Annotated in this window: 45 protein-coding genes and 1 pseudogene (2 of these 46 cut by a window edge); 19 read left to right on the top strand and 27 right to left on the bottom strand. The window is 47.5% G+C overall.

Annotated features, from left to right (window positions below):
• Both relA and rlmD read right to left on the bottom strand, forming a co-directional pair.
• Positions 1-286: the 5' portion of a GTP diphosphokinase gene (gene relA / locus CEQ32_RS21875; RefSeq protein WP_088586867.1), read on the bottom strand. 1,922 nt of this gene lie to the left of the window's left edge; only the first 286 of its 2,208 coding nucleotides appear in the window; it begins with the start codon at positions 284-286; its stop codon lies beyond the left edge, outside the window.
• 189 nt (positions 287-475) lie between these two features.
• Complete coding sequence (rlmD, locus tag CEQ32_RS21870; protein ID WP_088586866.1) at positions 476-1,825, bottom strand: 23S rRNA (uracil(1939)-C(5))-methyltransferase RlmD; 1,350 nt, start codon at positions 1,823-1,825, stop codon at positions 476-478.
• 101 nt (positions 1,826-1,926) lie between these two features.
• On the opposite strand from rlmD, the gene barA reads away from it, so the two are divergent.
• The 3 genes from barA to CEQ32_RS21855 all read left to right on the top strand — a co-directional run bounded on the left by barA (position 1,927) and on the right by CEQ32_RS21855 (position 5,684).
• Complete coding sequence (barA, locus tag CEQ32_RS21865) at positions 1,927-4,734, top strand: two-component sensor histidine kinase BarA (protein WP_088586865.1); 2,808 nt, start codon at positions 1,927-1,929, stop codon at positions 4,732-4,734.
• On the top strand, positions 4,709-5,308 hold the full coding sequence (locus CEQ32_RS21860) for a YjaG family protein (RefSeq protein ID WP_088586864.1): 600 nt from the start codon (positions 4,709-4,711) through the stop codon (positions 5,306-5,308). The genes barA and CEQ32_RS21860 overlap by 26 nt, the downstream gene beginning before the upstream one ends.
• A 142-nt stretch (positions 5,309-5,450) precedes the next feature.
• Positions 5,451-5,684 carry a DUF3319 domain-containing protein gene (locus tag CEQ32_RS21855; RefSeq protein WP_037421131.1) on the top strand — a complete coding sequence of 78 codons (234 nt, stop codon included), beginning with the start codon at positions 5,451-5,453 and terminating at the stop codon, positions 5,682-5,684.
• A 2-nt stretch (positions 5,685-5,686) separates the two neighbouring features.
• Here CEQ32_RS21855 and lldR read toward each other — a convergent pair whose 3' ends face one another.
• Positions 5,687-6,586, bottom strand: coding sequence for a LysR family transcriptional regulator LldR (gene lldR, locus CEQ32_RS21850; protein ID WP_088586863.1), 900 nt, complete (start codon positions 6,584-6,586; stop codon positions 5,687-5,689).
• A 252-nt stretch (positions 6,587-6,838) separates the two neighbouring features.
• Here lldR and CEQ32_RS21845 point away from each other — a divergent pair, with 252 nt between their 5' ends.
• A complete protein-coding gene (locus tag CEQ32_RS21845; RefSeq protein ID WP_088586862.1) occupies positions 6,839-7,801 on the top strand; it encodes an AEC family transporter in 963 nt (320 codons plus the stop codon).
• Between the two features lie 129 nt (positions 7,802-7,930).
• Positions 7,931-9,589: a DNA repair protein RecN gene (gene recN / locus CEQ32_RS21840; protein ID WP_037421122.1), complete on the top strand. Its 1,659-nt coding sequence runs from the start codon at positions 7,931-7,933 to the stop codon at positions 9,587-9,589.
• Between the two features lie 116 nt (positions 9,590-9,705).
• Here the strand turns inward: recN and CEQ32_RS21835 are convergent, their stop codons facing one another.
• The 9 genes from CEQ32_RS21835 to glyA all read right to left on the bottom strand — a co-directional run bounded on the left by CEQ32_RS21835 (position 9,706) and on the right by glyA (position 17,238).
• Positions 9,706-10,200 carry a phosphatidylglycerophosphatase A gene (locus CEQ32_RS21835; protein ID WP_037426249.1) on the bottom strand — a complete coding sequence of 165 codons (495 nt, stop codon included), beginning with the start codon at positions 10,198-10,200 and terminating at the stop codon, positions 9,706-9,708.
• Positions 10,200-11,156 (bottom strand): thiamine-phosphate kinase, encoded by a 957-nt coding sequence (gene thiL / locus CEQ32_RS21830; protein ID WP_088586861.1) that lies wholly within the window; start codon positions 11,154-11,156, stop codon positions 10,200-10,202. The genes CEQ32_RS21835 and thiL overlap by 1 nt, the downstream gene beginning before the upstream one ends.
• Before the next feature lie 78 nt (positions 11,157-11,234).
• On the bottom strand, positions 11,235-11,639 hold the full coding sequence (gene nusB, locus CEQ32_RS21825) for a transcription antitermination factor NusB (protein ID WP_088586860.1): 405 nt from the start codon (positions 11,637-11,639) through the stop codon (positions 11,235-11,237).
• 14 nt (positions 11,640-11,653) lie between these two features.
• Positions 11,654-12,130, bottom strand: coding sequence for a 6,7-dimethyl-8-ribityllumazine synthase (gene ribE / locus CEQ32_RS21820; protein WP_011073313.1), 477 nt, complete (start codon positions 12,128-12,130; stop codon positions 11,654-11,656).
• A gap of 140 nt (positions 12,131-12,270) precedes the next feature.
• Complete coding sequence (gene ribBA, locus CEQ32_RS21815; RefSeq protein WP_047534781.1) at positions 12,271-13,374, bottom strand: bifunctional 3,4-dihydroxy-2-butanone-4-phosphate synthase/GTP cyclohydrolase II; 1,104 nt, start codon at positions 13,372-13,374, stop codon at positions 12,271-12,273.
• 67 nt (positions 13,375-13,441) lie between these two features.
• Entirely contained in the window at positions 13,442-14,098 is a 657-nt protein-coding gene (locus CEQ32_RS21810; RefSeq protein ID WP_011716201.1) for a riboflavin synthase, read from the bottom strand.
• Between the two features lie 7 nt (positions 14,099-14,105).
• Positions 14,106-15,251: a bifunctional diaminohydroxyphosphoribosylaminopyrimidine deaminase/5-amino-6-(5-phosphoribosylamino)uracil reductase RibD gene (gene ribD / locus CEQ32_RS21805; RefSeq protein WP_088586859.1), complete on the bottom strand. Its 1,146-nt coding sequence runs from the start codon at positions 15,249-15,251 to the stop codon at positions 14,106-14,108.
• An 87-nt stretch (positions 15,252-15,338) separates the two neighbouring features.
• Positions 15,339-15,788: a transcriptional regulator NrdR gene (gene nrdR, locus CEQ32_RS21800; protein ID WP_011073317.1), complete on the bottom strand. Its 450-nt coding sequence runs from the start codon at positions 15,786-15,788 to the stop codon at positions 15,339-15,341.
• A 196-nt stretch (positions 15,789-15,984) separates the two neighbouring features.
• Entirely contained in the window at positions 15,985-17,238 is a 1,254-nt protein-coding gene (glyA, locus tag CEQ32_RS21795) for a serine hydroxymethyltransferase (RefSeq protein ID WP_069454448.1), read from the bottom strand.
• A 190-nt stretch (positions 17,239-17,428) separates the two neighbouring features.
• Between glyA and ettA the strand changes: the two genes are divergently transcribed.
• Positions 17,429-19,096, top strand: a complete 1,668-nt coding sequence (gene ettA / locus CEQ32_RS21790; protein WP_088586858.1) for an energy-dependent translational throttle protein EttA — start codon at positions 17,429-17,431, stop codon at positions 19,094-19,096.
• Between the two features lie 117 nt (positions 19,097-19,213).
• Here ettA and CEQ32_RS21785 read toward each other — a convergent pair whose 3' ends face one another.
• Positions 19,214-20,125: a LysR family transcriptional regulator gene (locus CEQ32_RS21785; protein WP_088586857.1), complete on the bottom strand. Its 912-nt coding sequence runs from the start codon at positions 20,123-20,125 to the stop codon at positions 19,214-19,216.
• Positions 20,126-20,315: 190 nt separating this feature from the next.
• On the opposite strand from CEQ32_RS21785, the gene CEQ32_RS21780 reads away from it, so the two are divergent.
• Both CEQ32_RS21780 and CEQ32_RS21775 read left to right on the top strand, forming a co-directional pair.
• A complete protein-coding gene (locus tag CEQ32_RS21780) occupies positions 20,316-21,215 on the top strand; it encodes an MBL fold metallo-hydrolase (protein WP_088586856.1) in 900 nt (299 codons plus the stop codon).
• A 97-nt stretch (positions 21,216-21,312) separates the two neighbouring features.
• Positions 21,313-21,966 (top strand): DsbA family protein, encoded by a 654-nt coding sequence (locus tag CEQ32_RS21775; RefSeq protein WP_088586855.1) that lies wholly within the window; start codon positions 21,313-21,315, stop codon positions 21,964-21,966.
• 155 nt (positions 21,967-22,121) lie between these two features.
• On the opposite strand, the gene CEQ32_RS21770 is transcribed toward CEQ32_RS21775, so the two are convergent.
• Together CEQ32_RS21770 and CEQ32_RS21765 are read right to left on the bottom strand one after the other, a co-directional pair.
• Complete coding sequence (locus tag CEQ32_RS21770) at positions 22,122-22,457, bottom strand: TapY2 family type IVa secretion system protein (protein WP_055648589.1); 336 nt, start codon at positions 22,455-22,457, stop codon at positions 22,122-22,124.
• Positions 22,458-22,479: 22 nt separating this feature from the next.
• A complete protein-coding gene (locus CEQ32_RS21765) occupies positions 22,480-26,112 on the bottom strand; it encodes a pilus assembly protein (RefSeq protein WP_226871930.1) in 3,633 nt (1,210 codons plus the stop codon).
• A 547-nt stretch (positions 26,113-26,659) separates the two neighbouring features.
• Here CEQ32_RS21765 and CEQ32_RS21760 point away from each other — a divergent pair.
• From CEQ32_RS21760 to CEQ32_RS21735, 6 genes and pseudogenes are all read left to right on the top strand, one after another.
• Positions 26,660-27,814 carry a metallophosphoesterase gene (locus CEQ32_RS21760; protein ID WP_088586854.1) on the top strand — a complete coding sequence of 385 codons (1,155 nt, stop codon included), beginning with the start codon at positions 26,660-26,662 and terminating at the stop codon, positions 27,812-27,814.
• A 173-nt stretch (positions 27,815-27,987) separates the two neighbouring features.
• Complete coding sequence (locus CEQ32_RS21755; RefSeq protein ID WP_088586853.1) at positions 27,988-28,782, top strand: substrate-binding periplasmic protein; 795 nt, start codon at positions 27,988-27,990, stop codon at positions 28,780-28,782.
• Between the two features lie 199 nt (positions 28,783-28,981).
• Positions 28,982-30,091: an efflux RND transporter periplasmic adaptor subunit gene (locus CEQ32_RS21750; protein WP_037421088.1), complete on the top strand. Its 1,110-nt coding sequence runs from the start codon at positions 28,982-28,984 to the stop codon at positions 30,089-30,091.
• Complete coding sequence (locus tag CEQ32_RS21745) at positions 30,091-33,231, top strand: multidrug efflux RND transporter permease subunit (RefSeq protein ID WP_055648308.1); 3,141 nt, start codon at positions 30,091-30,093, stop codon at positions 33,229-33,231. Before CEQ32_RS21750 ends, CEQ32_RS21745 begins: the two co-directional genes overlap by 1 nt.
• A 155-nt stretch (positions 33,232-33,386) precedes the next feature.
• Positions 33,387-33,458: pseudogene (locus CEQ32_RS23170) on the top strand (AraC family transcriptional regulator); the annotation flags it as partial.
• 153 nt (positions 33,459-33,611) lie between these two features.
• Entirely contained in the window at positions 33,612-34,085 is a 474-nt protein-coding gene (locus CEQ32_RS21735) for an NYN domain-containing protein (protein ID WP_055648309.1), read from the top strand.
• A gap of 12 nt (positions 34,086-34,097) precedes the next feature.
• Here the strand turns inward: CEQ32_RS21735 and CEQ32_RS21730 are convergent, their stop codons facing one another.
• The 3 genes from CEQ32_RS21730 to CEQ32_RS21720 all read right to left on the bottom strand — a co-directional run bounded on the left by CEQ32_RS21730 (position 34,098) and on the right by CEQ32_RS21720 (position 39,897).
• Positions 34,098-35,366, bottom strand: coding sequence for an HD-GYP domain-containing protein (locus tag CEQ32_RS21730; RefSeq protein ID WP_088586851.1), 1,269 nt, complete (start codon positions 35,364-35,366; stop codon positions 34,098-34,100).
• Positions 35,367-35,501: 135 nt separating this feature from the next.
• Entirely contained in the window at positions 35,502-38,645 is a 3,144-nt protein-coding gene (locus CEQ32_RS21725) for an efflux RND transporter permease subunit (RefSeq protein WP_088586850.1), read from the bottom strand.
• Between the two features lie 13 nt (positions 38,646-38,658).
• Positions 38,659-39,897: an efflux RND transporter periplasmic adaptor subunit gene (locus CEQ32_RS21720; RefSeq protein WP_088586849.1), complete on the bottom strand. Its 1,239-nt coding sequence runs from the start codon at positions 39,895-39,897 to the stop codon at positions 38,659-38,661.
• Positions 39,898-40,521: 624 nt separating this feature from the next.
• Between CEQ32_RS21720 and CEQ32_RS21715 the strand changes: the two genes are divergently transcribed.
• Complete coding sequence (locus CEQ32_RS21715) at positions 40,522-41,142, top strand: TetR/AcrR family transcriptional regulator (RefSeq protein WP_023267588.1); 621 nt, start codon at positions 40,522-40,524, stop codon at positions 41,140-41,142.
• 92 nt (positions 41,143-41,234) lie between these two features.
• Here CEQ32_RS21715 and CEQ32_RS21710 read toward each other — a convergent pair whose 3' ends face one another.
• Both CEQ32_RS21710 and CEQ32_RS21705 read right to left on the bottom strand, forming a co-directional pair.
• Positions 41,235-41,663: an OsmC family protein gene (locus tag CEQ32_RS21710; RefSeq protein ID WP_037426290.1), complete on the bottom strand. Its 429-nt coding sequence runs from the start codon at positions 41,661-41,663 to the stop codon at positions 41,235-41,237.
• Between the two features lie 286 nt (positions 41,664-41,949).
• On the bottom strand, positions 41,950-43,446 hold the full coding sequence (locus tag CEQ32_RS21705; RefSeq protein WP_088586848.1) for an aldehyde dehydrogenase: 1,497 nt from the start codon (positions 43,444-43,446) through the stop codon (positions 41,950-41,952).
• Between the two features lie 281 nt (positions 43,447-43,727).
• On the opposite strand from CEQ32_RS21705, the gene CEQ32_RS21700 reads away from it, so the two are divergent.
• From CEQ32_RS21700 to CEQ32_RS21685, 4 genes are all read left to right on the top strand, one after another.
• A complete protein-coding gene (locus CEQ32_RS21700; RefSeq protein WP_088586847.1) occupies positions 43,728-45,068 on the top strand; it encodes an aspartate aminotransferase family protein in 1,341 nt (446 codons plus the stop codon).
• A 51-nt stretch (positions 45,069-45,119) separates the two neighbouring features.
• Positions 45,120-46,610, top strand: a complete 1,491-nt coding sequence (locus CEQ32_RS21695; RefSeq protein WP_088586846.1) for a CoA-acylating methylmalonate-semialdehyde dehydrogenase — start codon at positions 45,120-45,122, stop codon at positions 46,608-46,610.
• A gap of 17 nt (positions 46,611-46,627) precedes the next feature.
• The gene (locus CEQ32_RS21690; protein ID WP_023267593.1) at positions 46,628-47,002 is read left to right on the top strand and encodes a cupin domain-containing protein; all 375 of its coding nucleotides are present in this window, start codon (positions 46,628-46,630) and stop codon (positions 47,000-47,002) included.
• Between the two features lie 174 nt (positions 47,003-47,176).
• Positions 47,177-47,899, top strand: coding sequence for a TorF family putative porin (locus tag CEQ32_RS21685; protein WP_088587024.1), 723 nt, complete (start codon positions 47,177-47,179; stop codon positions 47,897-47,899).
• Positions 47,900-47,963: 64 nt separating this feature from the next.
• Here CEQ32_RS21685 and nagP read toward each other — a convergent pair whose 3' ends face one another.
• The 7 genes from nagP to CEQ32_RS21650 form a co-directional block, all read right to left on the bottom strand.
• Positions 47,964-49,262, bottom strand: coding sequence for an N-acetylglucosamine MFS transporter NagP (gene nagP / locus CEQ32_RS21680; protein ID WP_088587023.1), 1,299 nt, complete (start codon positions 49,260-49,262; stop codon positions 47,964-47,966).
• Between the two features lie 339 nt (positions 49,263-49,601).
• A complete protein-coding gene (gene nagX / locus CEQ32_RS21675; protein WP_088586845.1) occupies positions 49,602-50,789 on the bottom strand; it encodes a transmembrane glucosamine N-acetyltransferase NagX in 1,188 nt (395 codons plus the stop codon).
• Between the two features lie 137 nt (positions 50,790-50,926).
• Positions 50,927-52,063, bottom strand: coding sequence for an N-acetylglucosamine-6-phosphate deacetylase (nagA, locus tag CEQ32_RS21670; RefSeq protein ID WP_047534410.1), 1,137 nt, complete (start codon positions 52,061-52,063; stop codon positions 50,927-50,929).
• Between the two features lie 42 nt (positions 52,064-52,105).
• Positions 52,106-53,104, bottom strand: a complete 999-nt coding sequence (nagB-II, locus tag CEQ32_RS21665) for a glucosamine-6-phosphate deaminase NagB-II (RefSeq protein ID WP_047534407.1) — start codon at positions 53,102-53,104, stop codon at positions 52,106-52,108.
• A gap of 58 nt (positions 53,105-53,162) precedes the next feature.
• A complete protein-coding gene (nagK, locus tag CEQ32_RS21660) occupies positions 53,163-54,071 on the bottom strand; it encodes an N-acetylglucosamine kinase (protein ID WP_047534403.1) in 909 nt (302 codons plus the stop codon).
• Between the two features lie 221 nt (positions 54,072-54,292).
• Positions 54,293-56,983 (bottom strand): family 20 glycosylhydrolase, encoded by a 2,691-nt coding sequence (locus CEQ32_RS21655; RefSeq protein WP_088586844.1) that lies wholly within the window; start codon positions 56,981-56,983, stop codon positions 54,293-54,295.
• Between the two features lie 28 nt (positions 56,984-57,011).
• Positions 57,012-57,671, bottom strand: the 3' portion of a protein-coding gene (locus tag CEQ32_RS21650; RefSeq protein WP_088586843.1) for a methyl-accepting chemotaxis protein. 828 nt of this gene lie beyond the right edge of the window; only the last 660 of its 1,488 coding nucleotides appear in the window; its start codon lies beyond the right edge, outside the window; its stop codon occupies positions 57,012-57,014.

Here is a 57,671-nt window from a genome sequence, read left to right as displayed (position 1 = left end):
CTTTGATCGCTTCTTCGTCTAATAAACCGGCATCAAACACCACAAACAGGATGGCCGCTTGCAGCGTCTCAATGTCCATATTCAGAGGCGCGAGGATTTCAATCATCTCGCGGGCACGTTCGAGCAGTTCTCTTTTCGCGGCAGGACTCTTAGCGGGTAAAGCATCGACCTGCTCAATCAGGGCGAGTAAGGTTTGCGCCTCCTCGACATGACTAACATAGCGAGCCACCCACTCTTCAAGATGAAAATCGGGATCATTAAAGTGCGCTTCGCGAACAGAGACCATCTAATTTATTTCCTTATTCGTGCTCAGAGAAAAGTGGCACCACCTCGGCACTCCTATCTTCAGCATTGGCACGGACTTGTCAAACCCAACGAGACGAAACTTCACATTTTTTACGTTATTCAAACGCTTTGCTTACTTTACACTCGAATAACGCGGGCAAATGAGAAAACCTTGCCCGACATACAAGCCTTATTTTGCAAGCTCAAACAACGCCATGGCTTCGATATGATGTGTCTGCGGGAACATATCGATTAAGCCTAACTTTTGTAACTTGTAGCCACGTTCGAGCAACACCGCACTGTCGCGGGCTAAGCTCGCCGGATTACAAGACACATACACCACTTGGCGGGGCTTCATCTTCTTAAGCCATTGCAAACTCTCAAATGCACCCGCGCGCGCAGGATCGAGTAGCAATTTATCAATCTTGCCCATCCAAGGCTCGCAGGATAAATCGGCACTTAAGTCGCCATGGTAAAAGGTTAAATTGCTTAAGCCATTTGCCGCCGCGTTTTCACGGGCTTGGCTGACCATTTCTGGTACCCCTTCAACCCCAATCACTTCGGCGCCCAGTTTAGCTAAAGGCAAACTGAAGTTCCCCATACCGCAGAAGAGATCGAGAATACGCTCACCCGGCTGCGGTGCTAACCAGTCTAACGCCTGCGCCACCATGGCCTTGTTAATTTGCGAATTGACTTGCACAAAGTTGCCAGGGGTAAAGGTTAAGCTCACAGGCGTTGCATCGGCTTTATCATCGAGCAGCTGATAGACGGGCAATAACAGCGAGCCATTCACCCCATGGAACTCACCGTCGTTGTCTTGCAAACAAATATGGATTTGATGCTGCTCGGCAAACTGCGCAAGCTTTACCATGTCCTTATCGTTTAAGGATTTAGTGATTCGAATTACCGCAAAATGACCATTGTCGGCGTCAATCAATTCTAAGTGCCCAAGACTCGATTTGGCCGCAAGTTGATTAAGTAACTTAGCAAACGGGGCGATTAAATCCGATAAGGGCTTAGCCAAGACTAAACAGCTATCAATAGGCACCACTTGGTTGCTGCTCGATGCACGAAACCCAAGGCTTAACTGCTTGGTATTTTTATCAAATAACGTTGCAAGTCGGGCGCGGCGGCGATAGTGCCAACCTTCGCCCGTCAATGCGGGCACTGAGTTGCCTTCGGCGCCGGCAAATTTGGCCATAATATCAATCAAGGCCGCCGACTTATGCTCACGCTGGCCAGCTAATGACATATGCTGCAAATCACAGCCACCACAGCTTTGGTAGTGTGGACATAGCGGCGTGACTCGCTCAGCGCTTGGCGTCTCGACTTTAATCAGCTTGGCTCGGGCATAGTTTTTCTTTTGTTCGGTCAGCTGCGCCTGCACGATTTCACTGGGCAAAGCGCCGGGGATAAATACGACTTTTCCCTGATGTTGTGCTATACCTGCCCCAAGGTGATCGAGCTGTTGCACGCTAAAGGATTGCTTCGCGGACAATTGCTTGGAACTATTTGGTTTTGCTTTAAAAAATTGTGCCATTTCGGCCTCTAAATCAATAAAAAACTGGTCAAGACCGCCCTTTTTCTGGCAGTCTTATAAAATTATATCGTCCCTAGAACTTAGGAAACTGCGCTGCGGCTATGAACCCTGTCAACAACATGACCAAATACAGCTTACGTTCCTGGGTTCTGGTGCTTGCGCTTGCGCCGACGATCTTAGTCGGTATTCTGCTGGGCAGCTACTTTACCATAAATCGCTTCTATGAACTCGAAGATACGCTGATTGAACAGGGCAGTAATATTATCGAGCCTTTAGCGATTGCCAGCGAAGTGGGACTGGTCGGTAATGATAGGGAAGCAACGAAAAGACTCCTTGCCGCAGCCCAACTCAATAAATCCACGCTGGTTAAATCGATTGCGATTTTTGATATCCATAATCAACTCTTTGTTACATCGCACTACCATAAAGATTTCGAGATCATGCGCTACAAAGAGGCGCTAACCAATCTTCACAAAACCGAAATTGAACATGTAGGCGACAGCCTTATTCTACGCACACCGATCTTTGCCACCGCTCAGCCTACGGGTGGCGAGCCTGCAAATTTTGATATCCAAACCGATAATGGCGAGTTACTCGGCTATATTTCGGTCATTATCAATAAAGAACGCGCCTTGCTAGAGCAACACAGAGCCGCCGTGGCCGCCTTTATTATCGTGTTGATTGGGGTGCAATTGAACCTGTTGTTTACCTTTCGTCTGGTTAAAAACGTCACCCAGCCGATTACCGAAATGGTGCGGGTGGTCGCCAAAATCCGTGAGGGTAAACTGGATGCGCGGCTCGAAGGCAATCTTATCGGCGAGCTGGATCTGCTAAAACGCGGCATTAATGCCATGGCAGGATCGTTATCGGAATACCACGATGAGATGCAGCAAAATATCGATCAGGCGACCTCGGATCTGCGGGAAACCTTAGAGCAGATTGAGATCCAAAACGTCGAGCTCGATTTAGCCAAAAAACGCGCGTTAGAAGCCAGCCGCATTAAGTCAGAGTTTTTGGCGAATATGTCCCATGAACTGCGAACACCGCTTAATGGTGTGATTGGTTTTGCCCGTCAGCTCGTTAAAACCCCGCTGCACTCGAGCCAAGTCGATTACATTAATACCATTGAGCGCAGCGCGACTAACCTACTGGCGATTATCAACGATATCCTCGACTTCTCGAAACTTGAAGCCGGTAAAATGGTGTTAGAAAACATGCCATTTGGTTTAAGGGAAACCCTAGGTGAGACAATCACTTTAATCTCCGGCAGTGCGCAGGCCAAAGGGCTTGAGTTAGTGGTTGATATTGCGCCGAATGTCCCCGACAACGTTAACGGCGATGCCATGCGTGTATGCCAAATTATCAATAATTTAGTGGGCAATGCTATCAAGTTTACCGACTCAGGCAGCGTACTGGTTAAATTAGAATTACAAGCGCAGACCGATGAACAAGTGGTACTGCGCTGTGATGTTATCGATACCGGGATTGGGATTGATGAAAGTCAGCAAGACTTCCTGTTCCAAGCCTTTGGTCAAGCGGACTCCTCGATTTCCCGCCGCTTTGGCGGAACAGGGCTTGGATTAGTCATCACCAAACGCCTCGTCAATCAAATGGGCGGCCAAATTGGCTTTACCTCGTCAGTGGATAAGGGCTCTAACTTCTGGTTCACCCTACCATTAGGCCTTGGTCAATTCCAAATTGGTGATTCACTACCGCTTGAAAAACTGAAAGATAAAACCGTGCTCTTTTATGAGCCCAGAGTACTCACCCATTCAGTGATTAGTCGCCAACTAACACAGTGGGATACTAAGGTCACTCATCATCAACATATTCCTAGTTTGCAGACAACCCTATCAACGACTGAGCATCCGTTTGATTATGTGTTATTGAGTTGCCATGGATTTAGCAATCCCAATCAATTGGTGAGTACGTTAAATCTAGCCAAGACAAAAACAGATTGTTTAGTCGTGCTATTCGACTGCCAAGAGCAAGACATGTTAAGTCAGTTTATTCGCCCCAATGCTGACGTGGTATTGTCTCTGCCAGTAAGCGAGCACCAACTGGCGCGTAATATGCTCTATCCACCAATGGAATATGACCTATTACCACCCGCAAGTATTACAGTTCCAGCGGCGCGCCAATCGCTTACCGTATTAGCGGTGGACGATAACTTCGCCAATTTAAAACTGATTGATACGCTGCTTAACGAACTAGTCACTACCGTTATCGCCGTCAATAGCGGTGAAGAAGCGGTAAAACAGGCGAAGACTCGCACTTTTGATCTTATCTTTATGGATATCCAGATGCCAGGCACCGATGGCATCAGCGCGACCAAGCAAATTCGCCAAGGGTCGATGAACCGCAATACGCCGATTATTGCCGTGACCGCCCATGCAATTGCCGAGGAACGTGAGCTAATTTTAGGTAGTGGCATGGATGGTTATTTGCCCAAACCCATAGATGAAGCCGCACTTAAAGCAGAGATTAACCGCTGGATTACTCGGCCCAAATTCACTCACTTTGATTTACATACCCTCAACTGGGATCTTTGCTTAACCCAAGCTAACCATAAGTCTGACCTAGCCTTAGATATGCTACGCATGTTATTGGAATCGTTACCTCAAACGGTCTCGGCGATAGAGACGGCACTGAGTCAAAACGATCAAACCACGATGCTCAGCACTATCCATAAACTTCATGGCGCCAGTTGCTATTGCGGGGTGCCGACCACACAGCGATTATGCCAAGAGATTGAATCGGCATTGAAACGTGATGCCCGTGTCGAAGATCTCGAACCGGAAATACTAGAGTTACTTGATGAGCTAACTAAGGTAGAATCGGCGGCAAAACAAGTGCTATCACAGCTATCAGCGGAAATAACAGATGACCAAAAAAACGGGCTTCTTTAAGCGTTTAAAAGCGCTAGAACTACCACAGAAAAAACTCTTTGCCATTGCCCTTTGCCAACGAATGTTGCCTAACTATCAACTGTTTTCAGAGGTTTGTGAGTTTGGTGATCCTGCGGTATTAAGCACTGTGCTCGAGCTTCTTTGGCAATCCCAGTACGACAATAAGCTGAAATTCAACATCGATGTGCATCTGCAACGCTTAGAAGATAACACCCCAGATCCTGCCGATTTTGATAGCTATGGCGTATACCCAGCAATGGATGCCGTGGTTGCGCTTTCCACTTTGCTTGGGGCGATTCAAACCAACCTTGAGGAAGATATCACCAATATCAGCAAGTTATCCTCAAGCACCGTGGCGAACTATATCGAGACCATCAGCGATGTGGATTTAACCGATGATGCCTTAGATGACTACGTCTTCGCCCATGAAGTGATGGAAGAAGAGCGCGCGCTACAAAATACCCTACTGGAAATTATCGAAGAAAATCCTAAGATTACTGCCGAATTAGTGAAGGGTTTACGCAAAGAGATTATCGAAGCGGGTGTATCGAATATCGGGATCAGCGTCGCATAATAAACCCTTTTAAGGTCTAGGGTTTATCTCTTCAGTTGCCTTGAAAATCCGGTGATGTTACCTAACATTTTTACTGCTTAGGTAGCATCAGCTACGGGTTTGAATCACCGGAGGATAGAGTTAACTCTATAACCCATTCAATATGAAAAAAATTGTTTATCAAGGTTTTATTTTAACCAATAGCGAAGGCCTTACCGATACCTGGAAACTCACTATAGGCGGGCAAAACCGTATTGGTTCTCTATTTGAATTACGCCGTTTAGTGAATTATTACCGTGAGCTTGGGATTGTGCCCGCCACCCGCGCGAGCCTGCAAGATGCTAAGCAAACGCAAAACTCCATGAGCCAAAATACTTTAAAACCCCGTAAACGTTAATCTTAAGCCATTGAAAAAAGTTCAGGCGCTTTGGATTGCATAAACTCGATAAACACCTTCACTTTCAGCGGTTGCTGACTACGCTGGTGATAAAGAATCGAAATTCTACGTTGTTCGCCAATCCATTCCGGTAAGAGCACTTTTAAACGCCCTTCTTTAATCTGTTGTTTTACGAATAATTCTGGCCCATACAGAATACCACCATGATCTAAGGTCGCCTGAATCGCGCCATGGAGATCCGTGAGCGTGAGTTTTGTTGGGCCATTAAAATAGAAAGACTCGCCATTAGGATGCTTTAAATGCCAATTAAACAGCGGCCAAACTTTGATCAACTGATGGTTTTCAAGATCATCGGGATGGATCAATTCAGGGGCATGGGCTAAATATTCCGGCGTCGCAAACAAACGATAATCAAGCTCACCTAAAGTACTCGACACCCAAGAAGAATCAGGCTGTGCACCACCGACAATCGCGACATCAATCCCTTTATCAATTAAATCCACTAACTCATTGCTTTGGGAAATGTGTAAACGAATATCGGGATATAAACGGCCAAACTCGTTTAATGCGTGAATAAAGATAATTGAAATAATTGAGATTGGCGCAGCTATCCGCAATGTGCCTTCAGGTTTATCGCTGCCAATGCCACTGAGTTCATCGAACTGCGCAATCACACTCTGATATCGCTGAAATAACGCTAAACCTTCCTCAGTTAACCTCAGCTTGCGGGTACTTCGCATAAACAATTGCTTATCGAGCTTTTCTTCAAGCTTGGCCAGCTTACGGCTCACAGTAGCGATAGGCATATCGAGCACTTTCGCGGCTTGAGAAAAACTGCCCGCATTCACCAAATGCACAAACAGATAAATTAACTGCAGCTCAGCGCCAACATCATCAGCCATGTTCAATCCCATCGTTTAGCGTGAGTGCCGCTCACAGATATAAGGCACTAACTCATTGTGTTTTAAACGTAGAATTATTCATTTCTACGACCATAGCGCAATAGCTTCCAAGGCTAATCCTATGCTATTTTGCCAATAAGTTTACTGCGCTAACACCGATTATCGTCAATTACCCTAGGTATTATTCCCTGCTAGCGCACCCACAACGTCTTCTTGCGGGAAAGCAAAAACACAAAAGGATGAGTGAGGGATATGACCATTTTAACCCCTCTGTTTGCCGTCTTCGGGATCATGCTGCTCGGCACACTTGTACAAAAACTGCGTTTTCTCCCAGTAGAAACCGACCAAGTGCTCAATCAATATGTCTACTATATTGCGTTTCCTGCCATTCTCTTGATTGCACTGGCCCAGCAACCGATTGAAGAAATTCTGCAATGGGGATTTATTGCAGGCTATAGCGCCGCCATGCTGATGATTTATCTGATTTGTGTTGGTATATCCTTACTTTTCAATCCTAAACAGCATGCAATTGCCGCCGTGCGCGCCTTAAATGCCACCTTTGGCAATACCGCATTTATTGGTATTCCGCTGCTGGTGATTATATTTCCTGAACAACAAAGCGCCCTAGTTGCCGCCGCCATAGCCAGTTTATTGTCCGTGCTTATGTTTGCCGTGGCCTTGGTCTGGCTGGAGCTTACGACAAATACCCACAGACAACACCACGCCGTAGTGATCATGTGTTTAGCTGTGGTTAAAAATCCCATCGTTATCGGCTGCTTTATCGGCATTGCAATTTCGGCATTGGGGATAACACTGCCCTCTGGCGTAGCGATGATGTTCCAACAAATTGGCAATACCTCAAGCCCCTGCGCTTTATTTGCCGTTGGCATGGTATTAGCCAAAGCCATGCGCTACCAAAAAGATAGCAAGGTATTTAGCCTGACGAATCTTATCGAACTTAGCCTTATCAACCTCTTTAAATTAATCCTACAACCCGCATTGGTTTTCTTCATGCTTAAAAGCGTTGGCGTTAGTGGAGATTACTTAGTGATGGGTGTAATCCTCAGTGCCTTACCTACGGCGGCCAGCGTCTATTTACTTGCTCAGCGCTATAACACCCAAGCCTCAACCAGTGCGCAGGGGATATTATTTGGCACTATAGTGACTTTTTTTAGCTTACCTATTTTAGAACAACTTGTTAAAACCTATTCATAAACAAGCGATTAAACTCTAGCTTATTGCAATGTGTCGAATATTTACCCAAAGCCACTTTACTGTATATAAAATCAGTATATACTGTTTATCAATACAGTGATTTGGTAAGTTATTCGACAGGAACTCATTATGCTTTGCCAACTCAGCATTAATAATTTCGCTATCGTCCGTTTTCTCGAACTGGATTTTCGTCCCGGTATGACCAGCATTACTGGTGAAACTGGCGCAGGTAAATCCATCGCCATCGACGCCTTAGGTTTGTGCCTAGGTAATCGTGCCGATGCCAGTAGTGTTCGCCCTGGTGCAAGTAAAACCGAAGTCAGTGCTCGATTTTCACTACACGATGTTCCCCTTGCCAAACGTTGGCTCGAAGATAACGATCTCGAACTTGATGATGAGTGTATTCTGCGTCGAACTATTGGCAGTGATGGCCGCTCACGCGCCTACATTAATGGCAATCCTGTGCCGTTAACTCAACTGAAATTACTCGGGCAATTGCTGGTCGGTATCCATGGGCAGCACGCCCACCATGCTATGCTAAAGAGTGAGCATCAACTCACCTTGCTCGACAGCTACGCCAATCACAGACTACTGATAGACACAGTGGCAGCAAGCTATCAACGCTGCAAACAAATCGAAGCCGAACTCAAGCAATTAGAAGCCTCACAGCATGAACGTATTGCCCGAAAACAGCTGGTGCAATATCAAGTTGAAGAGCTAGATGAATTCGACCTCAAGGTCGGTGAATTTGAGGACATTGAGCAAGAGCATAAACGCCTCGCCAATGGCACTGAACTGGTGGATAGCTGCCAAGCCAGCCTATATTTACTCACAGATGGCGAAGAGAGCAATATTGAGTCACTGCTTAACAAGGCTGTAAGCCTTGCTGAAAATTTGCAAAGCTATGATCCCGCATTAACCAATGTGAGTACTATGTTGAATGAGGCCCTAATTCAAGTACAAGAGAGCGCGGGAGAATTACAGCATTACCTGAGTAAACTCGAACTCGATCCCGCGCATTTTGCCTATTTAGAGGAACGACTCTCAAAGGCTATGCAACTGGCCCGTAAGCATCATGTTAGCCCTGACAAATTAGCCGAACATCATTTGGCACTCAAAGCGGAACTCACAACCCTCGATGACGATGAAACTAAGTTAGAGGAAATCCAACTCCAAGTTGAAGCGAGTAAAACCGCTTACTTAGCGAACGCACAAAAACTGAGCCAGAGCCGCGCCCGTTATGCGAAAGAACTGGATAAGTTAGTGACTCAATCTATCCACGAACTCAACATGCCCAAGGGTAAGTTCACCATTGAAGTGAATTTTAATCCCGAGATTATGTCGGTAAATGGCAGCGATAATATAGAGTTTATGGTCACCACCAACCCAGGCCAGCCTTTACAACCGATTTCACGGGTAGCCTCTGGCGGTGAATTGTCGCGTATCGGTTTAGGCATCCAAGTGATTACCGCGAAAAAGGTTGCCACTCCTACCCTGATTTTCGACGAGGTGGATGTCGGAATTTCAGGCCCGACCGCAGCTGTGGTTGGACGAATGCTGCGTAGTCTAGGAGAATCGACTCAAGTACTTTGTGTAACCCATTTACCTCAAGTTGCTGGTAATGGCCATCAACATATGTTTGTGAATAAATTCAACAAGGCGGGCAGTACAGAAACCACAATGATGCCTTTGGATAGGGAGCAACGTATCCAAGAATTAGCCAGACTTCTTGGTGGCGATACAATTACTTCTAACACTCTCGCCAATGCACGAGAACTATTACAGTAAAAATACAGTAAGCCACTGCAACGAAAATAAAGCTTTATAACCAATGCCTTATCTACAGCAGATAAGGCATTGGCATTTATAGGGTAACGAACTTTAGTTTGGGTTAACTAAAGATATTATTGGCTAATAAAGACAATCACTTGCAGACAAATAAGTGCAAAAAATCCTGCTAATACATCGTCTATCATAATGCCGAAACCACCTTCAACTTTGGCGTCGAGCCAACGTATCGGCCAAGGTTTTAGGATATCGAATAGCCGAAACAGCACAAAACCGACAGCAAGCCACAGAATACCAGCAGGAGCGGCAATCATAGTGATTAATAGGCCTGCAACTTCATCCCACACAATCGCACCATGGTCATGTACGCCCATGTCCTTAGCGGCCTTATCGCAGATATAAATCCCCGCGAGTACGCACACTAAGGTCACGGCTAAATACCAACACAAGGGCAACTGGGCCAATAATAAATAGAGCGGGACTGCCGCCAAAGTACCAAAAGTACCTGGCGCCTTAGCCGCTAAACCACTGCCAAAACCGAGGGCTAAAAAATGAATAGGATTTTTAAGGGACAGGCGCGACAGCGCCTGATCTTGGGATAACAACTTCATTAAAAATGCTCAAAACCGTGGTACGGTGGCGTAAATAGCTCACCATTAAGTTGCAACTTAAGCTTACTGCCCGCACAGATTTGCCCAACACGGACAAACTTAGTACCAGCATGGCTGAGGGCGGTTTCTAACGCACCTTTTTGTGCCTCAGGCACGGTAAAGAGCAGTTCATAATCCTCGCCCCCCGTCAGCGCATAGCCTAATGCATGTTCTTCGCTCACGGTATCTTGCATCGCGCGCGACAAAGGAATCGCCCCCACATCGACTACAGCGCCAACCTTTGATGCCTTGAGGATATGCCAAATATCCGAGATAAAACCATCGGATAAATCGATGGCACTGGATGCCAAAGAGCGCAATGATTGCCCAGCCAATACTCGAGGAGTGGGTCGATAATGGCGATTAATCAAAAACTCTTTATGCTCCGCTCGCGCATGTTGCACGCCGCGGATCAAGTCCAGCCCTAACGCAGAATCACCTAGCGTACCCGTTACATAAATCCAGTCACCCGCTTTTGCACCGTGACGAGTCAATGCCTTACCCTGCGGCACTTGGCCATGCACGGTAATATTAATCGCCCTAGGCCCGCGAGTTGTGTCACCACCTATTAAGGCGATGCCATAATATTCTGCCGCTTCAAACAGGCCTTCACTAAAACCACTCAGCCAGGTCTCGTTAACCTCTGGCAAAGTGAGTGCAAGCGTCATCCACGCAGGCTCGGCCCCCATTGCCGCTAAATCAGAAAGATTTACAGCTAAGGCTTTGTAACCTAAGGCTTGAGGTGGAATATCGGGGAAGAAGTGAACATTTTCGACTAAGGTATCGCAGGAAATGGCGATCGACTTGTTTTCGGCGGGCTGCACAAGGGCGCAATCGTCGCCAATACTCAATTTGACATCACGGCGTGCTGGGCCGCGGTGATTGAAATAACATTCAATAAGCTGGAATTCTTTCACTGTACAGTTTGGCGCGACTCACATCGGCCACCTTTGTTAGCAATGAAAAACGGTATCCTAAGATACCGTTTGTCCTTATTACTTACGTGCAACCAGTTTGTCGAGTAATCCATTAACAAACTTATGGCTTTCATCCGCACCGAAAGCTTTAGCCAATTCAATCGCCTCGTTAATGGCAACTTTAAATGGCACATCTTTACGGAAAGTCAGCTCATAGGCCGCTAGGCGTACTATGGCTTTCTCCACTGGAGACACCTCATCAATGGGGCGATCTAAGTGTGGAATGATCAACTCATCCAATTGGTTTTTCTTAGTTGCTACGCCTGCAAATAGCTCACGAAAATAAGCTACGTCTACACCATCGAGACTCTGTTCAGTTAAAAACTCATGCTCGACATCGGCAATATTATTCCCGCTTAGTTGCCATGAATAAATGGCTTGAACGGCTAAACGGCGGGCCTTGCGGCGCTCAGAAGGCTTCATTATTTTTCCTACTATTACAACTGTTGTTCAAGCTGTTGCAGAACGTTGACCATTTCAAGCAAGCTTAGCGCAGCTTCGCCGCCCTTGTTACCCGCTTTAGTACCTGAACGTTCAATAGCTTGTTCAATGGTATCTGTAGTCAATACACCGAAAGCAACCGGCAGATCGAACTCTAATGCAATTTGAGCTAGACCTTTGTTACATTCGCCTGCAACAAAATCAAAGTGAGGGGTACCACCACGGATTACCGCACCAAGTGCAATAATGCCGTCAAACTTACCACTTGCAGCAACACGACGTGCCGCCAGCGGTAACTCAACCGCACCAGGTACACGGACGACAGTGATGTTTTCATCACTGACTTGGCCAAAACGTTTCAGCGTGTCAAGTGCACCTTCAAGCAGGCTTTCTACTAAAAAGCTGTTAAAACGCGAAATTACAATCGCAACTTTGGCATTCTTCGCTTCGATATTACCTTGAACTACGTTCATTTTCTTACCTAATTTAGCTAAAGCACCCGGCTCGGGGCGAAAAGTGGCGACATGATACCACAGTCAATTGCCCACGGCCTTATGCAAATGATAGAAATGGTGAATTTTACCTTAGTGGAACCTATTAAAAGCTTAGCCTGTTACTCCGCCACGTACTCTGTCACTTCTAGGCCAAAGCCTGAGAGTGAATGGTAACGCTTAGGCGAGCTTAAGAGTCGCATTTTGGTCACGCCTAAACTGGCCAGAATTTGTGAACCTACACCGACACGGCGTGAAGTACCTTGCCATTTGGCTGACACGGGCGTCTGACCTTGATCTTCCGCCTCAAAGGCTTTGACTTTAGCGAGGATTTCACTGGGATGTTCTTGATTGCCAAGCAATACTAACACACCACCTTCGGCAGAAATCCGCGCCATCGCTTTTTCGAGCGGCCAGCTGCGTTGCTGATCGCGCTCAGAATGGAGTAGATCGTTAAACGTATTCTGTAAATGCACCCGCACTAAACAGTCAGGTTTCACCTCGCCCTTCACTAAGGCAAAGTGCAATTGGTTGTCGATAGTATCCCTAAAGGTCACCATATCGAACTCACCAAAACGGGTTGGCAGTTTGCATTTTGCTTCACGCACAACGGTCGTTTCTTTGGTGTTACGGTATTCAATCAGCGCCGCAATAGTGCCGATTTTAACGCCGTGTTTTTCAGAGAAAATCTCTAAATCAGGACGGCGGGCCATGGTGCCGTCTTCATTGAGGATCTCAACAATCACGCCCGACGGCTCAAGCCCCGCTAAACGGGCTAAATCACAACCTGCTTCTGTGTGGCCAGCGCGGGTTAACACGCCGCCGTCCTGCGCCATTAATGGGAAGATATGCCCAGGCTGAACTAAGTCCGACGCTTTGGCATCTTTAGCCACGGCAGCTTTTACCGTTACGGCGCGATCATGGGCCGAAATCCCGGTGGTTACGCCTTCGGCAGCTTCAATCGATACCGTAAAGTTAGTCGAGAACTGCGCATTGTTATTGGTTACCATCAAGGGCAGATTTAGCTGCTGGCAACGAGCTTTAGTCATGGTTTGGCAGATGAGTCCACGACCGTATTTCGCCATAAAGTTAATCGCTTCTGGCGTCACCAACTCGGCCGCCATAATCAGGTCGCCTTCGTTTTCTCTGTCTTCGTCATCCATCAAAATAACCATTTTGCCTTGACGAATATCCTCGATGATCTCTTCTATACTGTGCAGCGCCATTGTAGGACCTTTATGATTTTACTGTTGTTATGAAATTCTATACCTAAGTGAGCTAAGTGCCAGTGCCCTAACGCACAAAGCCAGCACGGGCTAACATTTCCATGGTCACCCCACCGCCTTGGGTTTCTTTAGTATCAAAGCGCATTAAACGCTCTAAATAGCGGGCAATTAAATCCACTTCAATATTCACCTTATCGCCGGCTTTCAAATCCACCAACGTGGTTTCACCCGCGGTATGGGGCACTATGGTTAATCGGAAACGGTGTCCATCGACTTCGTTTACCGTGAGGCTCACGCCATCGATGGTAATAGAACCTTTATGGGCGATATAGCGAGCCAGCTCCGTAGGCGCCGCTAACCAAAACTCAATCGCCTGGCCCCGCGCCAAACGCTGCTCAACGGTGGCAATGCCATCCACATGGCCGCTCACCATGTGCCCGCCGAGGCGAGTTGTCGGGGTAACGGCTTTTTCAAGATTAACCTTAGTACCCACTTTGTAGTTAGCAAAGCCTGTGAGACTGACAGTTTCAGCCGACACATCCGCCACATAGCCATCGGCTAATTGCTGAACCACAGTCAAACACACACCATTGGTGGCGATACTGTCGCCTAAACGCACATCGCTTAAATCCAGTTTGCCACTGGCGACCGTCAAACGAATATCATCGCCTTTACGTTCAAGCTTTCGCAGCGTGCCAACGGCCTCAATAATCCCAGTAAACATGGTTAACTCACTTATTCGCTAAAGATGGATTGGACGTGAGCCGCAAGGTGAAACGCGTATCCGCGCCCACTTTACGCTCATCGACCAGTTTGAGGGTCGGAATATCGGCCATCATTTGATAATCGGGTAATTCGAGTAGATTACGTCCTTGTGCGCCAAGAATTTTCATCGCTTGATACAGTACTAACTCATCGGCTAATCCCGCGCCGATAAAGGCACCTGCTAAGGTCGCGCCCGCTTCGATAAGCACCTGATTACAGCTTTTGCCTAAATAGCTTAAGAGCTCGGGTAGCGAGATTCGACCATCAATCGCCGGTAATTGGAGGCAAGTCACATGGGCGGGTAATTGCGCCATAAAGGCTGGTGAGTAAGGCTCAGTTGAGACTAATAAAATCGGCGATTCAATCGCAAGCAAGGCTGCCTTAATCGGCATTCGGCAGCGACTATCTAAAATCACCCGCAATGGTTGTAAAATTTGCGCCTCACTCAATTGCGAGCTAAGACTGCCAAGCCCTGAGTAGCGCACATTGAGGGATGGATCATCGGCCAGTACGGTTTCAATCCCAGTTACTATGGCGCAGGCGCGCAAACGTAAACGCTGCACATCGCGGCGAGCTTCGGGGCCTGTAATCCACTTAGAGACACCATTGGATAATGCGGTTTTACCATCGAGACTCGCGGCAAGCTTTACCGTCACCCAAGGTAGGCCCGACTCCATGCGCTTCATAAAACCAAGATTTAAAGCATAGGCCTCATCGCGATGTAAACCGACATCCACTTGAATGCCCGCATCGCGCAGCATTTGAATACCGCGACCACCGACCTGAGGATTGGGATCTTCAACCGCCACCACCACACGTTTTACACCTATGTTGATCAACGCCAAGGCGCAGGGCGGCGTACGACCATAATGGCTGCAAGGCTCTAAGGTGACATAGGCGGTCGCGCCACGGGCAAGCTCGCCAGCCATGCGCAGTGCATGCACCTCGGCGTGGGGCTCGCCGGCTTTTTGATGATAACCTTCACCGACAATCTGATTATCTTTTACGATAACGCAGCCCACACTGGGATTGGGGCGAGTGGTATAAAATCCTTTGCGAGCCAGTTGTATGGCTCGGCTCATCATCTGGTTATCGAGTTCTGACCAATTCATATAAACCCTATGAAATCTTGAGGAAGCGTGCCCGAATGCGGCGCATAACGAGGCGCTAACCTAAGCGCTAACCTAAGATAACCCATGTTACTTTTGCAGTTTCGCAATCGCCTCACCAAATTCGGAGACGTCTTCAAAGGCGCGATAAACCGAGGCAAAACGAATATAGGCAACCTTGTCTAGGCTCATTAACTGTTCCATCATCAAGTTACCTATCATCTCGGATGGCACTTCACGCTCGCCAGTAGCCCGCAGCGTTGACTTGATTTTACTTAAGGCCTGCTCGATTTCATCCATGGACACGGGGCGCTTTTCGACCGCGCGTAACATGCCTGCTTGCAGCTTTTCTTCATCGAAGGGTTGGCGCGTACCATCGCGTTTAATCACCCGTGGCATGACTAATTCGGCCCCTTCGAAGGTGGTAAATCTTTCGTGGCATTCGGTGCATTCTCGGCGACGACGCACTTGATGGCCTTCCGCCACTAATCGGGAATCGATCACTTTAGTATCTGTCGCGCTGCAAAATGGACAATGCATTGAGCCTCCTGCCGTGAATGGAATAAAGCCTATCTTGCTTAAACCGAGCAGGTTTAAGTCTAAGATTTTAGCAATAAAAATGGCCGCTTAATGCGGCCATGGGATTTTATCCTATTTATCGGCTGAGGTTAACCACCTAAGCTTAACGACCTAAGCTGTTGTGAACTTAGCCGATATATTCGGATAAATTAACGAATTAACCGTAAACAGGGAAACGGGCGCACAGTGCCAATACTTGGCCTTTTACGCGCTCGATGACCGCTGGATTGTGAGCATCGTCGAGGATGTCACAGATCCAACTGGTTAACTCTTTCGCTTCAGCTTCTTTAAAGCCACGGCGAGTGATCGCAGGCGTACCAATACGTACACCAGAGGTCACGAATGGAGAACGTGGGTCATTTGGCACAGAGTTTTTGTTTACTGTGATGTTCGCGCTACCTAAAGCGGCATCGGCTTCTTTACCCGTCAGGTCGCGACCGATTAAGTCCACCAGCATTAAGTGGTTGTCAGTACCGCCAGAAACGATTTTGTAACCGCGCTCTAAGAACACTTCAACCATAGCTTTAGCGTTCTTAACCACTTGTTGTTGGTAAGCTTTGAACTCTGGCTCTAAAGCTTCTTTGAAGGCTACCGCTTTACCCGCGATAACATGCATCAAAGGACCGCCTTGACCGCCTGGGAATACCGCAGAGTTCAGCTTTTTGTATAACTCTTCATCATCGGCAGCAGACAGAATGATACCGCCACGAGGACCGGCTAAGGTCTTGTGAGTGGTTGAGGTCACAACGTGCGCGTGTGGCACTGGGTTTGGATACACACCAGCGGCGATAAGACCCGCAACGTGTGCCATGTCGACAAACAGATAAGCACCGATTTTGTCTGCGATTTCGCGCATTCTTGCCCAGTCAACGATACCTGAATAAGCAGAGAAACCACCGATCATCATCTTAGGCTTATGTTCAACCGCCAGACGTTCCATTTCGTCGTAGTCAATTTTGCCTGATTCATCGATGCCGTAAGGAATGATGTTGTACAGTCTACCGGAGAAGTTAACAGGTGAACCGTGGGTCAAGTGACCACCGTGAGCGAGGTTCATACCTAAAACGGTATCGCCTGGTTTTAACAATGCCATGTAAACGGCGCTGTTTGCTTGAGAACCTGAGTGAGGTTGTACGTTTGCGTAAGTCGCGCCAAACAGTTGTTTTGCACGCTCAATCGCTAAGGTTTCAACTACGTCCACATACTCACAACCGCCGTAGTAACGCTTGCCTGGATAGCCTTCGGCGTACTTATTGGTTAGTTGTGAACCTTGCGCTTGCATCACGCGTGGACTGGTGTAGTTTTCAGAAGCAATCAGCTCAATATGCTCTTCTTGACGCAGAGTTTCGTTCTGAATCGCGTTAAACAGTTCCGGATCATAATCTGCGATATTCATATCTTTTTTCAGCATTGCTTACTCCAGCTGCCAATTCTTGTAGGTAGGGTTGCGCGGTATTCTACTCGTAACGAGCCGACAATCCCAGTCTCTGAAACATGAAAATCCTACAGTTTTAGCTTGAATGCGCCTCAATGCCGAGTTGAGTTCGGCGCGCAATCGAGTAGAATTAGCCGCATCATTAGTCACTTATAGATGCAGAAAAATGGCTCAGTTTGTTTACAGCATGTTGCGGGTGGGCAAGGTTGTTCCGCCTAAGAAGCAGATCCTTAAAGACATTTCCTTAAGCTTTTTCCCCGGCGCCAAGATCGGTGTGTTAGGTCTTAACGGTTCAGGTAAATCCACCCTACTGCGCATTATGGCCGGTATCGATACCGAGATTGAGGGTGAAGCACGCCCAATGCCAGGTCTGAAGATTGGTTACCTGCCACAGGAACCCAAACTCGACCCAACGCAAACCGTGCGTGAAGCGATTGAAGAAGCGGTTTCTGAAGCCAAAAATGCCCTCAAACGCTTAGACGAAGTCTATGCCGCTTATGCAGAACCCGATGCGGACTTCGACGCGCTTGCCAAAGAGCAAGGCGAACTTGAAGCGATTATTCAGGCGCAGGACGCCCACAATCTAGACAACATCCTCGAGCGCGCGGCGAATGCGCTACGTCTGCCTGATTGGGATGAAAAGATTGAAGTCTTATCGGGTGGTGAGCGCCGCCGCGTGGCGATTTGTCGTCTGCTGCTGGAAAAACCAGAAATGCTGCTACTCGACGAACCAACCAACCACTTGGACGCCGAATCCGTAGCGTGGCTCGAGCACTTCCTGCAGGAATACACGGGCACCGTTGTGGCGATTACCCACGACCGTTACTTCCTCGACAATGCTGCTGGCTGGATTTTAGAACTTGACCGTGGTGAGGGTATCCCATGGGAAGGCAACTACTCTTCATGGCTAGAACAAAAAGATGCCCGTTTGAAGCAGGAATCTGCCGCAGAAAGCGCACGTCAAAAGACGATTGCGAAAGAATTAGAATGGGTTCGCCAAGGCGCGAAAGGCCGTCAGTCTAAGGGCAAGGCCCGTATGGCGCGCTTCGAAGAGCTGAACACCACTGATTACCAAAAACGTAACGAAACCAACGAGCTGTTTATTCCGCCCGGACCACGTTTAGGTGACAAAGTGATTGAGGTTAAAAACTTAACCAAGTCCTACGGTGACCGCGTGCTGATCGATAACCTGTCGTTCTCGATTCCTAAGGGCGCGATCGTCGGTATTATCGGTGCCAACGGTGCAGGTAAATCGACCCTGTTCCGCATGCTGTCAGGCAGCGAGCAGCCAGATAGCGGCACCATTGAGATAGGTGAAACAGTACAACTGGCGTCGGTTGAACAGTTCCGCGATTCGATGAATGACAAAAACACCATTTGGCAAGAAATCTCTGGTGGTCAAGACATCATGCGCATCAACAACATGGAAATTCCAAGCCGCGCCTATGTGGGCCGCTTCAACTTCCGTGGTGCAGATCAGCAAAAGATTATCGGCACTCTGTCGGGCGGTGAGCGCAACCGTGTTCACTTAGCTAAACTGTTGCAGGCTGGCGGTAACGTACTGCTCCTCGACGAACCGACCAACGACTTAGACGTTGAAACCCTGCGCGCACTGGAAGAAGCGATTCTCGAATTCCCAGGTTGCGCTATGGTGATCTCGCACGACCGTTGGTTCTTAGACCGTATCGCGACCCATATTCTGGATTATCGCGACGAAGGCCAAGTTAACTTCTACGAAGGTAACTACACCGAATACTCAGCGTGGTTGAAGAACACCTATGGCGCCGATGTGGTTGAACCACACCGCCTGAAATACAAGCGTATGACGAAATAGATCGAGAATCTAGAATCTAGAATCTAGAATCTAAGCAAACGTGTATCTGAGGAGCTTAACTCGAAAGAGTTAAGCTCCTTTTTTATGGTAATTGATTAGGCAGAACTGACTTTGGCGCTATTTCAAACTAGCAAAATAAGCGACCAACATATCCATCATCACTCTTAAGGCGGGCTGCATATGTTTACGGGATTGATATACGCCGTATACGCCCAAGGTTTGAGGTTGAAACTCCAGCAACAATGGCACTAATTCGCCAGTGTCGAGATAGGGCTTCGCCGCCCACAGGGGCTGCATGGCAATCCCCTCGCCCGCCAAAGTAGCGTTTAACACCACCATAGAATCATTGGCACTTAAATTACCTCTTACGGGAATATTAAAAAGCTGCCCCGCCTCGATACCATCAGGATGAATAATTTGAGTAAACCGCCACATCACATCGCCAAAGTAGGAATAGGTTAAACAGTTATGCCGAGTTAAATCCTCGGGATGGCTAATAAGTGAATGGGTGGCAAGATAACGCGGTGCGGCGCAGACCACGGACTCACATTCCCCTAAACGTCTGGCGATTAGACTAGGATCGAGCTCATTAGTGATACGTATGGCAAGATCAATACGTTCTGCAACTAAATCAACGGTTTGGCTGCTAACATGAAAGTTCACACTCGCCTGCGGATATTGGGCTAAGTAAGGACGCACGACCGTGGGAAGGAGTAAATGGGCCATAAATTGTGAGCAACTGATCCGCAGCAATCCTCGCGGTTGGGCGCTTTGTACATGACTGACCGCGGGGACTTCCTGCGCTAATTCAAGCAAGCGCTGGCAATAATCGAGCACTTGCTCGCCCGCACTGGTCAGGCTCAAACGTCTTGTCGAACGGTGCAGTAAGCGTGCGCCTGACCATTCTTCCATCTCGCTTAAATAGCGGGTCACCATAGAGCGAGACATATCCAACGCTTCGGCGGCGCCAATCATGCTGCCCCGCTCAACGATAGTCACAAATACCTTTGCCGCTTCGAGTCTATCCATGGTTTATCCGCCCCTTGTGTTGATTGCGTTGCACTAAATAATCAGTTTCAAACGTTGATTCATCCGAATTATGCAACAAATAAGCGCAAGTTTCCGTGTTTATCTAACGTTTTTTGCAACCTAAACTAAGCTCACTTTTGCAACAGTGCAAATCACCGAATCCTATTTGAATGAATAAGTGAGAACAGAAATGACACTATTGAATGCTCTAAAATTAACCTCTTTGAAACCCCAGTTAGCCGCAACCATGCTGGTGGCGGGAATGGCTACTGCTCAAGCTGCACCTTTGCAAGTAAGCCATTTTAATCCGGGCGAAAACAGTATTTTTGCGGTGTCTTCAAGCTTTATCAGCGGTGAACATGAAATGATGCTGGTCGATGCACAATTTCAAAAAAATGATGCCCAAACCTTAGTGGATACCATTAAAGCCAGCGGTAAAAAGCTTACCTTGGTGTATATCAGCCATAGCGATCCGGATTTTTACTTTGGGTTGGATGTGATTAAACAAAACTTCCCCGAGGTCGAAATCGTCGCCACTCAAACTACGGTCGATGATATTAAAGCCTCGATGGACGGCAAGCTCGCCTACTGGGGACCGATTTTAAAGGACAATGCTCCGAGCCAATTAGTGCTGCCAAAAGTGGTCACCACCAATCGCTTTAGTATCGATGGTGAACCAGTGCTGATTGAAGGGCTAGAGGATGCTCCCCCTAAGCATACCTTCCTGTGGATACCGTCGGCTAAAACCATCACTGGCGGCGTTGAAGTATTTGATAACACCCATGTTTGGATGGCAGATACCCAAAGTATTGAGTCGCGTAAAGCCTGGTTAACCCATTTAGAAAAGATGGAAGCCTTATCCCCCAAAGAGGTTATCCCTGGACATTATCTCGGTGATGCCAGATTTGATAAGCGCGCCATCGCTTTTACTCGCGATTATATTAATGCCTTTGAAAAGGCAGCCAAAACAGCAAAAGATTCTGCGGACTTAATCGCCAAGATGCTCAAGCTCTACCCACAAATGCCTTTAGATGCAGGGCTTGAGATCAGTGCCAAAGTCATCATGGGTGAAATGCGCTGGCCAATGTAAGGGAATAGGGGCATGGATAATCCTGCCCCACTAATTCTAAGGGTTGTGCATTAACTCGCGAGTCACAGCACAAAATAGTTTTGTAGGAAGCACATAAATGAATACCACAGAAAATCCCAAGGCCGTTTTGCATGCCATTATCGACCCCTTATGCGGTTGGTGTTACGCGGCCGAACCGCTGTTTGATGCAGCAGCCGCTGCCGGATTTACCATCAAACTCCACGCAGGCGGCATGCTCACTGGCCCAAGGCGCAAACAGATAGATAACCAATGGCGCGATTATGTGATGCCCCATGATCAACGGATTGCCGCGTTAACCGGACAAGCCTTTGGTGAAAACTATTATGAAGGCTTATTACGTGATACCAGCATTGTACTGGATTCTGCGCCCCCCATTAGAGCTATGCTTGCCGTTGCAGCCTTAGGGGGCAATGAGCTAGCTTACCTACATGCAGTGCAACTCGCCCATTATCGCGATGGCAAAAGCGCCAGCGATGAACATAATCTGCATGTTTTGGCCGAAAAAATGGGAATAGATGGCGCTGCCTTTACGAAGGAATTTGCCCAAAATGAAGACGCGTTTTACCAGCACATTTTGGCATCACGGGCGCTGATGAATCAGCTGGGTGCCCAAGGTTTCCCTTCAGTAGCACTCACGACAAGTGAGGGAAATCTGCGTTTACTCAATCACAGCCGTTTTTACGGTCATCCGAGCAAGTGGCTTGAGTATCTGAATGAACAAGTGTCTTAACACGCCACTTTCTTGAAAGTGCGCCAGTCTTACGTTTTACATATGAAGACTCAAACCTTGGCTTTTTGAGTTTGGGGTTTCCCCCTTAAACGATGGGATAAGTCACTATAGGATTTATCCCATCGGCATTTTCAATGTTGATACCACAGGCCAAGTTAACCCTGATTCTCGGGCGCAAGCTCGGCTTGCTTTGCCTGTTCTAGCGTAAAAGGCTCACTCCTTTTTACACATTCAAGTACCGCTTTCGCGTAGAGCGGAATCGGCTTATCCCGAGGTAAACGCGGTAATTGTGTACCTGGCAACCTGAGTAAATAGTCATTCACCTTAGATTCAAACCACGAGAAACGTATCAATTTAAATCCTTGATTCGTTTCTAAATAGCATTTGTAATCCTGTCGCTTCTCAGTTTCTGTCGCCAGCGCTGACCATTGGAATCCCGCTAGCAGCAACAAACCAAGGGTACCGTATTTCATCATAAGGCTATTACTCATCTCGACTCGTTAACTCTTTACATCATTGACTGATGTAATAATAAATTTTGTTCGTTGTTGGCCCGCCCCCAATACACTTAGGGTTACCACTTTCACATGTCGCCTCATCTGGCACCGCATTACCGATACCAATCAAAAACATATCTGGCGTTGGTACTTTAGCATTCGGGTCCTTAGGCTGCTCGGCAGGCGGGATCACTAACTGCGGCGTATCCAGTACCAACTCACCTGCATACAAATAATCTGTTTTGTAACCACGAGTGCCCCTGTGCAAATTCTTTTTATAAAGATAGCCCTTACCCGAACTCAAACATTGGTTGACTGAGCCATCACTACCAGGCACAAAACTGCTGAAGTACACTTCCCCCCCCACTATGGTCGCAGATGACAGGCTCTTTTCGCCTTTACGAGAGAAGTTATAGTACCAACCTCGTTTTTGACTAAAAACGATTTCACTGGCCTGATCATTGGGCGCCGCCGAACTGACATCATATAAATCACTTAACTGTAGCGTTTTAGGCACAGGCTTTTGATTTGATTTACCTTGGAATGATTGGGTTACAATGTTTCTATCTTGCAATGTAAAAAACATATCCGAGCGAGACACATCACTTGGTTTTGCCCTATGACCACTGCCGACAACAATTGCGTCGTAAGGAATATTCTGTGATGTGACAACTTTGGTCGATGTTCCATTAACGACTTTAGTCAGCTCAAAGGTATTGGAGATCAAGGTCTGGGCCACTATAGGCCCAGAAAAGAATCGCCTATCTCCTGCCACTGAACTCTTATCCCCTAATGCGGCAAATTTAAATCCCGACCAGGTCGACACATTCGCGGAGGGCATATCCATCCGCCATACATTACCTTGGATATCTGTGGCATAGATTCTATCGGTATGACCATCACCATTGCCGTCTAATACAGCAACACTGCTTGGAATACTGTTGGCAATACCTGGCAATGGCGTGTTAGCCCCACTGCCGCCGAATTGATGGATTAACGCCCCCGTTTGCGCATCGACAATAAACACGCCACGGCCACTGCTGTCATCAGTACCAATCTCAGCGCCATCTTTAGTTGAAGGGGAATATCCACCACCAAAAATCAATACAGGCTTATCGCCAGTCGCACTCGGAATTGTCGTCACCACAGGCGTCGACCAAGATTGCCCTAACTCGCCCATACCGGGTGAGCTGGCATCGATCTTCCACATAAAACTGGGGTTATCAGGTGTGGTCACATCGAGGGCGTAATACGCATTACCGCCTCGGCGCATTCCCACAAATACCCATGCCTTTTCAATCCGTTTGCCCTGCATTTTGGTGTAGGCAACTGGCGAGCCATCAATACCGTATACCGAGTGTACGCCCGTCGGCGCGTTAGCCTTGAGATCGCGAAAATTCGGCAGTAGCTCATAGGGGATAAATCCCCAAGTCTCAGACACGCTATCACCTTCATCCTTAAACATATGCAGGAACCCATGGTTTGTCCCGACAAGAATTCGGATATCGGGCTTATCTTCAGTTCCAAAGTTGAGTGCTAAGGGTTTGGAATGTAAAGCATCTCCCATTATATCGGTGCGCCAATTTGGGGTTGCGCCACTGGCAGTACTTAAGTCCTGATTTTTATCGTTATCAACATCGATTCCCTTCGCCCAGTCAAATAGCCCAGTGAGTTCTGTTTCATCGACCCCCATATAGGTGGCTAAACGCACATTATCCCCAGCTTTTCGAGCTGCATTTGACAGAGTAAAAGCGCTCAATCCACTGCCAAAATTACTGTATAAAGTGCGACTAGTCGCCTGCTGCATCGCGGCGAGCACCCCGCCACGCTTAACATCGTTACCATCACCGCTGCTTCCGCATTCTTCAGCTGATGTCCAATAGGAGCAAGCATCGGCTTTGATATTGCCATCTTCGCCTATCACATTTTTGCCTTTGCTATCAACGACATCACCGTCACTGGTCACCTTGAACTTTTTAATATTCCCTAGCCATCTTGGTCCCTTATTAGGCAAGAACATAGAGTAATAAGCTGAATCAAAGGTTTGAGTACGATTGAAGTTATTACTAGCCACCGATGGCGAAGTAAAGCTGGCATTTTTTTCGAGGATATTATTTAAAGCCGTTTGCAATGAAGAACGCAATTGACTGGCATCGGTGGCATCAAAATACTTACCACCGCCATTATCGGCGGTTTGCTTCAGTAGGTGCTCGGCACTGGCTGCACCTTCACTAAACCCAATGGTAAAGGTTCTAACGGTTTGTTTTCCGGCTAAATTAGGATTCACATCCTCAGTTCGCATCCAGCCAGAAAGCGCACTGAGATAACTTTTCGGGTTGGAGGTATGCTTACCTACACCATTGGTTAAACGCTCAATAATGCCATCGGCCGCGTTATCAAGCGTCGGCTCACCGTCGGTGATATAGACGATATACGCTTCATTTTGGCAAGGCTTAAACGGCGAATTGTACGTGTTACTTCCAATAATAAGCGCAGCTGGGTCAGTAAAGGGATTAGAACTGGCGTTGTAGGTACCTTGGTAACGCCCCCAATTATCGTAGTAATTATAATCGCTATCATCATCGCCAAAATACTGTTCCTGCCCACCAAAATAACGATAGGCTTCGTAGAGCGTTTCGCATAGCGGCGTATTTTGGGCATAACTAATAAGATTGACCCTTTTCAATAAATCAATTTTGGCTTGGGCGGACATAGTCTTAATCCCAGAGATAATCCGCCCACCGTCACGCGCACCATCACGTGGCCCATTCATATTAAAAATAGCTAAACCAAAATCCACACCCGGCGTAGTTAAAACCACACTTTCAATCGCATCTTGTGCCAGCTCTAGACGGGTTTTATTGACCTTCTTTTTAGTACCATGGTGCCATTTTAAATAATCTTCGGTATAAACTGTGACCACTTTGCCGGAGCCAAAACCTGTTTTCTGCGCCTTTGCCTTCGCGCTTGCCTTAGCACTCTCGGATGAGTGAATATTGACTGCCGTGTACCGAACGGGTTTAGCCGCAGAGCCTAAACTGTCAACGGGTAAACCGTTAGCCTCTCCTGCTGCATTACCGAGTCTTTCCTCTTGGATATCTTCAAAGCAATCGACAGCAGCTATCGAGCTACCATTTAGTTCAGAAAATTCTTTCCACGCACCAGTCCCCCCCGAAAAACCATACTCACGAAAGAAACCAGTGAAGGTGCCATACCTATTGAGGTAATCCCACGAGCTTTCACAGCCATTGAGTGCGGCATTAAACTGACGCATTTCACGCGAAGAGGCAGGATTAGGTAACTCAGCATTATCAGCCGAACCTCGGCTATAAAATAGCTTTCCCGACTGGGCATAGTTAGCATTACGTTTATTCTCGTAAGGAGCATCGACCCCATAGGCAAGATTACTCATACTGCCGGAGTTATCGAAAATGATCAGCACCTGCGGGCGCGAGCCATTACGGGCGGACGCTTCGAACACATAAAGCTCTGTATCATCAGCAACGCTTGACGCGGTAAATAAACTCGCCGCGCCGACAACGAGGCTCGAAATAATAAAAGCGACTATTGATGTTAACGTATGGCGGACGTTTTGAAGGCGAGATTGACAAATATGTTTCAATAAAACGTAATTAAGCGAAAAGATCATCAACGAGCTTTTCTGACATTTAAATAAAAACTGACTCATACAGTATGCGCATCTGTTATTAAGGAATAATAAAAGCACCTGCATTTACAAAACTAGGATTTAAATTGTTTAAAAAAGGCCAAATTAACCGCACAACAAACAGTAAGTTAACCGAACGTAAAACAGTAAAATCATAAACTTAGGTTACTTTCAGCAATTATTACCATTATGCACACCGAATTGACAACAAATAAATAAAAAATGTATCTAATAAAAATATCACCATCATAGTAATGAGCTAAAAAAAAATAAAAACAGTGACACTTATGATATTGAGAATGCGCTATTAACGTTATAGGAAATAAAGGAGAACACCTGCCCAAAAAATATAAAAAATGCTATACCATTAATTTAACTTGCCAAAACAAAACAGGCTGAACAACAAACATAGAGATAAAGCATTCTCACCATGAAAATATCCCAACATAGGATCCCTTGCCCTACCAAGTCATTAACATTATGCTAACCAACCCCACATAAGCCACGTTTAATAACTCAGGAGCTTTGAATGCACGCGCTCTTCCGCCATGGTTTCGGTCACTCGACACCTCAACCACAGAATATATCTTCGCTCACATTGAAGAAGAGACTGACTTCGGCTCAGGCTACACTGTTTACTTTGCTAAGTTTATTTTCTGTTGGCGCATTTAGCACTGAACTTACGCCATCATCCGTGACCGATGGTCCTTATGTTTTCCTCGACCAAGGTAACCAAAATACCGCCTACTGGATCTGCCAGAGTCAGTTAAAACAAACCCCCATCGCAAACAATCAATTGGCTCGCCCAAATGATTGTGGCAACTTGCCACAGCCCAGACGCCATACCGATGCCCCCAAAGTTGAAGCTGATACCTACACTCATACAGGCAGGATAGTGGCCTTAAGCGATGTGCATGGGCAATTCGATGTGATGATTAACCTACTGAAAGCCCATCAGATTATCGATGAAAATAATCACTGGGCCTTTGGTGACGGCCATATGGTCATGACGGGAGATATGTTCGACCGTGGTCACCAAGTTAACGAAGTTCTGTGGTTTTTATATGAGTTAGATAAGCAAGCCCAAGCCGCCGGTGGTCGATTACATTTACTTATGGGCAACCACGAGCAAATGGTGTTTCGCGGCGACTTACGTTATGTGAATGAGCGTTATCAAACCTCGGCGGAATTACTCAATCGCAGCTATGATGCACTGTACAACAAAGACACCGAAATCGGCCGTTGGCTTCGCAGTAAAAACACTCTAGTAAAGATCAATAATCTGCTGTTTATGCACGGTGGAATAAGCCCTGAATGGGTCGAGCGTAAACTCAATATCAGCGATGCTAATCAGTTATTCCGTCAACATTTAGACGATAAAAAAGAAGATTTAAAACAAAACGATCTGTTGAATTTCCTGTTTTTCACTAATGGCCCCACTTGGTACCGTGGCTACTTTAAAGATGCACTCGCTGAACCCGAGATCGACCGAATCCTAAACTACTTTAAGGTTGATCATATTATCGTCGGCCACACTTCACAGGAACGAGTACTTGGACTTTACCATAATAAAATCATTGCAATAGATAGTAGTATTAAGGATGGTCAGTCAGGAGAATTATTACTGATAGACGACAATAAACTCACCCGCGGATTATATAAGGGAGAGCAATTAGCACTTTAAATCGATTCAGGGCTTATAGGTTTAATCCATAAGCCCTTTTTATTATTCAATAAAAGGATAACGAGTCGACTCCATATCGAGTAAGCGATAACTTACCTCTCTATACAAAATTCAACTCATCGGCTTAACACCCCCTATACTCAGCAAATAACGCTTTAACGTTAGGGATGCGTATGGACTTCAAACTGCTGATAAATTTAAGCCTTGTATTGCTGTTGTTAGGATTGCCTTCCCGCAGTTTTGCAGGACGAGATTTAAACTTAGTTGCGACCAATTATCCGCCCTTTTATGCCGATTCGTTACCCGAGCAAGGTGGCGTTGCCCAAGTCGTTAAAGAGGCCTTTAAACGCCAAGGCTACAATGCCAGTGTTAAGTTTTATCCCTTTGCGCGAGCAGCATTACTGGTAAAAACCGGCCAAGCCGATGGCATTATTGGACTTTGGTACCGCAAAGAACGTGAGCAATGGGCGCATTATTCCGCACCGATACAAGCCGTACAGATTGTCTTCTACAAACGTAAAGATAACCCGTTACGTTTTAGTCAATTAAGCGAACTTAAGCCCTTTACCATCGGCATTGGCCGCGGTTACGCCAATCCACCCGAAATAGCCGCCACAGGACTCACGACAGAGGAAGGTAATTCCGACGAAATGAATCTTAAGAAATTGTTTCTAAAACGCATTGACTTAGTGTTAATCGGCCACAATCTTGCTCAATATTTAATCAGGCAAAATCAAAGTGAATATGCCGATACTTTCGAGCAGGTAGGAGACCCCATCGCCACTGAGGTATTCCATCTGGGCGTCTCTTTGGCGATAACAGATCAGTCCACCTTGATCGACGAATTTAACAAAGGCCTTGAAAGCATGGGCCAAGATGGTCGTCTTGAGGCAATTTTAAGCCAGTATCCGCAAATTCAATCAGCCGTAGATCCGATAGAAAAAATACGAACACAAGCACATCCTTAGCAGAATAACTCAGCTATCGTATGCACTTCGAATGGGGCGAATGAGATTGCCATGGGGTATCTCGACACAAAACACAATTTCTTTCACTTTCGAGTGCTTAACTTTACAAACTTTTACCCACCTGATGACGGTTATTCACTAGAATAGCGCCATTAGTGCTAACGCCTGTTAACCGTCTTTGTGCGAGATAATTATTCCAATGAAAAAAACCATAATAGCCATTGCCTTAGTTGCGGCGGTTGCCGCTGCTGTGAGCTTTAGTGATGTATTGCAGGCTGCCAAACCCGAAAGTGCCCCCCAGCTTATGCGTACCGTGCCGGTTGTCACAGGGGAAGTGGTTGAACATCCACTGGCTCAATCTATTTCACTGATTGGTAAACTGGCCGCTGAGCGCGCAGTGGTGATCGCGCCGCAAGTCACCGGCAAAATTAAACAAATTGCCGTGACTTCGAATCAAACAGTGAAAAAAGGCCAGTTGCTAATCGAACTCGATGATATGAAAGCTCAAGCCGCGGTGGCTGAAGCCAATGCCTTTTTAAATGATGAAACCCGCAAGCTCAGAGAGTTTGAAAAACTTATCAGCCGCAATGCCATCACTCAAACCGAAATCGATGCTCAAAAAGCCAGTGTCGATATTGCCAGAGCACGCTTAGCCTCTGCGCAGGCAGATTTACATTATCATTCCCTTATCGCACCTTTTGCCGGTAAAACCGGGCTGATTAACTTTAGCGAAGGTAAGATGGTAAGTATTGGCACAGAGTTAATGACCTTAGATGATTTATCCAGCATGCGACTGGACTTACAAGTGCCTGAACATTTTCTGTCACAACTTAGCATTGGCATGCCAGTATCGGCCACCAGCCGAGCTTGGCCAGGACAAACCTTTATCGGCAAAGTGGTCGCCATCGATCCCCGCGTGAATGAAGAAACCTTAAACCTGAAGATCCGCGTACAATTTGAAAATAGCGATAATCGCTTAAAACCTGGCATGATGATGTCATCAACCATCACCTTCCCACCGATTTCGGCCCCCATAGTGCCAGTGCAAGCCCTAGAATATTCAGGCACTAAACGCTATGTGTATGTGGTTGGTGAGGATCATATCGCCCATCGCACCGAAGTGATTTTGGGTGCCCGTGTTGGCGACCAAGTGCTTATCGATAGCGGCCTTAAAATTGGCGATAAAGTGGTGGTTCAAGGACTTGTGAATATGCGCGATGGCTTAAAAATCAATGAAGTCGCTCTTGAAGCTAAGAATAGTAATAACCGCCCAGCCAAGTCAGACGTCAACACTGCGGAGACGAAATAATGTGGCTGTCCGATGTCTCAGTTAAACGCCCCGTCGTTGCAATTGTTTTAAGCTTACTGCTATGCGTGTTTGGCTTAGTGTCCTTTACTAAACTTTCAGTGCGGGAAATGCCCGATGTTGAAAGCCCAGTGGTGACAGTCAGCACCAGTTATTCCGGTGCATCGGCAGCGATTATGGAAAGTCAAATCACCAAGACCCTTGAGGATGAACTCACGGGGATCAGCGGTATCGATGAAATCACCTCTACCACTCGTAATGGTAGCTCGCGGATCACGGTCAAATTCCTCCTCGGTTGGAACTTAACCGAAGGGGTGAGTGATGTGCGTGATGCCGTGGCCCGCGCCCAGCGGCGTCTGCCGGAAGACGCTAACGATCCTGTGGTATCGAAGGACAATGGCTCAGGCGAACCCTCCGTGTATGTGAACTTAAGTTCAACCGTGATGGACAGAACCCAGCTGACCGATTATGCCCAGCGGGTTTTAGAAGACAGATTCAGTCTGATCAGCGGCGTGAGTTCCATCAGCATTTCGGGTGGTCTTTATAAGGTCATGTATGTCAAGCTCAGACCCGAGCAAATGGCGGGGCGCAACGTCACCGTCACCGATATTACCAGCGCCCTTCGTAAAGAGAACATCGAAACCCCTGGCGGCCAAGTGCGTAACGATACCACAGTGATGTCGGTGCGTACCAAAAGGCTCTATTACACCCCAAAGGATTTTGACTATTTAGTCGTACGCACCGCCAGCGACGGGACACCTATCTATTTAAAAGATGTGGCCGATGTTGCCGTGGGCGCACAGAATGAAAACTCCACCTTTAAAAGTGATGGTATTGTTAACCTAAGCTTAGGGGTGATCACTCAATCCGATGCAAACCCATTAGTAGTCGCTCAGGAAGTCCATAAAGAAGTCGATAAAATTCAAGACTTTTTACCCGATGGCACCAGTCTTGTAGTCGACTTTGACTCCACCGTCTTTATTGACCGCTCAATCAACGAGGTCTACAACACCCTCTATGTCACTGGCGCCCTCGTGGTGTTAGTGCTGTATATCTTTATCGGTCAAGCAAGGGCAACCCTTATCCCCGCGGTAACGGTTCCAGTATCATTAATTTCCGCCTTTATTGCCGCCAACATGCTAGGTTATTCAATTAACCTACTGACATTAATGGCATTAATCCTCGCCATTGGTCTCGTGGTCGACGATGCGATTGTGGTGGTCGAAAACATTTTCCACCATATCGAAAAAGGCGAAGAGCCGCTGCTTGCGGCTTACAAAGGCACGCGGGAAGTGGGCTTTGCGGTCGTGGCAACCACCGCGGTGTTAGTCATGGTGTTCCTGCCGATTTCATTTATGGATGGCATGGTCGGTTTACTCTTTACCGAATTTTCCGTGATGCTGGCAGTGTCTGTTCTGTTCTCATCCCTCATTGCCCTCACGCTAACGCCGGTATTGAGTAGCAAATTACTCAAAGCCAATGTTAAACCTAACCGTTTCAATCGCATTGTGGATAGTGGTTTTGCGCGCATGGAAAGGGTTTACCGTGTGGGTGTAACCCATGCGATCCGCTTTAGATTACTGGCACCACTGGTCATTCTCGCCTGTATCGGTGGTAGCGCATGGTTAATGCAGCAAGTCCCCTCGCAATTAGCGCCGCAGGAAGACCGCGGTGTACTCTACGCCTTTGTGAAAGGCGCCGAGGGCACTAGCTATAACCGTATGACGGCGAACATGGATATCGTCGAAGACAGATTAATGCCACTCCTTGGCCAAGGTGTATTGCGTTCTTTCAGTGTGCAAGCCCCTGCCTTTGGTGGTCGTGCTGGCGATCAAACTGGCTATGTGATCATGCAGCTAGAGGATTGGGAACATCGCAATGTCACGGCGCAACAGGCGCTCGGGATTATAAGTAAGGCATTGAAAGATATTCCCGATGTGATGGTTCGCCCTATGATGCCAGGCTTTAGGGGGCAATCGAGTGAGCCAGTACAATTTGTACTGGGTGGCTCTGATTATGCGGAACTCTTTAAATGGGCACAGGTGTTAAAAGAGCAAGCCAATGCCAGCCCGATGATGGAAGGCGCGGATCTGGATTACGCCGAAACCACACCGGAACTAATTGTCAGCGTTGATAAAGAGCGTGCAGCAGAACTTGGGATCAGCGTCGATGACGTCTCACAAACCTTAGAAGTGATGCTCGGCGGTCGTAAAGAAACCACCTATGTGGATCGCGGCGAAGAGTACGATGTGTATCTGCGCGGTGATGAAAACAGTTTTAACAACGTCGGCGATTTAAGCCAAATCTATATGCGTTCAGCCAAGGGCGAATTAGTCACGCTCGATACGGTCACCCATATCGAAGAAGTGGCCTCAGCGCAAAGATTGAGCCATACCAATAAACAAAAATCCATCACCCTTAAGGCCAACATCAGTAAAGGTTACACCTTAGGCGAGGCCTTAACGTTCTTGGAAAACAAGTCCATAGAGTTATTACCCAAGGATATTTCCATTGGCTATACCGGTGAATCAAAAGACTTTAAAGAAAACCAAAGCAGTATTTTTATTGTGTTCGGTTTAGCACTACTGGTGGCTTACTTGGTACTCGCTGCGCAATTTGAGAGTTTTATCAACCCCCTAGTGGTGATGTTTACCGTACCAATGGGAGTATTTGGAGGTTTCCTCGGCCTGTTAGTGACCAGCCAAGGTATTAACATCTATAGCCAGATCGGCATGATTATGTTGATTGGCATGGTGACCAAAAACGGGATCTTAATTGTCGAGTTTGCCAACCAACTGCGTGACCGAGGTTTAGCCTTAGATAAAGCCATTATCGATGCCTCAACCCGCCGTTTACGCCCGATTTTGATGACGGCCTTCACCACCTTAGTCGGCGCGATACCGCTGATTTTCTCAACGGGCGCAGGCTCTGAGAGCCGGATTGCGGTAGGGACTGTGGTGTTTTTCGGCATGGCCTTTGCGACCTTTGTCACCCTGTTCGTCATCCCGGCAATGTACCGTTTAATCTCGGCCGCGACCCATTCACCGGGTTATGTTGAAGCAAAACTCGAAGCGGCCATTAAAGCACAAGAGTTAGCGGCACAAGAGGCAGCCAAACAGCAGGAACAAACGGCAAAAGCCTAATTTATCGCCATGATGTAAACAGGCGCGAAATAATGCGTTTGCTTAAATCATAAAAGCCAAGGGAGCAGTCCCTTGGCTTTTTCATTTAGGTTTCAGATGAGTTCCTTCTATATTTTACCCAACCTACATGATCTGCAAAATCAAGTCCGACGCATAACAGTGACAGCGCCTTTATCAGCTTTTTTAAGCAATATACCGGCACCACACCGGCGCAATACTTTAAATAATCAATCCATTAACCTAACTAAAAATCCGTTAAGCAAAGCTAAACTTGGCCATTACCGACTAGATCCATTGCTGTTTTTGCCTGCTCGCGCCATTAGCTACCTTGCTGTGCTATAGTGCACAGAGTCTTCCAACTGATAGCCATAACTTATCCCTTGAAAAGAATCGCCCTCTTTGTCGATGTGCAAAACATTTATTACACCTGCCGTGAGGCCTATCAGCGCCAGTTTAACTATCGTAAACTCTGGCAACACTTGAGTGCGCAAGGAAATATTGTCAGTGCTGTCGCCTATGCCATTCATCGAGGTGATGATGGCCAGCTTAAGTTTCAAGATGCTTTGAGACATATCGGCTTTGAGTTAAAACTTAAGCCCTTTATCCAGCGCAGTGACGGATCAGCAAAGGGAGATTGGGATGTTGGGATCACAATTGATGTACTCGATACCGCTCCCAATGTGGATACCGTAATACTGCTTTCTGGCGATGGTGATTTTGCAATCTTGCTTGAGAAAATAACGCAAAAATATGACGTTAAGACAGAAGTCTATGGCGTCCCCCAACTGACAGCAAAATCACTGATGGATGCAGCAACACAGTTTAATCCGATTGATGATGCTTTACTGCTCTAACAACAATGAATATTAAGCTGAAAATTCTTGGGTTGATAATTGATAAAAATTATCTATATCTGCCAACAAAATGCTGTAAACACCTGCATCTAACTGCCCTTTATCGACCATGGGCTGCATAATGTCGCCAATCTCTGATAGCGATAAAGAGCCTCGATAGGGTCGCTTTTGAGTAAACGCCTGAAAAACATCGACCACAGCAAGAATACGCGAAGGTAAATCTAATTGTTCCTGCTGTTTACTGAAGGGATAGCCTGAACCATCGAGGCGTTCATGGTGATTTGAGGCCCATTCGCCTATTACAGACTTAGGGAAAAAACGATGTAAAGTATGCTCTGTATCAACGGTATGACGTTTGACAATCGAATACTCTTCCTTTGTTAATTTGCCTTCTTTATGCAGCAACAGGTCAGGCGTTTTGAGCTTACCGACATCATGTAATAATCCAGCAACGTACAATAATTCAGCATCGGTATCTGATACACCGCAGTCCTTTGCCACTAATTTTGCTAACAGTGCGACTTTTTCTGAATGGTGAAATGTAAAGGGACTCTTAGCATCAACTATTCGAGCTAAAAATCGCGCTAACTGCTTTACCCCGTCAATATCTAATTCTTTGTCGTAAAAGTGATTAGCTTTGAACTCCAGACCTAATAACTCAATATGAGTTGCATCCATGTTGTACCAAAAGCCATCCTTTTTGACCAGTTGACACATTGCATTGACCATTTCTGCTTCAAATAAGGTTCCACTATGGGCCAATAAATTCTCTGCGACCATACTTTCATGCAATGTAATCAGCTCCTCATGACAACCATGCGTATATCTGGCTCTTAAAAAGTCGGTACGATCCGCTAAGAAAATCAGTGCTGCAATATCACGGTCAAATACGGAAAGCTCATGGGATTGCAACTCAAGCCAAGGTGTGTGGTGGTAAAGAACGACAGGCGCAAAAACATCTAAAATCGGGCATTTAAGCAATGCCTCATAGCCACGTTGACTATGACACTGCGCATCTTCTGGCTGCATTAATTTGAGCAGACGTAAGTGCTCTTCGGAGGAAGAAACGCCGCAATCATGAATAAGTCCGGCAAAATAGGCGAACTGCTTTTTTTCATCGGGCCAGCCGAGCACATTCGCACATTCGTAAGCCATATAGCCAACCCGATGTCCGTGGTGCAAATCGTCCACCCCAACAAAATCCAATGCCGTCGCAACGGCTAATAAAGCATGCCTTACATCAATATTGACTTTGAAGTCATGGGGCTGAAAGGCATTCATTGAATTTTCCTAATAAATTATTTGTCCCTCACTAAAATATAGTCAATACCTTGATAATTAGCTGCAAAATACAAAAAAGACCTGAAATTTCAGGTCTTTTTATCGATATAAAATAGAACTTATAACACAGCCAAGTTAGACCTCTGATGCTGTACTATGACGGGCGCGTTTTGCTAAGGCATAGTAAAACAATGGTGTAAGGATCAAACCAAACAGCGTCACCCCAATCATGCCGGCAAATACTGCCACGCCCATGGCTTGACGCATTTCAGCCCCCGCGCCTGTCGAAAACACCATAGGCACCACGCCCATAATAAAGGCGATAGAGGTCATCAAGATGGGGCGTAAACGTAAGCGCGCCGCCTCAAGAATCGACTCCATCACTTCCATACCATGGTCTTGTTTTTCCTTGGCAAATTCGACAATCAGAATCGCGTTCTTGGTCGCTAAGCCCACGAGGACGATAAGACCAATCTGGGTGAAAATATTATTATCGCCACCATAGATAAGCACACCACTAAGCGCTGAGAGTAAGGTCATTGGGATAATTAAGATAATCGCCAATGGTAAACTCAAACTCTCGTACTGCGCCGCCAGCACCATAAACACCAGCAGGATCACCAACGGGAACACGAGCAAGCCAGTGTTACCCGCGAGGATCTGCTGATAGGTCAGCTCAGTCCACTCGTAGGTCATACCGTTTGGCAGCGTCTCAGCGAGGATTTTCTCAATCGCCGCCTGCGCTTGACCCGAACTCACACCGGGTGCTGGGCCACCGTTAATCTCAGCCGTGGTGAAACCGTTATAGTGCATCACACGATCGGGCCCCGCACTCTGGCTCACATTGATAAAGGAGCCAAGTGGGATCATATCGCCATTCACATTCGGCACTTTTAGCTGACTAATCTGCTGCGGGCTTTGACGGAATGCTTCGTCGGCCTGCATATTCACCTGATAGGTTCGACCGAAACGATTGAAGTCGTTGACATAGGTCGAGCCCATATAGGTTTGTAATGTCTGGAAAATTTGATCGAGCGACACTGCCTGCTGTTTCGCTTTAGTCCGATCGATATCCAGTTCAAGTTGTGGCACGTTCACTTGATAGCTAGAGAAAATCCCCGCTAATTGTGGATCGGCCCACGCCTTATACATCACTTGTTGGGTCACCTGATACAAGGCCTCATAACCAAGGTTGGCTCTGTCTTGAATTTGCAGACGGAACCCTCCAATAGTGCCGAGGCCTTGCACAGGTGGCGGCGGGAAGATGGCAATAAACGCATCCTGAATACCAGCAAATTGCTGATTTAATTGGCCGGCAATCGCATTCGCCGACAGCTCAGGACGCTTACGTAACTCAAAATCATCTAGGGCAACAAACACGACACCCGAGTTAGGACTATTGGTAAAACCGTTGATACTCAGACCGGGGAAGGCAATCGAGTGCGCCACACCAGGGTGATTCAAGGCGATGTCGGACATTTTCTTGATCACCGCATCGGTACGTTCGAGTGAGGCCGCATCCGGTAATTGGGCAAATGCCACTAAATACTGTTTATCTTGGCCGGGCACATACCCTGTTGGAGTATTCACAAATTGCACGCCCGTAAGCGCAACCATGCCCAGATACACCAGTCCGATAATACCGCCAAAACGGATCACCTTACGTACTACATAGCCATAACCCTCTGAGGCACGGTTGAATAAGCGGTTAAAAGGCGTGAACAACCAAGCACCGAACAACTTATCCATTAGGCGAGTTAAACCATCCTTTGGCGCATTATGGCTCTTGAGTAACAGTGCCGATAACGCGGGGCTCAGGGTGAGCGAGTTAATGGCCGAGATAAAGGTCGAAATCGTGATAGTTAGCGCAAACTGCTTATAAAATTGCCCCGTTAATCCGCTCATAAAGGCGGTCGGAATAAACACTGCCGCCAACACTAAGGTGGTTGCCACAATCGGCCCAGTCACTTCTTTCATCGCCTTTTGCGTTGCGGCAATTGGGCTTAACCCCGAGGCGATATTTCGCTCGACGTTTTCTACCACCACGATGGCATCGTCCACCACAATCCCGATGGCCAGCACCAGACCAAACAGCGATAACGCATTAAGCGAGAAGCCCATCAAGTGCATAAAGGCGAAGGTCCCCACCAAAGACACAGGCACGGCCACCAGCGGAATAATCGAAGCGCGCCAAGTCTGGAGGAACAGCACCACCACTAACACCACTAAGAGCACGGCTTCAAGTAAGGTTTTGATCACAGCTTCAATCGAGCCACGCACAAACACGGTCGGATCGTACACAATCTCGTATTGCAGCCCTTCGGGGAAAGACTTCGCCAGTCTTGCCATTTCGGCGCGCACATCGTCGGAGATTTGAATCGCATTTGAGCCTGATGCTTGGAATACCGGAATAGCTACCGCATCTTTGTTATCCAATAATGAACGCAGCGCATAGCTAGTTGCACCGAGCTCGACACGCGCCACATCCTTAAGACGGATCACCTCACCGTTTTGACCAACCTTGATAATAATGTCTTCGAATTCTGACAGTTCAGTCAGACGCCCCTTAACGTTAATCAAGAGTTGGAAGTCGGCATTACCGCTAGGCTGCGCCCCTAAACTGCCCGCTGCCGCTTGCTGATTTTGCTCACGTACGGCGGCGATAATTTCAGTTGGCGACATGCCAAGCGCCGAGACTTTATTCGGGTCAAGCCAGATCCGCAGACTATATTCGCCCGCACCGAATAAACGCACCGCGCCCACGCCTTTGATGCGTGCTAACTCATCTTTTACGTTGAGCGCCGCGTAGTTAGACAAATACAGCATGTCATAACGGTTATCCGGCGACAGTAAATGCACCACCATGGTTAAATCGGGGGATGATTTTTCGGTCACAATCCCGAGGCGTTGAACCTCCTGTGGTAAACGTGGCATAGCACGGTCTACCCGGCTCTGTACTTGGGTTTGCGCTCTGTCCACATCGGTGCCAATGGCAAAGGTGATGGTCAAGGTCATGCGTCCATCGGACGTCGCCTGCGATGACATATACAGCATGTCTTCGACGCCGTTGATTTCCTGCTCTAAGGGCGAGGCAACCGTTTCGGCGATGACTTTAGGGTTAGCGCCAGGGTAGTTGGCGGTTACCACGACCGTCGGAGGCACCACTTCAGGGTATTCGGTAATGGGTAATTGCCAGACGGCAATCGCCCCTGTGATAAAAAACAGCAGCGAGAGAACGGCTGCAAATATCGGTCTTTTAATAAAAAACTGCGACAACATTCTGTTGGATTCCTTAACCGCGGCTCGCTACTTCAACGTCTGGGGTGGTGATATTTTCTTGATGTTTATCAAGCAGTAATTGAGCTTGACGAAGCGCCTCTAGCTGTTCGCTGTCGGCCATATCGACCAGGTGTGGCTCAATTTGCATCTTAGGACGAACCCTTTGCATGCCATTGACGACGATTTTGTCGTCTGCCGCTAAACCTTGCTTAACAATGCGTAAACCTTGAACTTTTTCACCTAGGGTGACACCGCGATACTCCACGGTGCCATCGTTTGCCACTACTAAAACGAACTTATTGTTCAGATCCGTGCCCACGGCTTTATCATCGATTAAGATACCGTCATAGGCGCCGCTACCGGCGGTACGTAATCTGGCGAACAAACCAGGGAGCAGGCTGTTGTCCTCATTGCTAAACGTGGCACGTACTCGAATAGTGCCCGTCTGTCTGTCCATAGAGTTATCGACAAAGTCCACTAGACCTATGTGTTGATATTCGCGTTCGTTAGCCAGCGCCATATACACGGGATTATCGCCTGCACGAGGGTCTTTACGCTTTTTCTCGGCGGTTAACTTGACGTATTTCAGGTAGGTTTGCTCATCCACATCGAAGTAGGCATACATGCTGGCGGTCGACACTAAGCTAGTTAATACACTCTGCCCCGCAGACACATAGTTACCGGCGGTGACATTGGCGTAGGAGGCACGGCCATCAATCGGTGCGCGCACTTGGGTATAATCTAAGTCCAGCTCGGCGCGTAGCAGCGCCGCTTTCACAGAGGCCACGGCCGCCGTGGTTTGGCGTTTGTTAGACTCGCGGGTATCGAGTAATTCTGCCGATACTGCCTTTTGGGCAAAGAGTTTGCGGGCACGTTCTAAGTCGTTAGTGGCCAGTTGCTCAGCAGAGAGCGCGCTAGCAAGATCTGCTTTTAACCGGGCCACTTCCGCTTCAAACACACTTGCATCGATACGAAATAGCACATCGCCTTTTTTCACTAAGGCGCCTTCTTTAAAGTTTACCGACGCGATATAGCCAGACACGCGTGGCACTAAGGTCACACTTTCTGGCGCCTGCAAACGGCCGGTAAATTCATCCCACTCGGTAACGCGCTCATGCAATACCTGCGCAACATCGACCTTAGGTGCACCTTGAGCTTGGCTTTGCTGTGCAGCTGGTTTACCACAGGCCGAAAGGACAAACGCCGCCACGGCAGTCAACATCAATATCCGTAAAGGTGGGTTACTTTTCATCTTACAATCCTCATGTGGCAGGCATTTATCTCGTTTAAGACAGACATCAGTGATGGACACTCGGTCAACACCAATAAATACCGACTGGTAAAAAATATTATGTACTGAGCGGTAATATATAGTGTAAAATGACCCTGTCAACTTATTTTGTACCGATAGGTATTTAATTTTTGTGACAGCTTGAAACCGTGCAGTTAAGCCTTTGAGGTAATTAGGGCGTGTTGACGTTTCGAGATTAGATTTTGTTCATTCTGGCAAGCACGTGCTCGCGAAACGAGGAATGATGTGTAGTTATTCTACTCAAATGACGAGTGACAAAGAGCAAGGGCTTGCCAGACGAACCCTTCGGGCAGCATTTGGCTGGCTTTTCTGCTGCGTTATCGTCCGTTTATGTAGAATAACTACACTGCACGGACTTTGCCTTGCATAAAAGCCAGCCAAATTGCTGCAAAAATAACCCTGAAACGTCAACACGCCCTAGCCACAGCGAACGTGCTATGTGGGCTTGAATGGACGATATATTTTGGTGAGTTACTCACCTAACCCGCAGACAGCAGGCAAGAGTGGCTGGACATGAACTAAACCCATGTCTATCCTAGGGGCAATTGAGAATTGAGGAGCCTAATGATGTCAACCGTCACCCAGACGCCCTGCGTAGGTCGTCCACGAGCCTTCGACGCCGACGATGCATTGGCCAAAGCCTTGGAAGTCTTCTGGCGAAAAGGTTTTGAAGGTACATCGTTAACCGATCTAACTCAGGCCATGGGCATCAACAAACCCAGCCTTTACGCCGCCTTTGGTAATAAAGAGCAGCTGTTTCTGAAAGCGATCGAGTTATACGAACAGCGCCCCTGTGCGTTTTTCTATCCTTCTCTTGAAAAAGAAACTGCCTATCAAGTCGTTGAATCTATGCTCTATGGCGCTGCATCCTCCTTAGTGGATGAGAGCCACCCCCAAGGTTGCTTGATAGTACAAGGCGCCCTCGCCTGTAGCGAAGCAGGACAAGCGATTAAAGAAACTCTTATCACCCGCCGTCGTGATGGTGAACAGGCTTTATGCGAACGCCTGCAACGAGCAAAGGATGAAGGCGATCTTCCCGCGGATGCCGATCCGCTGCTACTGTCTCGATATATTGGCACAGTGCTGCAAGGCATGGCTGTGCAAGCCACCAATGGCATTTGTCCGGAAGAGCTTCGCAAAGTCGCCGAGCTAGTATTAGCTAACTTTCCGAAAAATAATCCGTGATAGCACAATTAGCATATGACTATTAACATAAACCCCAGTGAAAGCTGGGGTTTATGCTTTTAAGCCGCCCTAAATCCAGATGAGAATCGAGATTAATGCTGAACTTGGTGGGTGACTAAACTTGGACGCAGCAGATTATCGTGGACGGGGCAACGGTTACACACTGTATCTAAAAACTCGTTCTTTTCTGCGTCGGTTAAGTCGGCGTCTATGCTGGCGTTGATGGCGATTTCTTTAAAGCCTACAGGATCGTCCGAGGGCTGACCTAATAATCCCGCCGAATTCATCACGGCCCTCACATGTACATCAAACTGGCGAATCGTGATATTACGTTCACGCGCAACCATCTTGGCAATCGCCGAAATACAACCACCAAGTGAAAATAAGAACGTTTCTAACGGGTTAGCGCCTTCATTAGTGGCACTGGGTTGATCAATAACCAGCAAATGCTCCCGTACCTGCGCCGTAACCTTCCAACCGCTTCCCATATGTGTGGTGACTTCTACTACTTTTTCAGCCATGATGAACTCCATTAGTTTTTTTTCAATCAGATTATTCTAATGATGTTGAAATGAAAAGTCACAAGCTAAGATCACAGTTTATAAAGTCAGATTCGGAAGTAGGTGTAAGGGCTTAACCTGCATGTCTAGGGTTTGAGGTTTTAAGCAAATCGCGAGAAATGTCAGTTATTTTGCACAGGCAAACCAATAAAAATCCAAAATATCGAAGTAAAAAAGCACTAAAAGCCCCTTCCAATAACATTGAAAGAGGCCCAAGTATGGGTTAAAGGGTTATAGCACTATCCACTTATAGCACTATCCACGTTGCCTTGATTTCAGTGTATTTATCAAAGGAGTGTAGAGATTTATCTCGGCCATTACCCGATTGCTTATAACCACCGAAAGGTGCCGTCATATCACCGCCATCATAATGGTTAATCCACACCATACCACTACGCAATGCTTTAGCCGTTTTATGCGCCTTGCTGATATCCGCTGTCCAAACACCTGCCGCTAAACCGTAAATGGTATCGTTAGCGATCGCTATCGCCTCCTCCATACCATTGAATTCAATGACAGATAATACAGGGCCAAAGATTTCCTCACTGGCAATTTTCATTTGGTTTTTCACATTTGAAAATACCGTTGGCTGCACATACACACCGCCCGTTTCGGCCAGCACTTGTTGTCCACCATGCACTAAGCTCGCGCCCTCATCTTGGCCCGCCTTGATATAGCTTAAGATGGTATCTAATTGCTGCTTATCGACCACTGCGCCGCTAACGGTAGCAGGATCCAGTGGATGCCCAGGCTGCCACGTGGCTAGCTCTTCTGCTATAAGTGCAATCAGCTGATCTTTAACACCAGCTTCCACCAGTAAACGCGAGCCTGCGGTACAAACTTCACCTTGGTTAAAAGCAATGGCTTCAGCGGCAGCCACAGCCGCTGCTTTAAGATCAGGCGCATCGTTAAATACGATGTTCGGGCTTTTACCGCCCGCCTCTAACCAGACCCGCTTCATATTCGACTCGCCCGCATAAATCATTAATTGCTTAGCGATTTTTGTTGAGCCAGTAAAGACTAAGGTATCCACGTCCATATGCAGCGCCAGTGCTTTGCCGACGGTATGGCCATAACCGGGGAGCACGTTTAGTACACCTTTAGGGATCCCAGCTTGAACGGCAAGCTCGGCAATACGAATGGCGGTGAGCGGTGATTTTTCAGAGGGTTTAAGGATAACACTGTTCCCCGTCACGAGTGCAGGGCCTAACTTCCAACAGGCCATTAGTAGCGGGAAATTCCAAGGCACAATCGCTGCCACCACGCCTACAGGTTCACGAGTAATCATGCCGATTTCATTATGCGCCGTCGGCGCCAGCTCATCGTAGAGTTTATCAATGGCTTCCCCCGACCAACGGATGGCACGGGCAGCGCCGGCAATATCTACCGCCTTTGAAAAACGTATCGGTTTACCCATATCCAACGTTTCTAACAGAGCCAGTTCATTGGCATTTTCTTCCAATAACTCGGCAAAACGGATCATCACTTGTTTACGTTTAACAGGCGTAGCCTTTGACCATACCCCAGACTCAAAAACCTCACGAGCATTAGCCACGGCGATATTGGCGTCTAGCAAATCGCAACTGGCAACTGGCGCTAATAAACGGCCATCGATTGGACTGATGCAATCAAAGGTATTGCCTGATGTCGCATCTCGATACTCGCCGTTAATAAAAGCCTTGCCATTGATTGCTAGGCTTGCAGCGAGGTTTTCCCAATCGCTCCGTGTTTTAGGTGTACTCATGATGACCTCTTAATCGTTTGTATTCGTTTATTTTAGCTTTATTGGGATAAGGGCTATCTCGACTAACAACTGCCAAAGATGACCTAAGGCTGTAACTGCTGCCTAGATTACGCTTTTAAGACATCAAAATTCAATATTTTTTACAAAAATAGCATTTTTGCCACAAATAACTGCACACGCCTCTTCCATGTTCATTATTTCTAACATAGCATAGCAAATATTAGCCACCCTTAACGAAGACCTGACCCCATTTAACAAGGAAAAGGACAAGGTAAACATCTATGGCCGACTCACCCAACAATCTCGCCCACGAGCATCCTTCACTTGAACACTATTGGATGCCTTTTACCGCCAATCGCCAATTTAAAGCGAGCCCTCGATTACTCGCCAAAGCTGAAGGCATGTATTACACCGATATCAATGGCAACAAGGTATTAGACTCAACCGCGGGGTTATGGTGTTGTAATGCGGGTCATGGTCGACGTGAGATCAGTGAGGCCGTCAGCAAACAAATTCGAGAAATGGATTACGCCCCCTCCTTCCAAATGGGCCATCCCATCGCTTTTGAACTGGCCGAACGTTTAACCGAACTGAGTCCAGAAGGACTCAACAAAGTATTCTTTACCAACTCAGGCTCTGAGTCGGTTGATACCGCCCTTAAAATGGCACTTTGCTATCACAGAGCTAATGGCCAAGCGTCACGCACCCGCTTTATTGGCCGAGAAATGGGTTACCATGGCGTAGGATTTGGTGGGATCTCGGTGGGTGGTTTAAGCAATAACCGTAAAGCCTTCAGCGGCCAGCTATTGCAAGGCGTGGATCACCTGCCCCACACCTTAGACATTCAACATTCCGCCTTTAGTCGTGGCTTACCAAGCCTCGGTGCTGAAAAAGCAGAGGTATTAGAACAATTAGTCACACTCCATGGCGCCGAAAATATTGCTGCCGTTATTGTTGAACCTATGTCGGGTTCGGCGGGGGTGATTTTACCGCCACAAGGTTACTTAAAGCGCCTACGCGAAATTACCCAAAAATACGGCATCCTGTTGATTTTTGATGAAGTTATTACCGCATTTGGCCGTGTAGGTGCCGCATTCGCTAGTCAGCGCTGGGGCGTTATCCCCGACATAATCACCACAGCCAAAGCCATTAATAATGGTGCCATCCCCATGGGCGCCGTGTTTGTGCAGGATTATATCCACGATACTTGCATGCAAGGGCCAACCGAACTGATTGAATTTTTCCACGGTTATACCTACTCGGGCCATCCAGTCGCTGCCGCCGCAGCACTCGCCACGCTCTCAATCTACGAAAATGAGCAGTTGTTTGAACGCAGCTTCGAGCTTGAACGTTATTTTGAAGAGGCTGTTCATAGCCTCAAAGGGCTGCCCAATGTGATTGATATTCGCAACACCGGATTAGTTGCGGGTTTCCAGCTTGCGCCTAATAACGAAGGCGTTGGCAAACGCGGTTATCGGGTGTTCGAGCGCTGTTTTCATCAAGGCACGCTCGTGCGGGCAACGGGCGATATTATCGCCATGTCCCCACCACTCATTGTTGAGAAACATCAAATTGACCAAATGGTAAATAGTCTCAGCGATGCCATTCATGCCGTTGGATGATGCACAATTTTCAATCACACGCCCAGAAATTAGGGAAAATAAAGGTTAGCTATGCTTAAGATTACCCACTATGTAAATGGTCAACACACTCCAGCCAGTACAAGAAACCAAGAAATTTTTGAACCGGCCACTGGCGAATGCCGAGGTCAAGTATCCCTCGCCAGTAACGATGAAGTCGCTGCCGCTATTGCCATCGCCAAAACGGCTTTTGAGGCTTGGTCACAGGTAACGCCCCTTAATCGCGCCCGTGTGCTTTTTAAATTCAAAGCGTTAGTCGAGCAGCATATGGATGAACTGGCGCAGCTCATCACCCTAGAGCACGGCAAAGTGATCGATGATGCCAAAGGAGAACTTATCCGCGGCCTCGAAGTTGTCGAATTTGCCTGTGGTATCCCGCACTTACTCAAAGGGGAGCACACGCAACAGGTTGGCGGTGGTGTGGACTCCTGGTCCGTTAATCAAGCTTTAGGTGTTGTCGCTGGCATAGCGCCCTTTAACTTCCCCGTGATGGTTCCCATGTGGATGTTCCCAATCGCCATTGCCTGCGGCAACACCTTTATTATGAAACCCTCAGAAAAAGATCCAAGTTCAGTGATGCGGATTGCCGAGTTGCTCAAACAAGCTGGCTTACCTGATGGAGTGTTAAACGTGATCAATGGCGACAAAGAGGCCGTCGATACCCTGCTCACTCATCCAGATGTGCAAGCCATAAGCTTTGTTGGTTCCACTCCAATCGCTGAGTATATCTACAGCACCGCATCCAAACACGGTAAACGGGTACAAGCCTTAGGCGGTGCCAAAAACCATATGCTGCTGATGCCAGACGCGGATTTAGATCAAGCGGTAAGCGCACTGATGGGCGCGGCCTACGGCAGTGCGGGCGAGCGTTGTATGGCGATATCGGTGGTGTTGGCTGTGGGCGATGTGGGCGATAAACTGGTCGACAAGTTATTACCACAAATCCAACAATTAAAAGTGGGCAATGGCCTCACGCCAGAGATGGAAATGGGCCCCCTTATTTCCAAACAACACTTAGCCAAAGTCACTGACTATGTAGAAACTGGAGTTCAGGAAGGAGCAACCTTACTGGTAGACGGCCGACAATTAACCGTTGCCGACCATCAGCAGGGCTATTTCTTGGGAGCTTGCTTATTCGATAACGTCACCCCGGAGATGCGGATCTATCGCGAAGAAATCTTTGGCCCAGTGCTATCCATTGTGCGCGTTAAAGATTATCCCACTGCACTCACGCTTATCAACCAACATGAATTTGGCAATGGCACTGCCATTTTCACCCAAAGCGGTGAGGCTGCCCGTCATTTTTGCCACCATGTGCAGGTGGGTATGGTCGGCGTTAACGTTCCTATTCCTGTGCCTATGGCCTTCCATTCATTTGGTGGTTGGAAGCGTTCGCTCTTTGGTCCTCTGCATATGCATGGCCCTGATGGGGTTCGTTTTTATACCAAACGCAAAGCCATTACAGCTCGCTGGCCTGTAGGCAAGCAAACTCAGGCCGAGTTTTTTATGCCAACCATGAAATAACATCGACAGGAGCCAATATGACAATAAGCATCAGGTCGATCATTCGCTTTGGCAGCGCACAATCCCCCGTGGAAAGTTACCAGTTAGCTGCGGAAAAATTAATCTCTGGCAACCCGAAGCAGCAATTACAAAATCATTATTCCAGCCCTTGCAATCAATTCCATAGTGGAATTTGGCAAAGCGAATCAGGCGCTTGGAAAATCAACTACACTGAATATGAGTATTGTGAAATTCTCGAAGGAACCAGTGTGATTACCGATCTTGAAGGACAGTCTCAAACCTTCAGCGTCGGTGACCGTTTTATCATTCCGGCGGGATTTCAAGGTGTGTGGCAAGTCGTCACCCCCTGCCGCAAGGTGTACGTCATCTTCGAACAAAACTCACATAAATAGAGGTGCGTTTAACCTCGATGAACAAAGCTAAAGTGATGTAGCTTTACCGCGATGAGGTCACAGCAACGGAGTTTCCTTGGCTGTTGTTTGGCAAACAATCGGATGTATGAATTTGTTTTAAAACATAAAAGAACATTGTACATCCGTGTCAATCAAGAAAATGGGAGAAATACCGTGAATAACAACCTACAGAAAAAACGGCTGGCAAAACTGGCAGGACTGGCGTTGACCACCAGCTTATTTTCCAGCATAGCTGCCGCTGAAGTATCTGGAGAAATTGCCTTAACTAACGATTACCGCTTCCGCGGTGTCTCACAAACGGCTGGCGACTTTGCCGTGCAAGGAGGCATCGATTGGAGTTTTGAGTCAGGGTTTTCCGTCGGCGCTTGGGCCAGTAATTTGGACTTTGATGAGCCCGATTATAACGGTCCAGATATTGAGTATGATTTCTATGCTGCCTACGGCGGTGAAATTAACGATAACCTCAGCTATGACGTCACACTCTATCGTTATAACTATTCAGGTGAGAGTGACTTAGGCTATTTTGAAGTGACTGCTGGCGTCGAGTTTAGCGGATTTCGCGTAGCCTATTGGTTTACCAATGACTACGGTGGCAGCGATTTAGATTATCACTACGGCGAAATCAATTACTCCTACGAGTTTGTTGAAAACTGGAGTCTCGATTTACATTACGGCTACAACGTAGGTGATGCCTTAGATGATGGTGAAGGCTTTGATAGTTATTCGGATTATTCAGTTGGCGTCTCGACGGAGTTAATGGGATTTGGCCTTTCACTCGCTTGGCTCGGCACAGATTTAAGTGGCGATCAAAAAGTCTCCGATGGCGTATTCCAAAACGATGATACTGTGTTAGCACGCGTAAGTTACGCCTTCTAATTCATACCCTGCAAATAGCAAAAAGCCCTCTGTTGAGGGCTTTTTTACATCGCGTGATAACCGATTACCAGTGACGCATCTTATGGCCTTTCACGGCATAGAAGAGAATAAACAGATAGCAAGGTAACATCACCATATAACCGCCCTGCTGCCCCATATCCGTTGCCGAACTCATTAACCCCCAAGACACAGGACCAAACGCACCGCCGGCAATCCCCATGATAAGGAGCGCAGAACCCGTGCTCGTTAATTTACCCATACCAGATAGGGCTAAAGGCCATACGGCAGGCCACACAATAGCATTTGCTAGGCCTAGGAAAGCAATTAACAGCAAGGTATCAGGTAAGGCCACTCCACCAAAAGGCACCAACAAAGTGTTAGCAATAGCGTAGGAATTGTTATCCCCAAACAGAATGCCTAAGGTGAGTAATATGCCTAAAATTGCGGAAATCATCAGCGCTGTCGGTTGAGAAATAATGCGAGGGATAAGGATAATCCCCAGCGTATAACCCAGCACCATGCAAACCATAGTGTATGAGGTCATGACCCCGTAATGCTCAACGCCTAAAGATAACGCAAAGGTACCTATAGTATCGCCAGCGATCACCTCTACCGCTACGTACACAAACAGTGCCAACACACCAAATGCTAAGTTAGGGTGAGATAACGCCGCTTTAATCTGGCTTTTATCTGTATGCTCAGCGACTTCATCTTCATTAGATAATTCTGGTAATGGGGATTTTTTCACCGCCAAGGCTAAAACACCGATAAACACCGCCATGCCTAAGTAAGGAAAAACCAAACTATTGGCCATTTCATCAATTTGTACTTGCGTTAATGTTGTGCCGATACGGTCTTTAAAACTATCTAAAATCAACGCCGAGAACACTAACGGTGCAATCACCCCCGCACCTTTGTTCAAAATACCCATCACGCTAACACGCGCCGCCGCAGACTCTTCAGGCCCAAGACGAACAACATAAGGATTTACTGCGGTTTGCAGTAACGTCTGCCCCGCCCCCATAACTAATTGGGCAAATAAAAATAGGGCGAAGACTTGGGTCTTCGCCGCTGGAATAAACAGTAAACCCGCGAGCATCATCACGCCCATGCCCAAGGCCATCCCATTTTTGTAGCCCACTTTACGGATAAGCCACGCCGAGGGCAGTGCAGTAAAGGTCACCGCGATATAGAAAGAAAACAGGATTAATGAAGCTTGGAAGGGATTGAGTTGCAAAATTTGTTTTAAATAGGGCATTAAAGAACCATTCAACCAGGTTGCAAACCCGAGGATGAAAAAGAGTGCTGCCACTATCGCCATGGGGATAAAACTGCTTTTCTGCTGGCTTTTATCGAGTGTCATTTCCATAAACCTGCTTCTTATAGTAATTAATTTTAAGGTGATTGCGGGACAAAAATCCGCTGAGTATTGCACACATCCCTATTGCAACTCATCTGCAATGGCTAATGTTATCATTCGAACTCACCATTGTTTCAGTGATGTTAAAACAAACAACACAAAAAGACAACGCTGTCATTTGCAATTTAATCCTAAAATACCGCGTTAAGCGCCACTGTGGCTCCTAAACTTTCACTCACTACTGATTTAAAGCAAAAGACACATACGACGAATAACTCATGTGAAATAAAAAAGCCGCAGAGTTTACTCTGCGGCCTGTTGAAAGCACAAAATAACGAAAGATTAAATCCGCACAAAAATCTTGCGCCGATACATCCAATACAGCACTAACCATTGAACGGTGAGCAAACCAATCACGGCCGCTAAGGGCTGAGCATTTTCCGGTAATGCCGCGATAACGCCACCGAACACACTCTGGGCGATATACTTCCAATCCACTAGGCTGGAGGCAAGATAAATAATGATGGCGTTAGTACCTATTACCACAAACACAAAGGCGAGCTTTTGCCATTTCAGTACATCCACTAGGGCATAAAACAGTGCTAACAGCAGCATGCTCCAACCGCTAGTAACCAACACAAAAGAGCTTGTCCACAGATCTTTATTGACGGGAATGACCCCATCCAGCAACCAACCTAAGGCTAAACAAACACCACCGGCAACACTCAATAGGCCGACTTTAGCCCACTCACCTTTAGGATGGGATTTCACAATAAAATGACCGACAAACACACCCGCTAAGGCGTTGACTACGGCGGGCAGTGTCGATAACAGGCCTTCCGGATCGGGCGTTCGTCCTTGATAGCTCACACCCGGCAATAATAGGCTGTCGACATAAGCATTGATTGACTCAGTGGGTGATAACACACCCGCCTGTCCACCAGGAAACGGTAACCAGAGTTGCGCCGCGCCATAGGCCACTAATATGCCTAGAGCCACCAGCACTTGGGTCCGTAAACGGGTATGCCACACCAGCAAGGCGGCAAAAAACCACGCAAAGGCAATACGGCCTAATACGCTAGCATAACGAATTTTGTCAGGGTCAGCAGGTGCTCCCGTTCCCCAACCATGGTTATAAAGAATGCCGAGCAACAACAGCAAAAACAGCCGCTTAACGCCATGGCGATACACAGGCAGGCGCTCATGCATCGGCAGTTTATCTAAGCGTTTTGGCGATAATCCAAGGGCAACACCGGAGAGGAAAATAAACAGCGGAAAAATCAAATCATAGAAGCGAAAGCCATTCCACTCACTATGATGCATTTGGGTATCACCCCATTGCCAGCCCGCCCAGCCAGTCAAAATAAGCAAGGCGCCAAACAGAGCTTCGCCACCCAAAATCCAAAACATGTCAAAACCGCGTAGGGCATCAAGGGACATCAATCTTGGCTTTGGCGGACACTTTTTCGCGGCAGCATCCTGAGCATTAACGCCCGCATTGGCGACAGATTCCGGCGCAGTCGTACTCATACCATTATCCTTTATTATTGTTATTTAAATTATTTTTCGAGATGTTGAGCAAAATGCAGACTGTACAATAAAAAAACTTAGCCCCTGTCATCAAAATACGACAAGGGCCAAGGTGAACGCTTTACGGACTCAACACACTAAGGGCGAACATAAACCGCATTTCCAGCAATATAGTTGGCCAGCACTTGATGCTGATTATCCAGCAGCACTAAATCGGCACGTTGCCCTACGGCTAACCGACCGACGCTCTCGGCAATGCCAAGGAACTCGGCTGGATACAAAGATGCCATCCGCAAGGCCTCACCGAGCGGCAAACCTAGCATATTCACCGTATTATGGACCGCACTTGCCATATCTAACACGCAGCCAGCCAGTTCACCCGTCACCGCATTTAATCTGTCGCCGACACGCAGCACCTGAGTACCAAACAGCTCAAAACTGGTTTCATCATCCAGACCCACAGGCGGCATAGCATCGGTCACCAACATCACTTTGCCACGAGGTTTGGCACGTAGGGCAACACGAGCTGCAGCGGGATGCACATGATGACCATCGACAATCAAACCACACCAAGCGGTTTCGCTCTCAATCGCTGCGCCCACCACACCAGGCTCGCGGGAACCTAAGGGTGACATCGCATTATATAGATGGGTAAAACCTGTCGCCCCAGCCGCTAATGCTGCAACAACGGTATCGTAGTCCGCATTGGAGTGGCCCAAACACACTTTAACGCCCGACGCCACCAACAGGCGGATCACCTCGGGCGAGACATTTTCAGGCGCTAAGGTGACAACGCGGATACCTAAATCCTGACGGCAAAAAATCGCCAGTTCAGCCTCGGTGATCCCACGGATAAAACCTTGTGGATGCACGCCTTTTTTAGGTACAGACAAATGCGGACCTTCGAAATGCACCCCTAATACACCTGCGCTCTTTTGCGCGACCGCACTAGCAACCGCATCGGCCGCCTTAGCCATCACCTGCACATTATCGGTAATCAGCGTGGGTAAAAAGCCTGTGGTACCAAAGCGAGCATGCGCCTTGCCTATGGTTTCAATGCAAGCAACCGTTGGGCTGCTATTGAATAACGCGCCGCCACCGCCGTTAACTTGCACATCGATAAACCCTGGCACTAGGGTGCCTGGGTAGCGAATTTCCTTAGCACCCGATGCGGTGTCTAAGCTGGCTATCAGCCCATCTTCAATGGTGACTGGCACATCCCGATGGAAGGCTTCACCATCAAACAGTTGCTCGGCAATTAAGGTGAATTTCATCCAAACCTCTTTTCAAATTAACGCGGCGATAACGGCCAGCCATTACAGCGTTTGAGTGACTTTTTTCAGCCCTGCGGGTTGGTCAGGGTCAATACCACGGGCAATAGCGACGGCTGCCACGTCAATATAAAAACGTTGTAGCAGGGCTAACGGCGCCACACGTGGATGAATATCCGTCGATGTTTGATTTAAATGGACTAAATCGGCACCACGTTGGCTCACATTTTCAATCTGTTCGATATGGCTAGCGTAAGACTCATCGCCAATGCACACATCCACAATCGTGAGTTTTTTCTCAACTAAGGTCACGGGACCATGGAGAAACTCTGCGCTACTAAAGGCTTCAGCGTGGATTGAGCACACTTCTTTTAACTTAAGCGCAATTTCCTTAGACACCGCATAACCCAAGCCACGGCCTAACACGACTAAGTTTTTCACGTTTTCAACCGATGCTGGAGTCAATTGTGGCTCAGCATCAACCGCAGTTTGCAGTGCTTGCGGTAATGAGTTAACTGCTGCGGCAAGGGATTCGCTCTGCGTCCACGCCGAGGCTAATTGTAGAATCGCCGACAGAGTTGCAAGGTAGCTCTTTGTTGCGGCAACGGCTTTCTCTTCGCCGGCGCGTAATGGCACCACCACATCGACGATATCCTTAATTGGAGCGGTTTCATCGTTCACTAACGCCACACAAAACGCGCCAGCGTTTTTCGCCATACGCGCCTGGGCTAAAATATCAGGGCTACGGCCAGATTGTGAAATCACAATCACTAACCCGCCTTCTAACTTCAAGGTTTTACCATAAACGCTGGCTACCGATGGCGCGGCGGCAAACGTTGGCACGCCGACTTCAATTTCAAAAAGATATTTAGCAAATACACCCGCATGGTCCGATGAACCACGGCCCACAATCATCACAAAACGGGGATCGAAAGCACGCAGTTTTTCACCTAACTGCTGCATTAAATCGGCGTTAGCGGCTAACTGACCCGCAATCTTCTGCGGCGCGGTGCGAGCTTCTTGCTCCATAATAGTGTTTGTCATGTTATTTACCTTACAAATCAATACGGGTATTGCTTTAGCACTGATGCGCTAAAACGGCTTATTCATTAATGTTGACTGAGTTAAATTGCTGCTGAGCGAAGTACATGGCACCCAATTCTGGCGGCGCTAAGGTTTCAGAAATCTTGGCCACCACATCGCTGCCAAGCCACGCCTGTAAAGGTTCGGCAAGGCCACCGATCATCGAGAATCGCACTGGATTGAGGCTAAACAGCTTGCGTGCCATTTCACTGATGTAATCGGCTCCTTCCTGCACAATCCCGCGAGCGACTTCATCACCCGCGTTTGCACAATCGAGTACGCTTCTGGCTAATTCGGCATAGCAACTCGAAGACTTACCGGCGAGATGCTCGACGATGCCCAAGGCATCACTTACCCCAAAATGGTTTAACAGCATCTTGGTTAAAGCAGTCGGCGCGGCAAAACCATCGAGGGCGAGTAACACATGCTCGGCGGCTTTTAAGCCAAGCCAAGCACCGCTGCCCTTATCACCCAGCGCAAAACCGTGGCCACCAATACTTAAGCTGTCATCACCTACATGGGCATAACCGCAAGAACCCGTACCCGTAATGATCACCGCACCATCGGCGCCGCGGTGTGCACCGATACAAGCGGTATGAAGATCCGTTGTGACAAACATGGCAGCAAACGGATGCTGCCAGCTGATCACGTCCTGATACAGGCGCGGCACATTGACTCCCGCCAGCCCTAAGCCCGCGACGAGTAAATGGCTATCGGTTTCCTTCATGCCCGCATCCAACAGAGCTTGGCGAGTCGATGCTTCAATCGATGCAAATGCTTGTGCAAGACCATGCAGCGGATTAGCGCGCCCAGCAACACCTGTCCCTAAAACGGTACCGTCCGCAGTATAGATAGTGGCTCGGCACTTACTGCCGCCCCCATCAACACCGATAAACAGTTGTTGATCTTTTGTCTGGACTAACCCCATGACATCCCTCTTCATCTCTTAATGCAGCGCTACCGTTGCTTATACTTATGCCGTTAATACGACACCTAACTTTAGTTAACTCAATGTTACAGCAAAAATGACAGCGTTGTCATTTACTTTTTGAAGCAATTTCTAATCAAATGTCAGGCGAAAGAATTGACTGAAAGTGAAAAGAAAAAGGCTGTATTTTTCTTTAAAAATACAGCCAGATACATAACAGATTAATTAACGATTAAGCTTCTGCCTTTGCGGATACCATCAGCAGCAATAGCACGGATCTCAACGGGCGCAGTTACCGCCTGCCCTGCTTGATAGGATTGCCATTGCCCACTCGCTTGTCGCCACTCAATCTTAAGTCCTGGATAAGCCACGTTGGCAAACAGTTTACCGTCACGGATCTCGGCACCTACAGTCGGCACTCGGTAATCGATACCTGCCTTATCGAGTTTAATAAACTCCTTATGCCCTAATGTGTTGGCCATTTGCTGCCAAGATTGTGCCTGCGCGTCACGCATTGCCGCAGTAAAGTGCCCAGTGCTTTGGTTATACAATGCACCTTGATATTGGTAAGGCACTTCCCACTCTGCTTGATGCCAAGCACGCTCAGCCAGCATCAATAAACGAGGGAAAATCATGTACTCAACGGTATCGTTGCTGCGAATGGTTTCACTCCACAACTGCCCCTGTAAACCAGCAAAGTTTTTACCTTGCTCCCGTGGTCCAGATTTTTTGCCTTTCTCATCGGTTCTTGCCCTATCGTCGGCTTCGAAAGGCAGATTTTGCAAGTCGGTCCACTGCTCCGCATTCGCCACTAAGTTATCCGGCATAAAGCTAAACACTTTGTGCGCGTTGGTGGCGCGGCTTGCCCAGTAATAGCCGTGCTCTTTAGGATCGGCTTCGTAGGGAAAATCAAAATAAAGCACTTCAGGATTAGAGAGCACCACATCCCAACCGTTGTTCACTTGCTGATTGGCATGCTCATATCCTTTATAGGCGATCACATCCCAAATATTGGATTGGACTTTAGCAGGCATATAGCTTGGGCGAACATGGCTCATGCCATCACTCCAACCTGCGGCTTCGATGCCTTTTTCCGCCAGTTGATTCGATATCCGCTCAATAAAGTAAGCGCCTAAATCCTCGATGGATTTCACGCCTTTATTGTTATTGGCTACAAAGGATAAACACTCAGGAGATTGCTTCCACGCTCCTGCGGTTTCGTCGGCGCCGATATGATATCGAGTTAATGGTTGACCTGCGGCTTGGTGTAATTTGGCTATTTCATCAATCACTTTATCCACAAACTGATAGGTCGATTCCATACAGACGTTCAAAGTGTTGTCGTTGTAATACTGCACCGAAGAATACACAGTTGTATCAGCCGCATCCGACAACAAATAGGTTTTCGCCTCCGTAGGCTTACCTTGGGCGAGTAATTTACGATAACGCGCCTCCATGGATTTTATCGCCGCGCGGCTATGGCCTGGCATATCCATCGAAGGGATCACTTGAATTTGGCGGGCATCGGCATATTTGACTATATCGATATAGTCTTGTTTGCTATAGAAACCATTAATACTCGACTCCGCAACAGGACCACTGCCAAGCTGCGGTAACAAACAGGTATTTTCCTCAAGATCGTGGCAACGCTTACTACCAATATCGGTCAGTTCAGGCAGACCATCAATCTCTAAGCGCCAACCTTCATCATCGGCCATATGCAGATGTAATTTGTTGAGTTTGTAAGCCGCCATTTGATCAATCAGCGCAAAAATCATCGCCTTACTGTGGAAATTACGGGCCACATCGATATGCATACCGCGGAATGGATATCTTGGGCTATCTTCAATTGTCATCGCATTTACGCGCAAATCCTGCACATCGATTAAACTGGCAAGCGATGATAACGCATAGGAAAATCCTGCCGCATCACCTGCGGCAACCTTGATACCATCAGGTTTGATATCCAGCAGATAACTGCTCTCTGCGCCTTGGCGCCAGCTCAGTTTCACCACTAAGCCTTGTTCTGACTCTTTAACACCCAAACGTGCTAAGCGTTCAAGCGCCGCAGCCACTTGCTCGGTTTTAAAAGACTGATTTTCAGCGGATGGACTCAATACTGACGCGACATCCAATTTAATGCCAGAGGTGAGTGATACCGCTTTATCGTGAGAATGGATCGTCACTTTTTGCGGCGAAGGAATAATGGTATTGACCGCTAAGCTGGCATCTTCACTGACATTTTGGTTGTTGCTAAATAGCTGTGATGCGGTCGCAGGCACTAATTTATCCGCATCAGTGCGGCGATACTGTTTCACCATATCGGTGAACGGCTCAACATAGGGACGCACTTCCATTCGAGTATCAGGATCTTGCTGCACTTGCGTGCTGGCAATCACCACTGGCGATAAATCCCCAGCAACGATGTAATAGTTTGGCATGGCATCGGTTTCGGACAGTTGCCAAAGCTCACCACGGAACCTTAAGGTCTTTTTAACCCCTTTGTTAAAACCGCTGAATGCCTCAGTAGGCGTTATCCGATAAAGATCGCCCTTGATATGAGTGATGGAAAACTCTTTGCCTTCAACCGATTGCACCGGACGCATCTGGCTAAAATAAATCGCCCAGTCGTGACCTTCGAGATCAACGCCAGGGACAAAATCAATTTCAGCCACAAAACAACGACCTTCAGCGGCGGCTTTATCACAGTTATTATCGGGTCGGTTGGTGAGCACGCGATAACTCACGCCCAAGGTATCCCCAAACTGCTGCAATTGCGCTTGGGTTAATGACGCAGGCGTGGCGAGCTCGGCTGAGCTTGGCACTGGCACATTCACTGTTTTAGGCGCTTGGCTACAGGCACTTAAACCTAATGCAAATAAAATGGCGGTGGCGGCAATCGTTTTATTCATGATATTCCTTTTCTAGCTTCAGAAATGGCTACAATCTGAAGGAAGTTACTAACGTCCGCAGTCTTTCCCCTTGGTGAAACAGTCGCTCACTCGATTGTGCTAGATGCTCACTATCGAGAGAGGCTGAACCTGAGACATTGGCAAGATCATTTAATGTACGAGAAATCGCTTCGGTGACACAGGTTTGCTCCTGCGCCGCATGGGAAACTTCGATATTCATATTACTGATATTGGAAACTAAATCAGTCACTTTAGATAGAACGAGCTTAATTTCTTCCGAACGGTTGACCCCTTCATTGGAAAGAGTCTGGCTCGATTGCATCACATTCACGGTTTCGGCAACTCGGCTCTGCACCTGTTGGATCATTTTTTGGATTTCTCCCGTCGCCTGTTGGGTGCGACTCGCTAAAGAGCGCACTTCATCGGCAACAACGGCAAAACCACGCCCCTGCTCACCCGCTCTGGCAGCTTCAATCGCGGCATTTAACGCCAGTAGATTAGTCTGTTCGGCAATGCTGCTGATCACCACTACAACTTCATCAATACGCTGCGTTTCCTGTTGTAACTGCGACACCGACTGAGCCGAACGTGCTAACTCAGCCGCAAGTTGGCGAGTAATGGCTAATCCCGAGTCAAACTGACGCTGGCCATCGTCAACCGCTCTATCGGCTTGGGTTGCCGCATCGGC

Source organism: Shewanella sp. FDAARGOS_354 (genome assembly GCF_002209245.2).
GTDB classification, from domain to species: Bacteria; Pseudomonadota; Gammaproteobacteria; order Enterobacterales; family Shewanellaceae; genus Shewanella; species Shewanella xiamenensis.
Note: the sequence above shows the minus strand (reverse complement) of the source record. Positions and strands in the feature narration are given on the sequence as shown.

Coding starts and splice junctions, on each gene's coding strand:
- nrdR (WP_011073317.1), bottom strand. CDS start 15,788: ATGCATTGTCCATTTTGCAGCGCGACAGATACTAAAGTGATCGATTCC.
- glyA (WP_069454448.1), bottom strand. CDS start 17,238: ATGCTGAAAAAAGATATGAATATCGCAGATTATGATCCGGAACTGTTT.
- CEQ32_RS21835 (WP_037426249.1), bottom strand. CDS start 10,200: ATGAAGTTGTTATCCCAAGATCAGGCGCTGTCGCGCCTGTCCCTTAAA.
- CEQ32_RS21715 (WP_023267588.1), top strand. CDS start 40,522: ATGATGTCAACCGTCACCCAGACGCCCTGCGTAGGTCGTCCACGAGCC.
- ribD (WP_088586859.1), bottom strand. CDS start 15,251: ATGAATTGGTCAGAACTCGATAACCAGATGATGAGCCGAGCCATACAA.
- CEQ32_RS21770 (WP_055648589.1), bottom strand. CDS start 22,457: ATGAGTAATAGCCTTATGATGAAATACGGTACCCTTGGTTTGTTGCTG.
- CEQ32_RS21860 (WP_088586864.1), top strand. CDS start 4,709: ATGACCAAAAAAACGGGCTTCTTTAAGCGTTTAAAAGCGCTAGAACTA.
- CEQ32_RS21760 (WP_088586854.1), top strand. CDS start 26,660: ATGCACGCGCTCTTCCGCCATGGTTTCGGTCACTCGACACCTCAACCA.
- nagA (WP_047534410.1), bottom strand. CDS start 52,063: ATGAAATTCACCTTAATTGCCGAGCAACTGTTTGATGGTGAAGCCTTC.
- nusB (WP_088586860.1), bottom strand. CDS start 11,639: ATGAAGCCTTCTGAGCGCCGCAAGGCCCGCCGTTTAGCCGTTCAAGCC.
- rlmD (WP_088586866.1), bottom strand. CDS start 1,825: ATGGCACAATTTTTTAAAGCAAAACCAAATAGTTCCAAGCAATTGTCC.
- recN (WP_037421122.1), top strand. CDS start 7,931: ATGCTTTGCCAACTCAGCATTAATAATTTCGCTATCGTCCGTTTTCTC.
- lldR (WP_088586863.1), bottom strand. CDS start 6,586: ATGGCTGATGATGTTGGCGCTGAGCTGCAGTTAATTTATCTGTTTGTG.
- CEQ32_RS21730 (WP_088586851.1), bottom strand. CDS start 35,366: ATGAATGCCTTTCAGCCCCATGACTTCAAAGTCAATATTGATGTAAGG.
- CEQ32_RS21705 (WP_088586848.1), bottom strand. CDS start 43,446: ATGAGTACACCTAAAACACGGAGCGATTGGGAAAACCTCGCTGCAAGC.
- CEQ32_RS21755 (WP_088586853.1), top strand. CDS start 27,988: ATGGACTTCAAACTGCTGATAAATTTAAGCCTTGTATTGCTGTTGTTA.
- ettA (WP_088586858.1), top strand. CDS start 17,429: ATGGCTCAGTTTGTTTACAGCATGTTGCGGGTGGGCAAGGTTGTTCCG.
- ribE (WP_011073313.1), bottom strand. CDS start 12,130: ATGAACGTAGTTCAAGGTAATATCGAAGCGAAGAATGCCAAAGTTGCG.
- ribBA (WP_047534781.1), bottom strand. CDS start 13,374: ATGGCGCTGCACAGTATAGAAGAGATCATCGAGGATATTCGTCAAGGC.
- CEQ32_RS21780 (WP_088586856.1), top strand. CDS start 20,316: ATGACACTATTGAATGCTCTAAAATTAACCTCTTTGAAACCCCAGTTA.
- CEQ32_RS21710 (WP_037426290.1), bottom strand. CDS start 41,663: ATGGCTGAAAAAGTAGTAGAAGTCACCACACATATGGGAAGCGGTTGG.
- CEQ32_RS21855 (WP_037421131.1), top strand. CDS start 5,451: ATGAAAAAAATTGTTTATCAAGGTTTTATTTTAACCAATAGCGAAGGC.
- CEQ32_RS21655 (WP_088586844.1), bottom strand. CDS start 56,983: ATGAATAAAACGATTGCCGCCACCGCCATTTTATTTGCATTAGGTTTA.
- CEQ32_RS21725 (WP_088586850.1), bottom strand. CDS start 38,645: ATGTTGTCGCAGTTTTTTATTAAAAGACCGATATTTGCAGCCGTTCTC.
- CEQ32_RS21810 (WP_011716201.1), bottom strand. CDS start 14,098: ATGTTTACTGGGATTATTGAGGCCGTTGGCACGCTGCGAAAGCTTGAA.
- nagP (WP_088587023.1), bottom strand. CDS start 49,262: ATGACACTCGATAAAAGCCAGCAGAAAAGCAGTTTTATCCCCATGGCG.
- CEQ32_RS21745 (WP_055648308.1), top strand. CDS start 30,091: ATGTGGCTGTCCGATGTCTCAGTTAAACGCCCCGTCGTTGCAATTGTT.
- CEQ32_RS21720 (WP_088586849.1), bottom strand. CDS start 39,897: ATGAAAAGTAACCCACCTTTACGGATATTGATGTTGACTGCCGTGGCG.
- CEQ32_RS21765 (WP_226871930.1), bottom strand. CDS start 26,112: ATGATCTTTTCGCTTAATTACGTTTTATTGAAACATATTTGTCAATCT.
- nagB-II (WP_047534407.1), bottom strand. CDS start 53,104: ATGACAAACACTATTATGGAGCAAGAAGCTCGCACCGCGCCGCAGAAG.
- CEQ32_RS21700 (WP_088586847.1), top strand. CDS start 43,728: ATGGCCGACTCACCCAACAATCTCGCCCACGAGCATCCTTCACTTGAA.
- barA (WP_088586865.1), top strand. CDS start 1,927: ATGAACCCTGTCAACAACATGACCAAATACAGCTTACGTTCCTGGGTT.
- nagK (WP_047534403.1), bottom strand. CDS start 54,071: ATGGGGTTAGTCCAGACAAAAGATCAACAACTGTTTATCGGTGTTGAT.
- CEQ32_RS21690 (WP_023267593.1), top strand. CDS start 46,628: ATGACAATAAGCATCAGGTCGATCATTCGCTTTGGCAGCGCACAATCC.
- CEQ32_RS21845 (WP_088586862.1), top strand. CDS start 6,839: ATGACCATTTTAACCCCTCTGTTTGCCGTCTTCGGGATCATGCTGCTC.
- CEQ32_RS21695 (WP_088586846.1), top strand. CDS start 45,120: ATGCTTAAGATTACCCACTATGTAAATGGTCAACACACTCCAGCCAGT.
- CEQ32_RS21775 (WP_088586855.1), top strand. CDS start 21,313: ATGAATACCACAGAAAATCCCAAGGCCGTTTTGCATGCCATTATCGAC.
- CEQ32_RS21750 (WP_037421088.1), top strand. CDS start 28,982: ATGAAAAAAACCATAATAGCCATTGCCTTAGTTGCGGCGGTTGCCGCT.
- nagX (WP_088586845.1), bottom strand. CDS start 50,789: ATGAGTACGACTGCGCCGGAATCTGTCGCCAATGCGGGCGTTAATGCT.
- CEQ32_RS21785 (WP_088586857.1), bottom strand. CDS start 20,125: ATGGATAGACTCGAAGCGGCAAAGGTATTTGTGACTATCGTTGAGCGG.